The following is a 57,671-nucleotide window of genomic DNA, read 5'->3' on the forward strand; positions in this document are numbered from 1 at the left end:
TTGTCTACCTTCAAAATTCCTGTTGGATGTACTTACTGCATATTTACCAGCAGGGATCTTATCGTCGTTCATGGCCAAACATGCAGAACATCCTGGTTCGCGTAGCTCAAAACCTGCGCTATGCAAAATATCCAAAATCCCTTCCTCTTTTATTGCTTCTTCAACCCGATGTGATCCAGGCACCAACCATGCAGTCACGTTATCCGCTTTTCTTCTTCCTTTGATTATAGAGGCAAATGCCCTGAAATCTTCAATCCTACCATTCGTGCAGCTTCCTAGGAATACAAAGTCAATAGGTTTGCCAATCATAGGATCGCCCTCATTAAACTCCATGTAGGCCAATGACTTTTTATAAGTGGCAGCGCCTCCTTCAACAGCTTCTGCAGTTGGTATGTCGTTTTGGATTCCCATACCCATTCCTGGATTGGTTCCGTAGGTGATCATTGGTTCAATATCCGATGCATTGAAATGCAATTCCTTGTCAAATTCGGCCTTATGATCAGTATAAAGCGTGTTCCAATAATCCATGGCTTTGTCCCAATCTGCGCCTTTTGGTGCAAATTCTCGGCCTTTAATATACTCCATGGTCTTCTCATCGGGTGCGATCATACCACCACGAGCTCCCATTTCTATACTAAGGTTACAAACGGTCATTCGTCCTTCCATGGACATATTACGAAAAACATCACCTGCATATTCCACGAAATAACCAGTGGCTCCTGAGGTGGTTAATTTTGAAATGATAAACAAAGCAACATCTTTTGGTGTAACGGCTTTATTAAGTTCGCCATTGATGTTGATTCGCATGCTTTTTGGTTTTGGTTGCATGATACATTGGGTGGAAAGCACCATTTCCACTTCACTGGTACCAATGCCAAATGCTATTGCCCCAAAAGCGCCATGCGTTGAGGTATGTGAATCTCCACAGACAATTGTTGCGCCAGGAACGGTAATACCATTTTCGGGACCAATAACATGGACAATACCATTTTTCTCATGTCCAAGTCCCCAATAAGGAATGTTATGCGCTTTTGAATTCTCTTCCAATGCCTTCAATTGATTGGCAGACAGTTCGTCTTTAACCGGTAAGTGTTGGTTGATGGTTGGGGTATTGTGATCCGCAGTAGCAAAAGTGCGTTCAGGATAGAGTACCTGAATACCGCGATTCTTCAACCCCAGAAAAGCTACAGGGCTAGTGACTTCATGTACCAAATGCCTATCGATAAAAAGCACGTCTGGGCCGTTTTGGATGCTTTGAACTACATGTGAATCCCAAACTTTGTCAAATAGTGTCTTGCTCATTTTAACCTTCAAAATTTATCAAGTTGTAAATTTAAAACTTGCTTGAAAAAACTGCTTTTTCAAGTTTTTAAAATTACGATGTTCAAGGAGGTTTATACCGATGAAATTGGAGGATTTACCACTAATTTTCGAATTCAAACAAAAAGAAATCTGAATGTTTGATACGTCAGAAATGGGTATAAGCAATTAATGACTTCTTATATCCAAGATGGCATGGGTTCATATTAACCATCGACTTTCTGGGATTTTTAATCATGATATACCTCCCAATTGGTACTGATTAAGCATAAACGCTTGAATTTTAACACCTATGTTTCCTTTTTAACAAAGCTGTAACGCTCTAGGTGGGTTGAGGTTTCTACTTTAGGGAATCGACCTAAAAGTTTATTCATTAACAAAATCAAAAACGAACAAATGAAAAAAAGTTACAAGGCCATGTCGGCCCTAATCCTTGTTGCAGCACTTTGTTTCTCCACGAGTGGTTTTGCACAATTGACCTTTCTTCCAAGAGGGAGTCAAATGGCAAAAGTATCTCAGCGAATAGGAACAACTGATGTAAGTGTTGTGTACTCAAGGCCAAGCGTAAATGACCGAGAGGTTTGGGGCGCTTTGGTACCTTATGGGATGAACAACCTTGGATTTGGTACAGCTACGGAATCTCCTTGGAGAGCTGGTGCCAATGAAAACACGGTTTTCAAAACCACACATGACTTGACCATTGGAGGTAAAACACTTCCTGCCGGAAAGTACGGTCTGCATATGATCGTAAACGAAAACAACACTGCAACCATTATTTTTTCAAAAAACAATACGGCATGGGGAAGTTATTTTTACGAGCCGTCTGAAGATGCGCTGCGCGTAGATGTGGACACGAAGGAAGCTGCTCATGTTGAGCAACTGACCTATACATTTATTGACGTGGATGCCACCTCAGCAGTTGTTGCCTTGAATTGGGGCGAAAAGCAAATTCCATTCAAGGTGGAAGTTGACGTTACCAATAATGTCTTGGCCAGAATTCGCAAAGAATTTCAAACTACTCCAGGATTTACCAGACAATCGTGGGAACAAGCAGCGAACTATGCCCAAAACAACGGAGGTGACTTGGATGAAGCTCTTGGTTGGATCAACGCAGCTAGAGAAGGTCAGTTCTTTAGTAGAAAAACGTTCAATAATGCGTTTGTTAAAGCGCAAATTCTAACGAAGCAAGGAAATACTGCGGCTGCTGATGCGATAATGAAGGAAGCCTTGCCAATGGGTACGGTGTTAGAAGTGCATGGCTATGGAAGGCAGCTTATTGGGCAAGGTAAGAACCAGGAGGCATTGGATGTTTTCAAATGGAACGAAAAGAACCACAAGGGAACATGGCCAGTACATTATGGTTTAGCCAGAGGGTATTCCGCAATGGGCGATCATAAGTCCACAGTTAAACACTTAAAAATTGCATTGCAAAATGCACCCGCTCAGCCAAATAAGGATAGGGTTCAAGCGAATCTTGACAAGGCTGAAAAAGGAGAAGGAATCAACTAAATTTAGTTTTCATAGGATTTAATAGGAAATGCCCGGGTAAAACCGGGCTTTTTTTATGGTATATAATTTCAACTGATATACCCCCAAATATCTTTTCCCATAGCTAGCGTAGCATAGGCATTTTTAACCGATGCATGTTCAGGGTTTTGGAGCGCGGGGTCTTTTTTCAATAATTGAAGGGCATGGTATCTAGCGGTCTGTAATATTTGATTATCCTTTACGATATCTGCAATCTTCAAATTGAGCAATCCGCTTTGCTGTGTGCCCATTAAATCCCCAGGTCCACGCAATTTCAAATCAACTTCGGCAATTTCAAAACCATCGCTGGTTTTTACCATGGTTTGCAATCTTGTTTTGGCATCTTCAGATAGTTTGTTGCCAGTCATTAAAATACAATAACTCTGATCCGCACCACGACCTACTCGACCCCTCAATTGATGCAATTGGGAAAGACCAAATCGTTCAGCACTTTCAATGATCATGACTGAAGCATTTGGCACATTCACACCAACTTCAATTACGGTAGTAGCAACCATGATTTGTGTTTCACCACGGACAAAACGATCCATTTCGTAATCTTTATCCGCAGGTTTCATTTTTCCATGTACAATGGAAATCTGATATTCCGGCATAGGGAAATCCCGTGCAATACTCTCATAGCCGTCCATCAAATCTTTATAATCCAAAGCCTCTGATTCTTTGATCAAAGGATAGACAACATAAACCTGTCGCCCCTTTTTGATTTCATCTTTGATGAACTGGAATACCTTCAAACGGTTAGCGTCAAAACGATGTACGGTTTTTACCGGTTTTCTTCCTGGAGGGAGTTCATCAATTACGGAGACGTCCAAATCTCCGTATAAACTCATGGCCAAAGTTCGAGGAATAGGCGTGGCGGTCATCACTAATATGTGTGGCGGGGTATTGTTTTTGTGCCATAATTTGGAGCGTTGTGCCACGCCAAATCGGTGTTGTTCATCAATGATGGCCAGTCCCAGGTTGGTAAATTGCACTTTGTCCTCTAAAACTGCGTGTGTACCCACTAAAATATGAAGATCTCCGTTTTGCAATGCTTCGTGTATGCGATTGCGTTCCGATTTTTTGGTGGATCCAGTCAACAATGCTATCCCCACATTCATTTTTCCCAAAAGTTCCTTGAGACCATGGTAATGTTGGTTGGCCAAGATTTCAGTTGGTGCCATTAAACATGCCTGAAAGCCATTATCTATGGCAAGTAAAATGCACATCAAGGCAACTATGGTTTTACCTGACCCTACATCACCTTGCAGTAGACGATTCATTTGCGCGTTGCTGCCTAGATCATTTCGAATTTCCTTAATTACTTTTTTTTGGGCGTTGGTAAGTTCAAAGGGTAGATGTTTGTTGAAAAACGTGCTGAAGTTTTCACCCACCGCTCCAAAAGGAAGTCCTTTGATTTTTTGCTTTCGTACGAGTTTTTTGGAAATTAACTGAAGCTGTACAAAAAACAGTTCTTCAAATTTTAGTCTGAATTGGGCTCTAGCCAATAACTCTTGACTTTTGGGAAAGTGAATATTGAGCAAGGATTCACTTTTTGGTAAAAGTCGCAACTCTTCCAATATATAAGTTGGAAGTGATTCTTGAAACAAACCTTTTGATTCCAACAGAAGTTGCTGAACCATTTTACTTATCACTCTATTGGTTATGCCTTTGGCACTCAATTTTTCGGTGGATGGGTATATGGGTTGCATTGAAATCTTGAGTCCTTGTTGGTGTTCCTTCAACAATTCCATTTCTGGATGTGGCATGGAAAAGGTACTGCCATACCTATTGACTCTACCAAAGACCACGTAGGGTTCATTAAGTTTAAGGTTTTCGCGAATCCATTTTTGCGCTCTGAACCAAACTAATTCCATTTCTCCTGTTTCATCAACAAACTTCGCTACCAAACGTTTTCCACGTTTTTGCTCCACCGTTTTGAGGTGTATAATTTTTCCAACTACTTGCACATCGGCACCACTGGATTGCAATTGGGAAATCTTATAGTATTGGGTTTTGTCCAGATATCTATTGGGAAACAAATGCAGTAAATCCCGATAAGTTTCAATGCCTAACTCACTTTTAAGGGTATCGGCCCTATTGGGACCAACACCTTTAAGATATGGGATGGGAGTTTGAAGAAAATTGGGATTCATCGGACTAAAATATGTAATTTGGAAAGACTTTTGTATACGCATTGCTATGAAGCTCACATCAGTAATATTAATATGTAGTTTACTACTTGGCATCCCTATGGCCAAGGCCCAGTCCGATGTGGATTTCAAAAGGTTGATTGCCGAGATTAAGCCCATACCCGTGAATAAAGAAATACAGGGTCAGGGTGTTTATACTTTTCAAATGAACAAGAAAGTGGATTCCATTTATCTTGACGCGTATAACATGTTGTTTTCCGAGATTACTTTAAATGGTAAAGCTGTTGCCCACAATAATTCAGGAAAGCAATTCTCCATAAAGGCACCAAAAAAAATAGGGGAATACCAATTGGGGTTGTCATTCAAGGCAAAACCCAAACAGACCGTTTATTTCTTGGGGTGGGAGGATAGTATTGACGGGAACGAACAGATTTGGACCCAAGGCCAAGGAAAATATACCAGTCATTGGCTTCCAAGTTTGGACAATATGAATGACAAACTGGAATTTGACCTTAGTTTCTTGATGGAAGCTCCCTATAAGGTAATTTCAAATGGTGCACTTTTGCGCACCCAACCAAAAGACGGATTAATCGAATGGCAATTCAATATGGAAAATCCGATGAGTAGTTATTTGGTGGCTTTTGTTATAGGTAAGTTTGAGAAAAAGACGATTACTGCGTCATCTGGGATTCCGTTGGAGTTGTACTATGAACCCAAGGATAGTCTAAAAGTAGAACCAACGTATCGTTTTTCTAAAAAGTTGTTCGACTTCTTGGAGCAAGAAATTGGAGTTGCCTATCCTTGGCAGAACTACAAACAGATTCCTGTTCAGGATTTTTTGTACGCGGGTATGGAAAATACAGGTGCAACCGTATTCTCAAACACTTTTATGGTAGACTCCGTTGCTTTTAAGGACAAAAACTATGTCAATGTGAATGCACATGAGATGGCGCATCAGTGGTTTGGAAACTTGGTTACCGAAGAGAGTGGGGAGCATCATTGGTTGCATGAAGGCTTCGCTACGTTTTATGCATACTTGGCTGAAAAACAGATTTTTGGAAAGGATTATTACTATTGGAAGTTGTTTGAAACCGCAAAAGCCCTCCAGAATTTTTCAGGTGAGGGCAATGGTGAAGCATTGACCAACAGTGCGGCAGGGAGCCTTACGTTCTATGAGAAAGGAGCTTGGGCCTTGGTAATGTTAAAAGAAAGAGTAGGGGGCGCCGCTTTTAAAGAAGGCATTCAAAATTATTTGGAAAAATTTGCATTTCAGAATGTGACCATTCAGGATTTTATGTGGGAAATTGAAAAAGCGTCAGGTATGAAGTTGACGGATTTTGAAGAGCAATGGTTACAAGAATCAGAGTTTCCTTTTGACAAGGCAAAGGCCTTTCTAACACGTAATAATACTAGCATCAAAAGATATTTTGAAATTAAAAAACGGATTGAGGCGAATAAAACTAACAAAGAATCTGAACTAACTACAGTCTGGGAAGATTTGGGCTCGGAGCGACTAAAAGAGCAATTGATGCTTGATTATAGTGAGCAACTTTCGTTCAAGATGTTAAAGGGCATACTAAATGATGAAAAATCGAAGGTTCGTCAGGCAGTAGCCTTAGCCACGGAAAAGGTACCAGAGGAATTAAGAATGGATTTTGAACAGTTATTGGACGATAATAGTTATAAGACCATTGAAGCGACCTTGTTTAGATTATGGTCAGATTTTCCGGAGCATCAAAATAGGTATTTGGATAAGACCATAAATATCATTGGTTTTCCAAATAAAAATGTACATCTGCTGTGGTTGACATTAGCTTTGGTCAGTCCAGATTATGAAGTTCAATCCAAAAAGGAGTTTTTTGATGCCTTGAATGCTTACACCGGTGCCGAACATCATTTTGAAGTGCGCATGTTGGCTTTTCAATTTCTAAAAAACATTGGAGGTTTCAACAATTCCAGTTTAAAGAACTTAATCGAGGCTTGTAATCACCATGTGTGGTATTTTAAGAAATCATCGCGTAAAATGCTGAAGGAATTTTTAAAGAATGCAGATAGTCAAAGTCGGATTCAGGAGATTTACCCGAGCTTGACCCTAGAGCAGCAAAAATATTTAGACCAAACTTTAGGCAAATGAGGGCATTGGTGATTTCAGGTGGCGGAAGTAAAGGTGCGTTTGCTGGTGGCGTTGCCCAGTTTTTAATTGAAGAAGCCCAGCATAAGTATGACTTATTTGTTGGTACTTCTACGGGAAGTTTGTTGATTTCCCATCTCGCTTTGAATAAACTGGCAAAGATTCGGGAAATTTACTCTTCTGTAAATCAAAATAGCATTTTTGACAATTGCCCTTTTGTCATCAAAAAAAAGCATGGTATAGAAGTCATTTCCATAAATCACTGGAATGTGGTCAAAAATTTTATCCGAGGTAAAAAAACGTTTGGAGAAAGCGAGAACTTGCGCTGGCTAATACGCAAGTCCATTACCCCTCAGGAATTTGAAGAACTCAAAGGTGGTGACACGGATGTTATCGTTACCGTTTCCAATCTTTCCTTGAATCAGGTAGAATACAAATCAATAAAGGATTGCACATACGAGGAGTTTTGCGATTGGATATGGATATCATCCAATTATACACCTTTTATGAGTTTGGCCAAACGTAATGGCTGCGAGTATGCCGATGGGGGATTGGGTACACTGGTACCCATTGAGGAAGCATTAAAGCGTGGGGCCACCGAAGTTGATGTGGTGGTGTTGCACACCGAAGTAAATTACCTTAATCGTATGCCCGTACGAAACCCTTTTGAATTGATTACAACTATTTTTAGTTATATGTTGGATCGCATTGAAAACCAAAATATTAGAATAGGAAAGCTTGTGGCCAATCAAAAGGACGCTATTATAAACTTTTACTATACACCAACTGTTTTGACCACCAATTCATTGGTATTCAATAAAGAACGGATGACTTTATGGTGGAAACGTGGCTACTTATATGCCAAAAACAAAAATGAAGAAACCAGTCCTATTGACCCAGATCACATGGATTAGGTGCTACCACAATTCACTAACCTCGTTTTTAATAAAGGCTAAGGCAGTAGAAGAAGGCGACTGTTTATCCATGGTTTGATTTAATATATCTTCCCTAAGCTTGTCTGGAGAATCCGTATCACTCATTCCAGCAGAACGAATCATTTGGATGGTTGCATTTTTAGCTGCTTTAATAATGTTCCAACATTCATCGGACATATAGATTTGCTGGGATAGGTTATGCTCAAATTCAGATTCAATTTGCTTGATCAGCAAGTTTTCATAGTCGCTTTTATTTTTGGTTTTAGGCGCAACTCGCACTACTAAACTGTTTATGGCTATACGTTCTAAAAACAAAACCATTCTTTCATAGGCTTGTAAGCGAACCGGAAGGGTGTCTTTCTGGGAATCCTTATGCAACAAGAAACGTCTTCTGCCGTCTTCGTTCCTAGTATGTAATCTAAAAAAGTAAAATGCTACAGCTCCTGTCACTACTGCGGGTAATAGGAAGCCAAATAGTTGGAAAATATCGTCTCCACTCATGGGTTAGTTTGGTTTTTTGGATTTTATACCATCAAGAACGCAACTAAGCCCTAAAAAGTATGGGTGAGTTCCCTAAAAAGTATTGAAGTTTAGTTTGTGGCCTTGATATCAGTTTTCACTTTATCATAAAAAGCCTTGTAATCAGGTTGTAGGCTAACGGCGACACCTTCTTTAAAATTCCCGTCTTTTACCGCGACATCAACTTTTTCAAGCGGCACAGACAGTGTACCTACTAGCTCTTTGGCCACAGCCGAAGCTTGATCATAGGTAATTGCAAATTCCCCTGTAATATTCAAGCCATCTACCTTAGCTGATAAATTGGGGCTTGCCAAAAGGACTTTCGCAATTTGACTAACCCAAAGTTTACCTTCATCAGTCAATGCAGTACCTGTATCAGAACCAAACAATTTGGTAAGACTACCGCTTAAAATCACAGCGCCTTCTGAAACATTGGCATTGGCATTTTCACCCATGGTCTGTTTTATTCGAGTCAATAGCACGATGGACGTGGAGTCACCGGAAGCTATCATATCTGTTATTCCACTAAGTTGTTTTTCCTTACGTTCCAGTGCAGCTAATGTTTTGGTTACATTCTCGCTGTTCTTTTTAGATAATTCTGAAAAGCTGCTGAGGTTTTTCAATAGCGTAGCGTTGGCATCACGTAAACCAACATTTTCACTTTCCAAGGCTTCCGCTTTGGCATTGGAAGAGGAAATATCACGTTTAGCTTCGGCCAATTCTTGTTGGACTTCGCCCAGCTGAGCTTCCAAATCATCGATTTGGGCAAAGAGTTCGCTCTTCTTTTGAGCCATACCAAGGGAGCAAATCAATACACTAAATAGAAAAAGTAATTGTTTTTTCATAAGTAAGAATGTTGGTTAAATCTATCGAGGTCAAAATTAGGATGTTTTTTCGGATATCCGACTTCCTCCTAGATAAACACAATCATAAAGTTCTTGCATATTGGTAAACGGCACTTCAGTTTTGGTATATCCATAGACCGCTTCAAGATCACTACTTAAATAATCATCATCTACATTTACTTGAACATCATTCATGTTGAATTGACAAGGATGTTCGTAGCCTGCGGCATGGGTTATTTCCAAGAATTCCTTTCTAAAGGTTTTGAAGTATTGAGCCAATCTGTCGGATTTTAGCGGAATGTTGATACCGTTTTGAAGCCATTTACTTTGGGTTGCCACACCAGCCGGACAGCGATTGGTATGACATATTTGTGCCTGAATGCACCCTATACTCATCATGGCCTCGCGTGCCACATTGATACAATCAACCCCCATAGCAAAAGCCATGGCCGCCTTTGCAGGAAATCCTAGCTTGCCACTTCCAATAAAAACAATACGTTCGGTCAATCCTCTTTCTTTAAATATTCTATAAACCGATGAAAAACCATAGACCCAAGGCAGGGAAACATGATCAGCAAAGCTTGGTGGGGCCGCCCCGGTACCGCCCTCGCCACCGTCAATGGTGATGAAGTCCGGACCATGACCGTTCTTTTTCATTAAATCGGCCAATTCTTCCCATTGGTCCAGTTTGCCAATAGCGGCTTTTATTCCTACCGGCAATCCAGTTTCTTCTGCAATACTTTCAATGAGCTCAAGCAATTCTGAAATCGTATTGAAGGCCTTGTGCGTTGAAGGTGAAAGTACATCCTTACCTACTTCCACACCTCTGATTTCGGCAATTTGCTTCGTTATTTTAGCTCCAGGGAGTACACCTCCTTTGCCAGGTTTTGCACCTTGCGATAGTTTAATCTCGATGGCTTTGATACAAGGGTTTTCATCAACAAGGATTTTCATTTTCTCCATTGAAAAATTTCCTTCTCTAGAGCGAACGCCAAAATAACCTGTACCGAAATGAAATACCACATCACCGCCGGTTCTGTGATAGGGGGAAAGACCTCCTTCACCAGTATTATGGTAAGCATCGGACTTGCCCACGCCTCGGTTTAAGGATTCGATGGCCTTGGCAGACAATGAGCCAAAACTCATGGCGGAAACGTTAATAACGGAAGCAGGTCGGTAAGGTTTTCTTCTTTTATTATAAGCTCCGATAACCTTTGCACATGGTAAAAAGTAAGGGTCATTACTATTAGGATGATTGGCAGGGACTTGATAACCAATCATAGCATTTTTCACAAAGATGTGCTGATGCGCATAAATGTCACGATCAGTTCCAAATCCTTCATAGTTGTTCTCTTTCTTGGCTGAAGCATAGATCCAACCACGCTCAATACGATTAAAAGGTAGTTCTTCTCTGTTATTGGCTACGAAATATTGCCGCATTTCCGGGCCAATACTTTCCAGCCAATATCTTAAATGCCCAATAATGGGGAAGTTATGGCTAATGGTATGGGCTTTTTGGAAGAAAATATCCCTTATTGCAACAAGACCCAACAAAACTAGTATCCAGGTCCACCAAGGTGTTTCCGCCAAAAAATCCATTACCATATCCATATTACATATTTAAATAGTCCAGTGTCAATTCGGTCATAGCCTTCACACCTAATTGCATTCCGGCGTCATCAATTAGAAAATCCGGTGTGTGATGAGGATAGGACTCGGTATTTCCGGGTGTCATTCCCCCTAGGAAAAAGAAAAAACCAGGAACATCTCTTTGATAGTATGAAAAATCCTCTGCACCGGTAATCGCCTTTTGTGCAATTACGTTTTTATCTCCAGCCACACGGCCTAATGTTGGTAACATTTGACGTGCCAACTCAGGGACATTGAAGGTGATGTCGGTTGCATCTTTAATTTCACATGTTGCTTCACCACCATAGGCTTTTGCAATATCTGCTACCATTTCCTTCATTCTTTTATTGATATGATCCTTCATGTCATAATCCAAGGTGCGGATAGTTCCTAACATTTCAGCTGATTCAGGAATGATGTTGAATCGCACACCACTTTTAATTTTACCTACAGTGATTACTGCTGCTTCATTAGTTAAATTGGCTTCACGACTGATGATGGTCTGTAATCCATCAATGATTTTGGCACTGATTAAAATTGGGTCAACACCACTCCAAGGTTGTGAGCCATGACTTTGCTTTCCTTTCACTTTTATGGTAAAGCTTTGTGCAGCAGCCATTGTGCCTCCAATCTTGTAGCGAATGGTTCCTACCGGAGTTTGCGAATTGATGTGAAGTCCAAAAATGGCATCTACATCAGGATTTTTCAGCACACCTTCCTTAACCATCATCAATGCACCACCTTCTTCCCCAGGAGGTGCTCCTTCCTCGGCAGGTTGGAAAATAAATTTGACCGTTCCTTTTATTTTATCCTTGTTATTGGCTAGGATTTCAGCAACGCCCATTAATATTGCTGTATGTGTATCATGTCCGCAGGCGTGCATTACCCCAACTTTTTCACCAAGAAACTCTGAAGTAACTGTCGATTTAAATGGTAGGTCATTACGCTCTGTAACAGGCAAAGCGTCAATGTCTGCTCTAAGCGCAACTACCTTACCTGGCTGGTCTCCTTTTAAAACACCAACTACCCCGGTATGGGCTACGCCAGTGGTAACCTCAATACCCAAGGATTTTAAGTGGGTCGCTATTTTTTCTGCTGTTTTGAATTCGCGGTTACTTAGTTCAGGATTTTGGTGAATGTCATGGCGCCATTCTATAACTTTTGATTCAATTGCAGCATAATCTTTTTCCAAATTTGGACCCTGGGCCCAAATGGTTATTGTTGTCAGAAACAACAATAGGGTGTTCATTTTTCGCATATAGTCAGTATTAAAATTTTATAAGTTGATAGCCTTGTTGTTGCAATTGTAAAATTGCTGTCAGAGCAGATAATGCTATTTGTGATCCTGGAATTAAATCTTCTTTGGGAAACCCTCTTGAATTGGAAGACTGGCCACATAAAATTACCTGGACATCAGCTTCAAGTAGTGATTCAATCAATTGCTTATTTGGATTGTTTACACCATATCGTTTCATATAGGCCGTGTTATGAATAATATCTTTTGATGCCTTATTGTGGACTACAAGTGCCACTTTCAGCTGGGAAGCAGGTACGCCAGCTTGGGCGTGCATATTTAAAAAACGGGCAGCCGTTTCAATTGAACGGTTGATTTCTTCATGCGATTCCGGACTGTTGTAAATATCAAACACAACCTTGAACTCGTTGGTTGTATTGGTTTTAAAATCAGGATTTTCTACTTTCCAAACCTGGCCAAAATCTGAGATTACAGGACCCGCTTTTTTCTCTTGTGAACTTAAGGTCAAGCTTATTAAACAGCATATCAATAAGCTAAAGGGATAATATTTCATGCTTAAAACAATTCAGCATTAAATATATCAAATTCGATAGGAATTACACTGTTTATAAGTATTGAAAGGATGATTTTAGCATGATGCCATTATTGGCTATTTTCACCTTTACTTTTAAAACTACTAGGAGTTGGAGAATTTTTTGGAAGAACTGAATGATGCGCAACGTGCTCCGGTCTTGCATAAAGACGGTCCATTGATGGTGATAGCAGGAGCAGGTTCTGGTAAAACCAGGGTACTTACCTTTCGAATTGCACATTTGATGGGTCAAGGTGTGGATGCCTTCAATATATTGGCGTTGACCTTTACCAACAAGGCGGCAAGGGAGATGAAAAAGCGTATTGCAACTATTGCCGGTAGTTCAGAAACGAAGAATTTGTGGATGGGTACTTTCCATTCCGTTTTTGCGAAGTTGCTCCGATACGATGGTGACAAACTCGGATATCCCAGCAATTTCACTATATACGACACACAGGATTCCCAGCGGTTGATTGCTTCCATAATCAAGGAAATGGGATTGGACAAGGACATCTACAAATACAAGCAGATTCAAAATCGAATTTCGTCCTATAAAAACAGTTTGATTACGGTCAAGGCCTATTTCCAAAACCCCGAACTGATGGAGGCGGATGCGATGTCCAAAAGGCCACGTTTGGGAGAAATTTACCAAAATTATGTAGATCGATGCTTTAAAGCAGGGGCTATGGATTTTGATGATCTTTTGCTTCGGACCAATGAATTGCTTACACGATTTCCGGAGGTATTGATGAAGTATCAAGATAGATTCCGGTATATATTGGTAGATGAGTATCAGGATACCAACCATTCTCAATATCTAATCGTAAAAGCACTCTCGGACCGGTATCAAAATATTTGTGTGGTGGGTGATGATGCGCAAAGTATTTACTCCTTCCGTGGTGCCAACATTAGCAATATCTTAAATTTCCAAAAGGATTATGATGATGTTGCTGTTTATAGATTGGAGCAAAACTATAGGTCAACAAAGAATATAGTCAATGCGGCCAATTCCATAATTGCCAAGAATAAAAATCAGTTGGAGAAGGTGGTGTGGACTTCCAACGATGAAGGTAATAAAATTAAAATCCATAGAAGTGTAACCGATGCCGAAGAGGGTAGATATGTAGCGGGTTCCATTTTCGAAAATAAGATGCAATTGCAGCTTCAAAATGGGGAGTTTGCAGTACTATATCGTACCAATTCGCAATCCAGGGCAATTGAAGATGCTTTGCGAAAAAGAGATATCCCTTACCGTATTTACGGTGGACTTTCATTTTATCAACGTAAGGAAATCAAGGATGTCTTGGCATATCTGCGTTTAATTGTGAACCCTAAAGATGAAGAAGCGCTTAAAAGGGTCATAAATTTTCCGGCACGCGGCATCGGACAAACCACAGTTGATAAGCTAACAGTGGCCGCAAATCACTATGGCCGGTCCATTTTTGAGGTTATGGAGCACCTTAAAAAATTGGAACTGAATATCAATGCTGGAACCAAACGAAAACTGGAAGATTTTGTAACCATGATCAAAAGTTTCCAGATCATGAATGAAGGCACTGATGCTTTTACCTTGGCAGAGCATGTTTCCAAAAAAACAGGGCTACTTCTTGAATTCAAGAAAGATGGTACTCCGGAAGGAATTGCGCGTATGGAGAATATTGAGGAATTGCTTAATGGTGTCAAGGATTTTGTAGAAGGACAAAAAGAGTTGGTGGATGCAACTGGAAGCCTAACCGAATTTTTGGAAGATGTAGCATTGGCCACGGATATGGATGCGGACACCGGCGATGATGACAGGGTAGCTTTAATGACCATTCATCTGGCCAAAGGATTGGAATTCCCATATGTCTACATTGTTGGTATGGAAGAGGATTTGTTTCCGTCTGCCATGAGTATGAACACACGTAGCGAATTGGAAGAAGAACGAAGACTCTTTTACGTAGCCCTCACACGTGCAGAAAAACAGGCTTTTCTTACGTACACCCAAAATCGCTACCGTTGGGGTAAGTTGATTGATGCGGAACCAAGTCGTTTTTTAGAGGAAATTGAAGAACAGTATGTTGAGAATCTCACACCTGTTAGTGACGGCTACCGATTCAAATCGATGATCAATGCTGATATTTTTGGGGAAGTGGACAAGAGTAAGTTACGGCAAGTAAAGCCACAAAATGGAACACCCCCAAGTGTTAAGAAACCCAATGAAAATCAATTGCGTAAACTTCGCAAGCTAAAACCTGGAATTTCCTCAACCACCACTAACACCATGGATCCAAATCTGGTGGAAGGTTGTACGGTGAATCACACACGCTTTGGAAGAGGCAAAGTTTTAAAGATTGAAGGAGTGGGTAACGATAAGAAAGCGGAAATCCAATTTGAACGGGGTGATATCAAGAAGTTACTTTTACGCTTCGCTAAATTGGAGGTCATTGATGGCTAACCAAAGCATTAAATTGGACATCTTCAAACATCCTTAGCGTAATAACGTTTAATGCAAATCAGCCAATGATTGAGCTTCAACATATTGACTATCATGTAGATTGTGTTTAAGTTCCAACGGATGGTATTTTGTGGAATTCGCTTTGACTTCAGGAATGATTATTAAAGAACCATCCATTTCAATATTGAAATCCTGAGCGGATTTTATTGAATTTTTGTGGTCAGGGAAAATAGCTTTTTGCTCCAATTGCCCACTGTTCAAGCTATAGGCGTCCAATCTGTAGAGATTGGATTTTCCATTTGTGCCATGCAACAGATAGGAGCGTTTATTATTGCTGACTATACTATGAATTTCATGAAAATAAAGTGGTTTACCGTATAATGAAGTAGGAATTACTTTTTTATTTTTTTGATACAGCGCAATATTTTTAATTCTGGGGAAAGCACCCTCTAATCCGGTATCCCAAGAAAATACGGCAATTTTGGCATCATCGGAAATGGACATGCTAAATTGATGCGAGTTTGAATCGTAAGCGGTATACACCTCACGCAAAAGCTTTTGGGAATTGATGCGTTCCACCGCTTTTCGGAGTTCCTCATTGATAAGCATCGCTAAATCTGAATACGCTGAATCGCTCTTATCAAGATCTTGTAATGCCAATAGGTGGAAATCCATAAAAGATACCAATGCACTCCCATTTGCAAATTGATTTGGAACTTTATGTTTTTCCGAAATTTTTGGGTTGCCACAGTTGCTTGCCAAAAAAGCAATCAAAAAAACAAGGATTAAGTAATATTTAGATGAATTCATCAGTATGGGTTTTTAGGTTGAACAGGGTAAAAATGAGTGTTTTACCATTTGAATCACGCCCTAAATTGATGGATAGCCCATATGAATTGACGAAAGCTACTTTTGACCCTATCTTTGTGAAAAGATGTGAATTAAAAGCAGCAGGAAAATGGCGGAATTGATCAAACTTTATGAGGAAAATCCAAATCCAAGGCAATTGGAAAAAATCGGTAATGTTTTGCGTAAAGGAGGATTGATTATTTACCCAACGGACACCGTTTATGGCCTAGGTTGCGACATTACCAATACAAAGGCTTTGCAGCGTATTGCCCGTATTAAGGGTATCAAACTTGAAAAAGCCAATTGGTCCTTTGTCTGCGCAGATTTAAGTAACCTTTCTGACTTTGTTCGCCAGATAGACACATCAACTTTTAAAATTCTGAAACGGGCATTACCGGGCCCTTATACGTTTATCTTACCGGGAAATAACAATCTACCTAAAGATTTCAAAAAGAAAAAAACTGTAGGTATTCGTGTGCCAGATAACCAAATTGCGCGTGCACTGGTGCAAGAATTAGGAAACCCTATTGTCTCTACCTCTATTTATGATGAAGATGATATTTTGGAGTACACTACAGATCCAGAACTCATTTATGAGAAGTGGCAAGATCTGGTTGATATAGTGATTGATGGTGGTTATGGAGGTAATGTGGCTTCAACGGTGATAGATTTATCAAGTGGTTATCCCGAGGTAATTCGCGAAGGAAAAGGCGAGTTGGATTTTCTATAAATAAAAAAAGCGACCCGACTTGGATCGCTTTTTCTGGTTTTTTTATTTCGATTAGTTGCCAGAGCCACCAATTGCTGGGTCTTTCATACCTTCCTCGATCATGTTGTAGAACTGGTCGATTTTTGGTAGAACAACAATACGAGTTCTTCTGTTTTTGGCTCGCTCTGCTGCTGAGTCATTAGAAGCCAATGGTACATAGTAACTTCTACCTGCTGCAGTCATACGCTTTGGATCAACATTAAAATCGTTTTGAAGTGTACGTACAATTGAAGTTGCACGTTTAGCACTCAAATCCCAGTTATCTACAAGAACACCACTGGAATAAGGTACATTGTCTGTGTGACCTTCAACCAAGAATTCAAAATCAGGTTTGTTGTTTACCACTTTGGCAACTTTACCTAAAACTTGTTTGGCTGCATTGGTAATGTTATAGCTTCCACTTCTGAATAACAATTTATCGGAAATGGATACGAATACTACACCTTTCTCAACACTTACTTCGATGTCTTCATCATCCAAGTTGCCCAATACTCCTTTCAAACTTTGAACCAATGCAAGATTTACAGAATCACGACGTGTTACAGCATCTTGCAATTTTCTGATAGTCAAATCTTTTTCACGTAAACTTTCCAAGGATTTTTCCAAGTTCTCCGCACCTTTTGCGGTTAATGTGGTAAGGTTACCCATGTTGTTGATCAACTCTTGGTTGTTGGCCTTTAAGAAGGCGTTTTGATCTTCTAGGGTTTTTAATCTTGAAGAAGTAGTTGCACTTTCTTCCAAACAGTCGTTCAATTTAACGGTTGCGGAATTTAAAAGGTCTTGGGTCTCTTTGTGTTTCGCCTCTAAATCGGCATATTTTTTTTGAGATACACAAGATGACAATAAGATTGCCATAGACAAGGTTCCGAGGAAAACTTTTTTCATTGTACTGGGTATAAATTATGAATTGTTAGATATTTCGCTACTTAAATTATCAACCAAAATTAGAGAAAATGCTATGTAGACTCTGTCTGGTGTCGTTAATCTTTTACTAAAATGTTAAATCTTTTCACTTGATGTACGAAGTGTGACCACACTATGGATGTTGTGGAATAATATTTTAATAAAAAATTGGCTTTTTCCCTTTTTCGGTAAAGTTTTCTAAAGTTACTATAAAAACTAAGATGCGCACGTATAATGGCTAAGCAATGTCCAAATTTAAATTGCAATATAAATCTTAATCCTGCAATTCCATCCAATAACAACCTACTGCCAACAATTGGCAAAGCGACTTTGCCAGGAAGGTTTTTGGTTATGGAATACAATGAGTTCCTAAAATTTAAATAGGTTTTTTTTGGATCCATATTCTTCAGCGTGGATCCACCCAAATGAAACACTGAACTTTCACCTACATATAAAACTTTATGACCTCTGTTTTTAGCTCTCCAACAAAGGTCAATTTCCTCTTGATGCGCAAAATAATCTTCATCAAAGCCATCCAATGCTTTAAAGACGTCACTTTTTATGAACATGCAGGCACCCGTTGCCCAAAAGACTTCTTTGATGTCATTGTATTGCCCCTCATCCTTTTCAAGGGCTTGAAAAATTCTTCCGCGGCAAAAAGGATAGCCCAATCGATCTATAAAACCACCGGCGGCACCAGCATATTCAAAATATTCAGGACGTTTTAAATCCAGGATTTTTGGTTGAATGATAGCGGCATCGGAGTTATTTTGAAAGGCTTTAATTATAGGTTGTAGCCAATTTGGACTTACTTCCACATCTGAGTTCAACAAACAGAATATATCGGCATCAATATGCTTTAAACCATCGTTATAACCCTTTGCAAAACCTCCATTGGACGTATTGACAACCAAACCGATTTCGGGATAGGATTGTTGTAGAAATCGTACGGAATCATCCGTACTATTGTTATCAACAACATAGATGCTAGCTTCCTTGGAATGTTCTACTACCGAAGGCAGGAAACGCTCCAACAAGGATTTACCATTCCAATTAAGTATGACTACTGCAAGCTTCAAAACGGCAGCAAATTAACGGCTAAAATCAGGAATTTCCTTCAAAAATTGATATTTTTCACGTTCCTGATCCATTTTGCAATAATAATGGTTCAATCCATTGGTGACCATTAGGTATTCAGCATTAAGGAGTAAGTTGTATCGGGCAATTTGGTCAAAGGTACTTTGACTTATTTTCACTTCTGGTGCTTTGCACTCCACCAGTAAAGTAATAGCACCTTTGGAATCGTAAACGACCACATCATATCTCTTTTTCATTTGATTTACGACCAATTGCTTTTCAACATTCACCAAACTCTTTGGGTATTTTTTAGTTTCAGTTAAATAATGTATCACATGCTGACGCACCCATTCCTCTGGTTGTACCATCACAAATTTCTTCCGAATGATATCAAAAATTTGGTACCCTTTTTCGCTATTTTTGATTCGAAATGAATATTGTGGAAAGTCCAGTACTTGCATAGTCCAGTTTATATGGATTTTGAACAAATCGAGTAAATCAAAAGCCAGACCTCTAAAATCGGGATATTTTTCCACAGTAATTTAGCTGAAACTGCAAATTGTTGTTATTTTAGGATTTGAACCCATTTGAAATGAAAAAAATCAAGTTCGCTTTCTTGTTTATTTGCTGTAGCTATATGTTTGGCTGTTCAGAAAGTCAGAAGGATGTCCCTGTTGATGGAGGGGATAACGGCAGGGAAGAAGTTAGGGAGGATGATAACGATAATGACGATGACGATGAATTGTCTGGCAACGATTTTAATTTTCTTTTCATCGGCAACAGTCTTACTTACACCAATGACCTCCCAAGTTTGGTAAAAGAAAGAGCGGCTTTGAATGATATTGAGATCGGCATTAAAATGATCGCTTTTCCAAACTATGCCATATTGGATCATTGGGCTGAAGGTATGGTGCAAACGGAAATTGAAAGTGAAAAGTATGACTTTGTAATTATACAACAAGGTCCTTCCTCTCAAGAGTTTGGCCGGGAAGTGCTCATAGAATACGGCGAGAAATATAAGGAACTATGTGACTTGCACGACGCCGAATTATGCTATTATATGGTTTGGCCCCCTTTAGCCAATTACGATAGATTTGACGCAGTAATACAAAACCACAGGGATGCGGCTACCATGAATGATGCAACCTTGCTTAGAGTAGGCGAAGTATGGAAAGATCATTTTGATAGTACTGGTAATTTCGATTACTATGGTCCGGACAACTTCCATCCATCACTTAAAGGAAGTCAAGCAGCTGCCAATGTGATAGTGGAAGCGTTGCTGCTTGAAAAACGTGAACCACAAAACTAATTTTCCGAAGTATTGGAATTTCATGGATAGGGTAAAGGAAATTGTAGCTGATATAAAAGAAGGAAACCCAAAACCGATTTACTTTTTAATGGGGGAGGAGCCCTATTATATTGATAAGATATCGCAATTTATTGGGGAAAATATCCTTGGCGAAGACGAGCGTGGTTTTAACCAAATGGTACTTTATGGGAAAGACACTTCTGTGGATGAAGTAATCGGTAATGCCAAACGTTTTCCTATGATGGCCGAACATCAGGTGGTGATTTTAAAGGAGGCACAACATCTCTCAAGGACCATAGAAAACTTTACGGCTTATGTGGAGAATCCTCAACCCACAACAATTCTGGTTATTTGCTATAAGTACAAAAAGCTGGATAAACGGAAAAAACTATACAAAGCCGTAAAAAAACACGGTGAGCTTTTTGAGAGCAAAAAGTTGTATGAAAATCAGGTGGCGGACTGGGTAAGACGAACTTTGGCCGGCAAGAAATACAAAATCGCGCCTAAGGCAAGTGTTATGTTGGTTGAGTTTTTGGGTACGGACCTTAGCAAAATCAGTAACGAATTGGACAAACTGATGTTAATTGTCCCGTCCAATGTTGAAATTACACCGGAGCTTGTAGAGCAGCATATAGGGATTAGTAAAGATTTCAACAATTTTGAATTAAAGAAGGCCATTGGTGAGCGGAACGTACGCAAAGCAGCTAGAATAGTGGATTATTTTGCTCAAAACCCAAAAGACAACCCCTTTGTTGTGACCATAACATTGCTGAACACTTTCTTTACGCAATTGCTACAATACCATGGATTAAATGACCATTCTCCAGGAAATGTTGCCAAAGTATTGGGCGTTAATCCTTATTTCGTCAACGAATATGCCATTGCGGCCAAAAACTACCCTATGAAAAGGGTAAGTGCCATTATTTCAAACCTAAGAAAATTGGATTTGAAAGGAAAGGGAGTTGGTGCCAGTAATATGGGGCAAGCTGATTTACTGAAAGAAATGTTGTCAGCTATTGTCTAACCTATTTTTTATCCACACTGTATTTACCAGGTCCTAAAAGGAAAACAACAATAAAGATCACAGCGAACAACAAGGCTTTCTCTTTGGTTCCAAAGGGGTCAGCTCCATGAACAATAAATGCTGCAACAAGCATAACGATTGCGGTAGGAATGGAAGCCCATCGGGTTTTGAATCCGATTATCATCAAAACAGGACAAACAAACTCTCCTATTACAGTTAAGAATAAGGAAGGACCCTCACCAATTCCTATTGGATTGACAAATTCCATATTGCCGTTTAACAGTTTTTGAAATTTTGGGAAGCCGTGGGTGAGCATAAAAGCGGAGGGTACAATCCTTAAAATCGCTAATCCAAGATGGATCAATAGATTATTTTTCATTGACGGGGGATTTAGTTTCCGTGAATGTATAAATTAAGTTGCAAGAAAAGAAGGATGTGCAATAAAATTTCATGTTGGAGATGTCCGAAAAAGTAGGATTTCAATCTCCGTATTTCCGAAAACCGAATTTTTGGATACTATAAATTCATTACCTTGCCCTGCAAAGTTAACATCAATCACATAACGAAAACTACTTGTCATGAAACGACTCTTTTCCGTTTTAATCATGGTATTGTTTTGTGTGGAAGCCCAATATGGACAAAGCTTCCAGTTTAAAGCAGACCAGATTGAAATCCCTTACAAAACATTTAATTTACCCAATGGATTAACGCTGCTGGTGCATGAAGACCATAAGGCTCCCATAGTTGCGGTCAATGTATGGTATCATGTAGGTTCCAAAAACGAAAAACTTGGAAAAAGTGGATTTGCCCATTTATTTGAACATTTAATGTTCAATGGAAGTGAGAATTACAATAAGGATTACTTTCAGGCCCTGGAAAGCATTGGAGCTACAGATTTAAATGGTACTACGAATACAGACCGTACCAACTATTTCCAAAATGTCCCAACTTCAGCCTTAGATCAAGTGCTCTTTTTAGAGTCTGATAGAATGGGCCATCTTTTGGGCGCAATAGACCAAGAACGCTTGGATGAACAACGGGGAGTTGTTCAAAATGAAAAAAGACAAGGCGAGAACCAACCCTATGGCATGCAATGGGACTACCTCACAAAATCAATGTATCCCAAAGGACATCCTTATTCCTGGACAGTTATCGGGGAAATGGAGGATCTGAATGCAGCATCATTGGATGATGTTCATGAATGGTTTAAATCCTATTATGGCGCAGCCAATGCGGTATTGGCCATTGCCGGTGACATAAATCCAGATGAAGTATACCAAAAAGTACTTAAGTACTTTGGCGATATTCCAGCGGGTCCAACCCTGGAACGGCAAGAAGTAAACATTCCTGAACGCAATTACGATACCTATCAAGTCTATGAAGATCGTGTACCAGAAACAAGGGTGTTATTTGCATGGCATACACCGCAGTTAGGTGCCAAGGAAGATCTCCATTTTGATTTGATTTCCGCCATATTGACCAATGGCAAGAATTCCAGGTTGTTCAAAAAATTTGTTTACGATGACCAAACAGCGAGCAGCGCTGTATCGTTTCAAGCTTCTGGGGAAATTTCAAGTCGATTTGTTACCTGGTTGAATGTTAAACCTGGACAAGACGGCGAATTGTTGGAACAGCAGTTGGAAGCGGAGATCGCCAAATTTTTGACAGAGGGCCCAACCGAAGCAGAACTCAACAGGGTTAAGGCAGCCTATTTTTCAAACTTTATTCAAGGTTTGGAACGAATAGGTGGTTTTGGAGGTGTATCGGATCGGCTAGCATCCAATCAAACATATTTTGATGATCCTTCGTACTATAAAACCATGTTGAAATTTGTAGAAGACGCTACCGTTGAAGATATAAAACGTACCGCAAACAAATGGTTGATCAAAGGCAAACATGTGTTGGTATGCAATCCGTTTCCCGAGTATAGTGTTGAACAATCAACCGTAGATAGATCAGTGCTGCCAGCATTAAGTGAACAAAAAAGTTCCAAATTTCCAATGTTGGAAAAAGCACAATTATCAAATGGAATGGAGTTGATATTGGCCAAAAGGACTGGAGTGCCAACCGTAGTGGTAAACATGGTTTTTGATGCAGGGTACAAGACGGACTATTTATCTAGCCCGGGAACCGCGCAATTGGCGATGAATTTGATGGACGAGGGAACTAAAAACCTGAATTCACTACAAATCAATGAAAAGTCACAGCTGCTTGGTGCTAGCTTGAACACATTTTCAAACCAGGACCAGTCCAACGTTATGATGACTACCTTAAAACAAAGTTTTGATGCTAGTTTGGACTTATTTTCAGATGTGATATTGAATCCTGTTTTTCCACAAGAAGAGTTCGATCGTTTGAAAAACGAACAAATCAACAATATCAAAAACGAGAAATCCCAGCCTGTTTCCATGGCACTTCGGGTAATGAACAAATACATGTATGGTAATGACCATCCATATGGTAATCCATATACAGGAACGGGTTTTGAGGAAACAGTTCAAAAGCTGACACGGGATGATGTTGTAGGGTTTTATAATACGTGGCTGAAACCAAACAATGCTACTTTGATCGTGACGGGGGATATTGAGATGGATGATTTAAAATCCAAAATAGAAAGATCGCTTGGGAAATGGAAAAAAGGAGAAGTGCCTACCATCACATTTAATGAACCCAAGACCAGCTCCAAGAACACCCTTTATTTGATGAATAGGCCAGAATCTCAGCAATCGGTTATTATTGCTGGGCACTTAACGGAAAAATATGGAGACTTGCCTGAAGTAGCCGTGGAGCAAATGGTGAGCATCCTTGGGGGGGACTTTACCTCTCGAATAAACATGAATTTAAGGGAGGATAAGCACTGGTCTTATGGCGCCAGTGGATTTGTTCTTGGGTCTAAAGAAAAACGACCATTTATTGTTTATGCCCCTGTGCAAACTGATAAAACTTCAGAATCAGTAACCGAGCTGCGAAAGGAGATTTCAGAATTCATATCTACACGACCAGTTACCCAAGCTGAATTGGATAAGGTAAAAACCAATCAAGTGCTGAGTTTGCCAGGTCAGTGGGAAACCAATTCGGCGGTAAATACTTCAATCCGCAACTTATTACGTTATGATTTACCTGATGATTATTATCAGACGTATGATCAAAGCGTCCGCAATCTTTCTTTGAAAGATGTACATGAAGTAAGTAAAGAAGTAGTAAAACCTGAGGCTGTCAATTGGTTTATGGTAGGGGACAGGGCCAAGATAGCAACCAAGTTGGATGCATTGGGCTTTGATAATATCATAGAGATAGATGCTGATGGCAATCCGTTGGTACCGTCGGTGCAACAACCTGATGAAGAACTGAAAAACTAATCAATTAATAAGCCCCAAAGTTTGGGGCTTTTTTTATCTTAATCTTGGATAGGATTCCGGATCTGATTCGTGCATAATGCTATACACTTTTTCAAATATATCTTCTGCATTGGGCTTGGAGAAGTAATCGCCATCAGAAGCATAGGCGGGCCTATGGGATTTAGCTGTTAAGGTTTGTGGAGCGCTATCCAAATATTTATAACCTTCCTGATTTTCCAATATCTCCTGTAAAAGATAAGCAGAACATCCTCCGGGCACATCCTCGTCAATAATCAGTAATCTATTGGTCTTTTGAAGGCTTTTTACCATATTATGTTCTAAATCAAATGGCAATAATGATTGTGCGTCAATAACCTCTGCATCTATCCCAACCTCCAAAAGTTCATTGGCTACTTTCTGAACAATCCGTAATGTTGATCCATAGGACAATAAAGTGATATCATTACCTTCCTTTAAGGTTTCCACTTTTCCAATTGGCGTAGAGAATTCGCCCAAGTTGGTTGGTTTCTTTTCCTTCAAGCGATACCCATTTAAGCTTTCAATAACAATGGCCGGTTCATCACTTTTCATCAACGTATTGTAAAATCCAGCCGCTTGGGTCATGTTTCTTGGTACCAATATGTACATACCACGTAATAGGTGAACCAAACCACCCATAGGTGAACCTGAATGCCAGATGCCTTCAAGACGATGTCCGCGAGTTCTAACAATTAGTGGCGCTTTTTGCTTGCCCACCGTTCTGTACATCAAAGTAGCTAGATCGTCACTTAACGTTTGAATGGCATATAGGATGTAATCCAGGTACTGAATTTCAGCAATTGGTCTTAATCCCCTCAAAGCCATACCAATACCCTGACCAATAATAGTAGTCTCCCGAATACCAGTGTCCGCTACACGTAGTGGCCCATATTTTTTCTGTAAACCTTCCAGTCCTTGATTTACGTCCCCAATGTTACCCGTATCCTCTCCAAACACAAGTGCTTCTGGATATTTTGAGAAAAGTGCGTCAAAATTATCTCTAAGAATAACTCTACCATCCACTTCCTCGGAGATAGTATCGTAGGTTGCTTCTTCTGAATTAACGGTAATCGCATTGTTTGTAAGTTCACTGTACAAGTGGGAACTAAACTTAGGTTGCGATTCCAAGAGGAAATTCTCAATCCATTGTTGTAAAGCCAACCTTTCATTGGTGTTTTCACCTAAAAGGTAACGTAACGCCTTTCGTGCTTTGCTAGCCAAATCTTTTTTGATAGGCTCCTCAATGGCGATTAAATCGTTTTTGATTTTATTTACAAAGGTTCGGTTTGGGCTTTTTGCCCCTGCATTTTCTAAGAGTTGAACCAGTTGTTTTTTGGCTTGGATATGGGGTTGAAGGAATTCGGCCCATGCTTCTTTTTTAGCGGCTCTGACCTTTAATTTAATTTCCCGCTCCAGTAATTTCAGTTCCTCTTCGGTTTTGATTTCATTTTCCAAAATCCATTCGCGAAAACGTTTGTTGCAATCATTTTCACGTTCCCATTCTAGACGTTCACTGGATTTATAACGTTCGTGAGAACCAGAAGTAGAATGTCCTTGAGGTTGTGTAAGTTCCGTTACGTGTATCATCACTGGCACATGATTGTCCCTAGCGATCTCTGAAGCATTTTCAAAAGCATGGATCAAAGCTGTATAATCCCATCCATTAACTTTTAAAATTTCGTAACCTTCTCCTTTTTCATCTCTTTGCAGCCCTTTCAACGCTTCTGAGATATCTCCTTTGGTGGTGTGGAATTCTGCGGGTACTGAGATACCATAGGCATCATCCCAAATACAAATTACCATTGGCACTTGCATAACGCCTGCTGCATTCAGGGTCTCAAAGAAATGCCCTTCACTAGTACTTGCATTACCAATAGTTCCCCAAGCAACCTCGTTACCATTGTTGGAAAATTTTGACTGATCTATATTCTCCAGGTTGCGATACAACTTAGAAGCTTGAGCCAATCCTAAAAGGCGTGGCATTTGACCTGCAGTACAAGAAATATCAGCGCTACTGTTTTTTTGTTTGGTAAGATCTTTCCATGAACCATCTTCATTCACACTATGCGTAACAAAATGACCGCCCATTTGCCTCCCGGCACTCATTGGTTCTTTTTCTAGATCTGTTGTGGCATATAGTCCGTGGAAGAATTCCTTTGGGTTCAAGTAACCCAATGCCATCATAAAAGTTTGATCTCGATAATAGCCACTTCTAAAATCCCCGTCTTGAAAAGCTCTTGCCATCGCCAACTGGGGTAGTTCTTTACCATCACCAAAAATTCCAAATTTGGCTTTTCCCGAGAGAACTTCTCTTCGTCCTAGCAAGCTACATTCCCTGCTGGTCACGGCAACCTCATAATCCTTAAGGATTTGCGATTGAAAATCATCAAAGGAAATTTCGTTGCTGGTCTTGGAATGGGGTTTCATTGGCTAAGCGGATTTGGTGCAAAAATACAAAACGCGAAGGAGAATGGCAATAGCGCGCCTTGTTAATAATGTGATAATTTGATATCAAAAATGTGATTTACGAAGAAATAATTCAAATAAATGGAATTTTACACCCTATTTTTTGTGAATACATCAATCTAAAACCACTTTCTAGTGAAGAGCCCAATAAGTGTTTTTGGACTGATGGTCACTATAAACCTGATACGTTCCCCATAATCATTATCCGCAATCTCCCAACCACGATTCGAATAAACAGGGAAGTACAACTCAAAATAATCCGTAACTAAATTCAGACGTATGCCAGAGTCATAAACAAAACGCGGGTCCTCTCCCTTATTTCGCATAAGCCCTAAATCTCCATATGCCTCAATCCATCGCCAAATATTCGTGCTAGCATTTGTGGTCACAATCCAATCGTTTGCAAACGGGTTTTCCAATTGCGATTTAAATCCACCCTCGGCAATTATGATTTGCTGGCTGTAAATCCCAGAATCCTCAGACCTACCTAAATAATTTAGGTCAAACATATAATCCGTTGGTCTATCCAACGCAAAGCTGAAAAAATCCGAATCCGTTCGGTTTCGTAAAAATTTACCAGCATATAGTCTAAAGTTAAACTGACGGTTACTCTCAAAAAGCGTACGATATTCCAATTCAAATGCCAATTTGCTAAAATCACTGGAGTGCTGGGCATCCAAAAACCATGAGGTGTAGTTGATGATGTCATTGTCAACATCAAAAAATCTTAGATTCAGTACCCCATAATCAGGTTCAGTGTCCAATTGATCAGCAATACTTTCATCAATGTTTCTAAAAACACTTCGGTATCTTAATAAGAGGGATTGACGCCTATTGGACCTTAAGTTATCAGGTCGCCAGCCAAAAGCAACGGATGGTGTTATGGTGGTATAGCGTGAATTTACTTGGAAATGTGAAGTTGAACCAGCAAAGGCATAATTGGAAACATAGAGACCGCTTTTACCATGGTATTTGCGATACCGAAACCCTGCTTTACCTACTATGGTTTTTTCATTGAACGAATATGTGGGTGCGATATCATATTGAAAAGGACGTTCTAAAAAAGTCTTGTTATAGATTCTTAATCCTGGGGTTACACCATCATAAACATTGAAATTGGCGATAGGCACATAAAATATCTGATGATAGTAAGGGTCTTCAGTATCCTTGAAAAATTGGAATTTAATTTTCTTGTTGCTCGAAAAAAAGCCATTCAAGGTTTTCCAATTGTCTCTTTGATTGAATTCTGGGATTTTCTTATCGTAATTAAGTACAAGACGGTCTTCACCGTTTCTTGGAATCGTAAAGGTTCTGGAGGTATCAATACCGGTAAACCAATACTTGGAAATTACACTGTCCTTGTTCAATCCATAAAGGGATATGGGAACATTGGTGCCTCTTTTATTTTTGATGACAAAAGTTAACGAGTCATCTGACTTTTCAACTTTTTTGATTTTGAAATCGATTTTCTTTCGCGTTGAGACATATTCATCAAAGAACCAATTCACATCCTTTTTGGCATAGCGTTGAATTTCTTTTTGAAAATCTGAAGCTTTGACAAATTGGTTTAATCGATGTTTTTTGTAGAAGGAAATGATACTGCTGTCAATTTCCTGTCCTCCCAAGTATTCTGCCAGATAGGACATGCCTAAGCCAGACTTGTATGCATTGGCTATTTTTTGGTTGAACTTGATTAGTGAATCGTTGGGGGTATCCAGGGCTTGATCAATATTTTTACGTGCAGCCAACATGCTTAGCAGCCCATATTGTTCATTGAACTCCATCTTTGCCAAATTGAAGCTTTTAAAACCCCACAGACGAGATAGTTTTCCCGCAAGTTTTTGATTGGGATAATGGTCTTCAACGTATTTGATCATAAGATAATTACCAATAGCATCGCATACCCAACGATCTGCTCTGGGATCTAAATAGATGGTTTCTTTGAGAAATTCGTGGATGGCGGTTTTTAAAAAGGTCATCTCAAACTGGAATTTCTCTTCGTAAGGTCTTATAAACGAAGGAAGCTGACTTATTCCGTACAGCGGGTTCTTACTATAATCCAATTCGCTTACCAAAAGATTTGGATGGGGGTAGCTACCAAGATTTTTAGTTAAGAATCCGGCTATTTTATTAATGGAAATACTTTGTGAAATCTCGTCGTATTTGTTGGAGCCCAAATCGGTGGTGATCGTGAGATTATTGAGCATGTGTTTTGTGAACCTTTTGGTTTTATCCAAAATGATTTCGCAGTTCTTCCGATTGTTTCCAGTCAACCGAACAAATTGACCGCCGGGGAAATTGGTTAGACCTGTATCTACATAATTGGACGCCAAAAAAAGATTTTCTGGGAAAGTCAAATTGATGGAGGTATCAGTAGGATCTGTAAAATGATCATCCAAATCAATGTTGTCATAGAGTTTCCAGCCATTATCGTAGACTGCTGGCGTCAAATACCAATCCTTTAGATGAAACTCACCATTTGGATTGAATCCATAGGCCGTGAATTTGGTGTTTGGTAGTCTGACGGTATAGGTGAAAAACAATTGGATAGATTGACCAGGTTTCAATATTTCACTAAGCTCAACTCTTATGATATCCCGATTATCCACTCTTTTCCAACCTAATCCCGAGTATTGTTCATCAACAATGCTTAAAAGGTTGGTATACCCACGCTCACGGTCTTTGGCCAGATGTAAGCTACGTTTAAATTCTTCGCCAAATCGTTTTGCCAAGGCTGTTTTTTTGTTGGAATAAGCATGAATCCAATCATTGAAATACAAAACAGACAATCCTTCATCGGAATCATTCACATAGGTGAATTTCTGACGAATCTCAAGCTCCTTGGTTTCATTGTCCAGGGTTGCGGTGATTTCATTGGTATGTTGCCCTATCATCTCAAAGCAGAAGAAGAGCAAAGTAATAGTCAGGAATTTTATGGGATTGTCAATCGCCAAATACAAACATTTTAAAAATTGGGGCTTAAATCACGACTCTTATAAAAGGCGTCAATGATTTCCACGACTTCCTCTGCGGAGTCAACAAGTTTAATGAGGTCGAGGTCTTTTGGGCTTATATTTCCTTCCTTGAGCATAATTTCCTTGATCCATTCAAAGAGTCCGCTCCAAAATGAAGTGCCTACTAATATAATCGGAAAAGTATGGATTTTATTGGTTTGGATAAGCGTAATTGCTTCAAAAAGTTCATCCAAAGTACCAAAACCTCCAGGCATGACCACAAATCCTTGAGAGTATTTAACGAACATTACTTTTCGTACGAAGAAATAATCAAAGTCAAGGTTTTTATCTCCATCGATGTAGGGGTTATCATGCTGTTCAAAAGGTAAATCAATATTTAGTCCAACCGAAGTGCCTCCTGCTTGATTGGCTCCTTTGTTGCCTGCCTCCATGATTCCTGGACCACCGCCCGTAATAATACCATATCCGGCTTCGGCCACCTTCTGTGCTACGTCAACGGCCAATTCATAATAAGGTTCCCCTGGTTTGGTCCTGGCCGAGCCAAAGATGGAGACACAGGGTCCAATGGCGCTCATTTTCTCAAAACCGTTTACAAATTCACCCATGATCTTGAATATGGCCCAAGAATCATTGGTTTTTATTTCATTCCATCCTTTGTGGTGTTGTTCTTTTCGCATGCGACTTAATTTTATACCGCTGGGGCAATTTTTGGGTTGGATTGTTCCAGTTCCTTCTTTAAGAACCGGGCTGTATGACTTTTATTGTCTTTGGCAACTTCCTCAGGGGTTCCTTTGGCAACGACCATTCCGCCACCACGCCCCCCTTCATAACCAATATCTATGATGTAGTCCATCATTTTTATGACGTCCATATTGTGCTCAATGACCAAAATGGTATTTCCTTTGTCCACTAATTTGTTCAAAACTTCCATTAATACCCTAATATCTTCAAAATGAAGCCCGGTTGTGGGTTCATCCAAAATATAGAACGTATTGCCAGTATCTCTTTTTGATAGTTCAGTGGCCAGTTTAACACGTTGGGCTTCTCCGCCAGAAAGCGTGGTACTTTGTTGACCTAAGGAGATGTATCCAAGCCCAACATCTTGGATTGTTTTTAGTTTTCTATGGATTTTTGGGATGTTCTCGAAAAAATCAACGGCCTCGTTTATGGTCATCTCCAAAACGTCGGCAATGGATTTTCCTTTATATCTAATTTCCAAGGTTTCCCTGTTGAATCGCTTTCCATTGCAGGTTTCACATTCTACGTAAACATCAGGTAGAAAATTCATTTCAATGACTTTCAAACCACCTCCTTGGCACGTTTCACAGCGTCCCCCCGCTACATTGAAACTGAATCTACCCGGTTTATATCCTCTGATAGTTGCTTCTGTGGTTTTGGCAAACAAACTTCGAATCTCACTAAATACCCCGGTATAGGTTGCAGGATTTGACCTTGGCGTACGACCAATTGGAGATTGGTTGATATCGATGACTTTGTCAATATAATCTAAACCTGAAATTTTCTTGTACGGCATTGGTTTTTTAACGCCATTAAAATAATGTGCGTTCATGATAGGGTAGAGGGTCTCATTGATCAATGTGGATTTTCCACTTCCGGAAACTCCCGTGACCCCAATCAATTTTCCCAACGGGAATTCCACGTTTACATTCTTAAGATTGTTGCCCGTACAGCCCGTTAAAACAATTTTCTTGCCAGTTCCTTTTCTTCGGTTGGCTGGAACTGGGATTTCTCGAGCGCCAGTAATGTATTCGGCAGTTAAAGTGTGGTGTTTTTTTAAGTCAATTGGACTTCCTTCAGAAATGATTTCACCCCCATGTCTACCTGCCTTTGGCCCTATGTCAATAACGTGGTCTGCGTGTTCGATCATATCTCGGTCATGTTCTACGACTATTACCGAGTTTCCAATATCCCGCAGCGACACCAAAGAGTTGATTAAACGTTCATTGTCCCGCTGGTGTAGACCAATGCTGGGTTCGTCCAAAATGTAAAGTACACCAACTAATTGGGAACCGATTTGTGTTGCCAATCTGATTCGTTGTGCCTCCCCGCCCGATAGCGATTTGGAGCTCCGATTCAGAGAAAGGTAATCCAATCCGACATCTAGTAAAAATTGTATTCTGGTTTTGATTTCTTTGATGATCTCCTCAGCGATTTTCTTTTGGTTGCCTTCCAATTCATCGTCCAAACTATTGAAGAATTCCGCCAATTCCGCAATATCCATTTTGGCCAATTCTGCGATATTCATGCCTCCAATTTTGAAGTAGAGGGATTCTTTACGCAATCTGGCACCATTGCAACTTGGGCATTCTACCTTATCCATGTATTCCTTGGCCCATCTTTTAATTGAAGTGGAGTTTGCTTCTTCAAATTGCGTTTTTATGAAATTGGCTATGCCTTCATAGTCAATTTTATACTGCCTTTTTACGCCAAGTGTCTTCGAATCCACCTCAAAACTATCGTTCCCACCATTTAAAATAACCCGCATGGCTTCTTCTGGAATTTTCTCAATAGGATCGGTCAATTCAAAACCATAGCGTTGTGCAATTGTTTCCAGTTGTTTAAAAGCCCATGACTTTTTATACTCGCCCAAAGGGGCAATTCCACCGGCTTTTATAGAATTTTTTTTGTTTGGGAATAGCTTTTGTTCATTAACCTGATACACATGTCCAAGCCCATTACACTCAGGGCACATCCCTTTGGGAGAATTAAAGGAGAAGGTATTCGGTTCAGGAGTAGGGTAGGATATTCCTGTGCTAGGGCACATCAGGTCGCGACTAAAATAACGCGGTACGGCTTCTCCTTCTTCCAATACCATCAAAACATTATTTCCGCTGTACATCGCCGTATTGATAGTTTCCGACAATCTTTTATGGAAATCTTCGGTTTCAGAAACTTTTAGGCGATCAATGACAATCTCAATATCATGGGTCTTGTATCGGTCAACCTTCATTCCTTTGACAATATCCAAAATTTCTCCATCCACACGCACTTTTACAAACCCTTGTTTAGCGATTTGTTCAAAAAGCTCTCTGTAATGTCCTTTTCTGCTTTTAACCACAGGAGCTAGGACGTTGATTTTTTTATCTGGGTAACTGTCAATGATCAGGTTCTTTATCTGCTCATCACTGTAGCTGACCATTTTTTCACCAGTATTATAACTGTAGGCATCACCTGCTCTCGCAAATAATAGGCGCAGAAAATCATAAACCTCTGTTATAGTGCCTACGGTTGACCTCGGGGATTTGGAGGTGGTTTTCTGCTCTATAGCAATTACAGGGGACAGTCCATCAATTTTATCAACATCTGGACGCTCCAAACCACCTAAGAATTGTCGGGCGTAGGCTGAAAACGTCTCAATATATCTACGTTGCCCTTCAGCGTAAATGGTATCAAATGCCAAGGAGGACTTTCCACTTCCAGATAAACCTGTGATGACCACAAGTTTTTGTCGTGGAATTGTTACATCAATATTTTTGAGATTATGGACCCTTGCACCTTGGACCTCAATATGTTCTTCGTAGTTAATCATAGCACAAGATGCTAAAGTAAGGTTTTGATGTGTAAATCGGAAGTCAGATCCGGTTTCCGTATTGTTTAATGATACTGTATTTTTGATCTTATTAATACCATAAAAATGAAATTACTCGGAATAGGTTCTCGAATTAACCACCCTGAATTCGGAAAAGGAGTGGTCACAAATGTATCTTCTCAACATTATTGGGTGACTTTTTTGGATAATGGATTGGAAACTATTGATTTAGACTCTGAATTTGAAGTAATTGAAGGTGTCACCGATGATGTGGATACTGTTAGTTTTTTCGATATGGAGCGTTCCTTAGTCTCAATCTTGAAAAGGTGGAGTGATAGCAGTGAAAAAGTTGCGATTGCGGATAAATGGAAAGGCGGAAAGTTGGTATTGGAACCAGGAGAAAATGTTGCAGCAAAAGAAATACCAATAGATACTTTTTTCCATAAAATTGTTATGGTGCGCGATCGTATACGTGTTATGGAGCAAAAGATAAACAGTAGCAAAAACCTTGATGATCAAGAAAAGATTGACCTGCAACAATATATCACTAGAATTTATGGTAGTTTAACCTCATTCAACGTTTTATTTAAAAATAAGAGTGATTATTTTGTTGGTGAGCGCAGTAAATAGAATTTAGTTCATTCCATTAAGTGTTTGAATTGCCCACTTGTCATTGACTTTCAGTAAGTTGCGAATGGCGTGCTTAATAATCCATTTACGGTTTTTGCCAGGGTTATCCATCCATGATTCTATCCAGGATTTGGCAATATCAGGATTGTCTTTTAAAACATCATTAATACAATTCGCCACCGACTTCTGGACATATTTACTTGGGTCGTCCTTTAGATTGTCCAATATTGGGTATAAAGGTTCTGGATCATTAATAAAATTATCCAGTTTAGATGCCCAAGGTAGTCTAGGTCTAATACCTTCGCTGCATAATCTTCTCACATGTTTATTGCTGTCATTTGTCCAATGTCGCAGTACATCCAAGGTTTTATTTGGGTAAGATTCTAGAAAAGGTCTTATGGCATATTCACTTGTATTCCTTTCGGTAATTTCCTTAAGTGCCGATAGTGATTCGTTATAATGTCCAAGACCATATTTTTCAACATATTTGGCTATTGGCATTACCCAGTAATATTCCTTGAACATTCCTGTTTCCTTGGTATTGATAGGACCCAAAATAGGTAATAACTGTTCTAGCGCTTTTGGATAGTCTGCTTCTAGGTGCTGGTATAAGGTATCAGCAAACCATTCCACGCGATCTTTTAATTCCAAATAATAAAGTTTATCTGCAATTTCGTGTACAAATGCGGTTTTGTTCAATGCAACACCGGTGTCAATCAATTTATCTGCCAAGAGCTCGGCCAAATCGGCATCGAACCAAAGCTTTAACTGTTTATAGGCCATGGTCTCCAAATGTAAACAAGATTAAACAGCAGCAAGCACTTGGGTAGTATTGGAAATTAATTCGAGTCCAGAAGTGCTATATCGTATTCCGTATCTTCTTCTATCGTCAAAAACCTGCCATTCCCTTCCTTTATTGGACATCCTGAGGTGTTTGGATAGCAAAGGCAATACATTGAACCTTGGGCTGACATGGGCGGTTTCACCTCTTTCTTTCGTGAGTTGAAATTGTGTAAAAGCTTCCATTCTTCTTTTTTCTTTTTCAACTTTAGCAGTGAGCAAATCCAAGTTTTCTGTTGCAGTTTTCAGCTCAAACCCATCCAAATGTTTACCCATTAAATACGAAATGTATCGGAATAAAACCATCTCTACCTGGTTCTGCTCACTTAGAAACGCATAATAGATTCTTTTAATGGCTTTATGATTCCTTTTATTTATACCGAACCAAACTTTTTTGGCTAATGCGATATCCGTTTTTAAATAAACAGTATTGCTAAATAGTTCTGTGGAGGCTTTGGTGTTCTTTTGGATATTACTGATGGACCAGTTGTTATCGAATGTTTGATAGATCAGTGTTAAGAACCCATTGAAGGTACCGTCGTAAATGATTGATTTGCTTGTTCCCATGACTCTGTTTTGTAATTAATCCAAAAATATGGAAATAATCCTAAATATGGAATTATTCCAAGAAATATTTTGGAAATATTCCAAAAATGATAACTTTGGAGTATGGAACACGAGTTGACACTAAAACGTTTTACAGAAATCAGAAGGGATTTAGGCCACACCCAGGCGGAATTTGCCAAAATGTTGGGCATATCCAACACAACAGCGGATATAGAACGGGGTAGAACCAAACTTTCAGGGAAGGTTGTTGCGGAGTTGTTGCGACAGTTCAATATAAATCCGCTATGGCTTTTTGGTGAAAGTGAAGAAAAACATTTGGAAACATCTCGGACCAGCGTTATACCCAAAGTAGTTACCGTTGATAGTGCAGATCAAGAAAATATGGTCTTGGTAAATGCCAAAGCTGCAGCTGGTTATCCACAGAACATAGCCGATACCAGTTGGTATAGACAACTTCCTGCCTTTGATTTACCCATTCCAGAATTTAGAAATGCCACTTACCGTGGTTTTCAGGTTGAAGGTGATAGTATGTTGCCAAATTTAAGACCCAACGATTGGGTTTTGGCTAGGGCAATTGAGCATATAGACTATGTTAGTGCGAATAAAATGTACGTGGTTGTCTTACAAGATGCAGTATTGGTCAAGAAAATTGAAAAGCGTCCCAATTCAAACAATATTACATTGGTTTCCATAAATGAAACCTATCCACCATATGAAATCAAACCATTCCAAATCCAGGAAATCTGGGAGGTAAGTAGTAAGTTGACCTTTAACTTGGATGCAACCACCGAAACTGGGTTATTGCGCCAACTTCAACAATCCATGGAAGAATTGAAGCAGCAAGTAGGTCAATCCAAACCCAACTAATTCTTTTGGGTCTGTTCGGTATAGGTGCTTTCAAAGATTTTGTCGGCGTTCGCGGCCTCAAATCCATCTCGTCGTTGTTCTCTGGACACCTTTTCCAGAGGACGATTTTGATATTCAGGCAGGGGTAAGCGTTCAGCGAATTCCACATAGCTTCCTGCTATTTCAACCGTTTCTCCACCCGCGAATTCTGCTGGCACCATTTGTGCAACCGAACTACTTTGCTTTAGCAATCCATCCTTACTTGTCTTTATTTTGCCTCCTGCAGTGTTTAATAGGACCCCGATGGATTCTAAAAATCCATTAAAGTTTTTCAGTTCAGAATAGGGTTGGGGGAGTTCATGAACACTAATGGTGTAATGATTTAAATAATATCGATTATAGATTACCCAAGCAGCGTATTCACTTTCTTCAAGTAACGTTTGGTAATCCTGCAATGTAGGTAGGGACCAAAGCGGTTTGTGGAAAAATTCACCAACAACTTCGAGGTTATCCAAATCCAAGTGATCCACAGGATCAGCGGTAACTTGATCGGTGTATTTTTGAATAATTCCCTGCGCTTTTTCCGAAAGGTCTTGAACCCGCAATTCACTAATGAAAATTCGAGGTAACCTGTCAATTGGAGGGGCATACCAATAAGCATTCAATTTCTTTTCTGGGAATTGGTAATAGGCCATCTTCTTATAACCATGATGCAGAAATATTTTCTCAAATGAAGCTATGCCAAGATGCCTAACGCCTATGGTGCGGAAGGCAATATGATCATTTACGATTTCATTTTCATCTGCAATCAATCCTTTGGAGATCATGGAACTGACAATTTTGTCAACATCCGCAACCCTTTCTTTGTACGGATTGAAGAGTGATTCCATAATGATGTCCAATGCGTTGTCTATAGTACTGACCATAACTTTATTGAATATTAATTTCAGAATTCAAAATTAACTGTAATTTTAATCGTTTATAATGATTAATTAGGTTATAATAATAAGAATGACTAATCAAATTGAAATACGACACCTTGAGTACTTCCTGGCATTGGCTGATACCTTGCATTATGGAAAAGCCGCGGATAAATTGTTGATTTCACAATCAGCTCTAAGTCAGCAAATTCAACGTCTAGAAGAACTAACTGGACAACAATTGTTCGATAGGACCAATAGAAAGGTAGTGTTAAATAGGGCTGGTGAGCTCTTTGCGGATGTGGCATTCAGTGTAACCCAACAACTCCATGAAGCCATGGAATCCTGGTCTTTGGCATTGGAGGAAATCGATGGAATAATACGGATTGGGTTTGTCGGTTCTGCAATGCAACAATTTTTACCTCCACTAATCCAAGATTTTAGTTCTAATCATCCCAATTTGCGCTTTTCCTTGGATGAACTTAGCAACGAACAACAGCTACAGGCTTTAGAACACAAAAACTTGGATATTGGATTTATTCGTTCAAATGTGGTTCCTAAGTCATTGGAATGTAGGCCGGTTTACGAAGAAAATTTGTGCATTGTTCTACCACAAAATCATTGGATGTCTGCTTCCAACTTTGAGGATTTAAGTCAACTTGCCAATGAAAAGTACATTCTCTTTCCAAATCAACAAAGTCAGATGTACTATCAACAAATCATCAAACTTTGCAAGTATTACGGATTTGTTCCCAGTATTTCACATCGTTCCATACATGGCCCCACAATTTTTAAATTGGTGGAAAGCGGCCTAGGCATAGCCATAGTTCCAAAATCACTACTTGACCATAAAAACTATGCGATAAAGGTTATTGAACTGGCAGACGTGCCCTTTAAAACCTCATTATTTGCGGTCTGGGATCCTGAAAACGGAAAAAAAGGACTACGGCACTTTTTGAATTTACTCTTTAAAAACTAGAATTCTTGAATAGTTGCTCCTTAATGTGTTTTGCCAAAACTTTAGCTGCATTTGGCTGTAATCGAAACCAAAGTTCTGGTTCAAATATTTCAAGTTCTGCAAGTGCAATTTTATTTTCATTGTCTTTAAAAATATCCACTCTTGCATACATAGGAACCTGAGGAGTGGCTTTAACCGTAGCTTCAGCAAATGCGATTTCGTTGGCATTTGGTTTGTATTCATGTACACTTCCTCCGTAATCGTCTTGGACCCTAAAATCACCAGCTTTGGCAATTTTTAAAACGGCATGGGTAAATTCCCCGTTAAAAAGCATCATTGAAATCTCACCATGGTCTACAATATTTTGCTGAAATTCTTGAAGCATTAGGGCTTCATTTGATATCAATTCAGCAAATATTACCTCGTATTGGGAGAGCTGATCTACGTCAAATTTATAGGTATGTCGAGCGCCACCAGATATGCAAGGTTTGAGCACCAAGGTATTTGAATTGAAACCAAGCTCACGTTTAGCGTTTTCCCAAGCTTGATGTAGTGTCCATTGGCTTCCTTTAGGTATAAATAGGGTTTTAGGTATATGGATGCCAGATGCATTTAGCTCTTTGAGGTAAATTTTATCCATATTCCAATCAATCAGTGAAATTGGGTTGATGAATTTGGTTTGCTTGGAAGCCCTTTTCAACCAGCTGGAAAACTCGTTTACACGATGAATATAATCCCATGTAGATCTTATCAGGGCGAAATGTGTGGAAGCCCAATCAAAATCTTGACTGTCCCATGATACCCTGGAAACACGTAATCCAAGTTCTGCTAACGCATCAAGAACCAGTTGATCCTCTAGAATCACATTGGCGGTTAAAACAGAATCCTTTTTAGGTGATAAGTAATCTGGTGCCGTCAGCACCACAACATCAAATTGTTTTGGCATTAGAATCCTACAGCTTTGTCATCTCCACGCTTGTCGGCTCCAGCTTCCAATGTGCCATCAGGGAGAATCCGAATGGCATCTACTTTACCAATGATTGGAGTGCGTTCTTCATTAATGATATATCCTTTGGATTTTAGGTCTTCCTTTAAGGTATTGGCAAATCCTTCAGGTTCAAAAATGACCATATCAGGAAGCCATTGGTGGTGAAATCTTGGTGCATTTACGGCATCCTGCATACTTAGATTGAATTCGTGAACATTTAGAATGGTTTGGGCCACAGCGGTAATGATAGTGGATCCTCCTGGAGTTCCAACAACCAAATATAACTTTCCATCTTTTTCTACAATGGTTGGCGTCATACTACTTAGCATTCTTTTCTCTGGCGCAATACTATTGGCTTCTGCTCCAATAAGTCCAAACATATTTGGAACACCGGGTTTAGAACTGAAATCGTCCATTTCATTGTTCAGAAAAAAACCAAGTTCCTCTGAATATAGTTTAGACCCATAACCACCATTTAATGTTGTGGTAGCGGAAATTGCATTGCCTTGCGCATCAACAATAGAGTAATGTGTGGTCTCCATACTTTCTACAATTTCTATCTCACCATGGCCAACATCTGATGATAATGTGGCTTTATCAAACGAGAAATCCGCCATTCTTCCATGTAAATATGCATCGTCTTGTAACACATCAAATGGAATATCCACAAAATCTGGATCGCCCAAAAAATAATTTCGGTCCGCATATGCTCTGCGAGCAGCTTCGGTGAAAAGTTGTACCGCTTGTGCAGAATTATGCTCAAATTGGCCAATATCATGCGGTTCAATCATCTTGAAAATTTGATTGATGGTAACACCTCCACTGCTTGGTGGGCTCATGGAGATAATATGTAAGTCCTCATAATCGAATTCAATGGGATCCCGCCATTTGGCTTCATATTTTGCTAAATCCTCTACCGTGACAAAACCACCTTTTTCCTGAATGAAAGTGGCAAGCTTTTCAGCAACTTCTCCTTTGTAAAAGCCATCTTTACCCTGTTCCATTATCGTGGTCAGTGTTTTTGCCAATTCTGGGTACTTAATGGTGTCTCCTGGTTTAAAAGCTTGTGCGAATTTTGTGCTGTCGCCATTTACTTCTACAAAACGGTCGTGGTAATATTCAATGCGTTTTGCCTGTTTCTCGGTAACAACTACACCTCTTTTAGCCAAGTCAATTACGGGTTGGAGTAATTCGGCTATTGGCAATGAACCAAATTTTTCATGGACGGCAAACACTCCAGCAACAGTACCCGGTACACCAACGGCTGTAGCACCAACAGTGCTCATATCTGGTATTACATTTCCTAATGAATCCAAGTACATATCCTTATGAGCGGCTAATGGCGCTTTTTCCCTGTAATCCAAACCGCCAGTTTCACCATTGTTCTTTCGATAAACGATAAATCCGCCGCCGCCTAGGTTTCCGGCAAATGGATATGCAACAGCCAATGCCAATTCCGTGGCAACCATGGCATCAAAGGCATTTCCCCCTGTGGCCATAATATCGGAACCAATTTTTGACGCTTCTTCTCGTGCGGAAACTACCATTGCATTTTCTGTTACCAAACCAGTAGGTGTAGCAATTTGCTGCTTACAATTGATGAACAACAATGCAATGCAGAATACGGATAAATATCTCATAAGGTTTTAAATTTTAGGTGGGAAAAGGTAATCAATTCTTTAAAAAAAAGCATGAACTCATCTTCAAATGCTTCGTAATGTTCTCTTAGGTCCATAATGGCAAAATTCATTCGGGATTTATTGTTGGTTCTGCGGTTCATACCATCCAAAACATTGGAAATCCCATCCAATTCCGCATAGCTCAATAACCAGTTATCAGCAATCATGTACGGAATCATACGCTGGGTGGTCAACGGAAGAATTTTGTAATTGTCTTGCAAAAGGTCGTAGAAATCTGAAATAAAGACATCCAAAGGTGTTTTTGAATAGTTGGACCAGTTCTTTGCTAGAAAATGATCGTAATAAATATCTACAATGACCCTGCTATAATGAGAGTAATTTTTATGCAGCCGTTTGCTACTTTGTTTCGCAATGGGGTGTGCATCTGTATAGGTGTCTATTTCACGATGTAACATGATTCCTTTTTGAATCCTCTCTGGGAAATGTTTGAATTTGTTGCCTCGAATATGATCAGCGAAGAAATTCCCCAAAGTAATTTCAGGGTCGTCAAATGAAAGATAAATATGGGCTAGAAAGTTCAAATGTGGTGATTTGAAGACGAAATTTACAAATTCGAAACATGTAATGTGGTATTGCCTTTTATATTTGCACAAAATTTTTAGCAATTATGACACTAATTAAATCCATTTCTGGAATCCGAGGAACCATTGGAGGAGCTACAAACGATAATTTAACACCGATAGATGCGGTAAAATTTGCAGCAGCATACGGAACTTGGCTAAAGGAGTATTCAGGAAAGGAAAAATTGAATGTTGTAATTGGAAGAGACGCTCGTCTATCTGGAGAGATGATTCAAAACCTTGTGGTTTCGACTTTGGTTGGATTAGGAATTGATGTTGTCGATTTAGGATTATCAACCACGCCAACAGTGGAAGTAGCTGTGCCCTTGGAAAAAGCTGACGGGGGTATCATATTGACTGCAAGTCACAATCCAAAACAATGGAATGCACTTAAACTATTAAACGAAAAAGGGGAATTCCTTAATGCGGTAGAAGGGGCCAAGATTCTGGAATTGGCCGAAAACGAAAGTTTTGATTTTGCACAAGTGGATGATTTGGGTACGATCACAAAGAATGATTCCTATATAGATATCCATATTGATGAAGTTTTGAATTTACCGCTGGTGGATAAGGAAGTAACCCGAAAAGGAGGCTTTAAAGTGGTAGTTGATGGTGTAAATTCCACCGGAGGAATTGCAATACCTAAGCTATTGGAAGAATTAGGCGTGGAAGTAATTAAGCTCTATTGTGACCCAACTGGTCATTTCCCGCACAATCCAGAGCCATTAAAGGAACATTTGGGAGATATCTGCGATTTGGTGGTAAAGGAAAAAGCGGATTTTGGTATTGTGGTTGACCCTGATGTGGACAGACTTGCATTTATAAGCAATGAAGGTGAAATGTTTGGGGAAGAATATACCTTGGTTGCTTGCGCGGATTATGTTTTGGGGAAGACCAAAGGAGATACAGTTTCCAATCTTTCTTCTTCACGTGCGCTGCGGGATGTAACCCAGAAACATGGGTGCAATTATGAAGCTGCTGCAGTTGGTGAAGTCAACGTGGTCACAAAAATGAAAGCCAACAATGCCATTATTGGTGGGGAAGGAAATGGCGGTATCATCTATCCTGAAAGTCATTATGGAAGGGACGCCCTAGTTGGAACAGCCTTGTTCTTGATGTTGATGTCCGAAAGAGGCGGAACTGTTGCCGAATTAAGGGCCAGTTACCCAAGTTATTTCATGAGCAAAAAGAAAATTCAATTGACCCCGGAACTGGATGTGGATGGACTTTTGGAAACGATGCATAAGAAGTACGCCCATGAAGATGTTTCCACCATTGACGGCGTTAAAATCGATTTTGCAGAAAACTGGGTACATCTCCGTAAATCAAACACCGAACCGATTATTCGTATTTATACCGAAGCCAAATCGCAAATTGAAGCAGACGATTTGGCTGATCGAATTATTTCTGAAATTAAGGAAATCGCAGGTTTATCCTAGGAAGGGCCATTGATAATCTCGTAAACGGTTTTGTGTGCGTTGAATTCGCTATCCGTGATTTCGGCTTTTTTGTCGGAATCTAGCCAGATACGCCAAACATTATCATCCTCCAGTTTTAGGCCTACGTTAAAATAGCCATAACCACGTACAACCATTTCTTCGCCATCCTTGCTTAAGGTGCTAAAACGGTAGTATCCGGTTTGATAAGCTATTTCTTCACTTTCGTCAACTGCTGTGGAAGCTATGGCAAACGCAATGGCTACTTTACCGCCTTTGTCTTTTACGATGTTTAAAAACTTTCCATAGTATTCCAAGTAAGTCTCACCAGATTTAATTTGGTTGTCATCTATGGTCACCCGTACGATGTCGCGGGAGTGAATGGACATAAGCTTGTTGGAATTTAGCTCGTTGTAGGATTCCATAAATGGTATCCAAACATCTTTTTTGATTGCACTGACAATTTCATCAGAGACCTCGGCTTTTTTTTGAGCAAATGAAAAACTGAGGCATAATAATAATAGGGTAGTGGTTAACTGTTTCATTTTTTGGTTTTTGAATCACCATGAAAATAGCAATTAATCCTACGGAGATGTAAATTTTAGGAAAAATTTAAAGACTACGAATTATCTAGATAAGCTTTTCGCACCACCTTAGCTGTCTTATGATCCCCGTTGTGACTCCAGCCTGGAGGCATGAACAAATACAATATTTTATTCAATATACCTGGTGCGTTGACCACATCTTTGAACAAGGCTACGATTTCCCCAAAATACACATCCAAAAAGTTACCTGAGTTCATTTCCCGGGTAATTCCATATTCGATTTTAACATCCCGTTGTTCTTCCTGATATGTCCCAAAAACACGATCCCATATGTTGAGAAGGTTACAAAAATTTGTATCCATGTATAAGGGATTCCTTGCATGATGTACGCGATGATGAGATGGTGTAAGCATGAGTTTGTTGAGAAAACCAAAGCGCGCATCTTTTATCATGTTTTCACCAATATGAATGAAAGCGCCATAAGTGCCGTCAATGAACATTACCGTGAAAAGCATTTCTGGTTTCACTCCTAAAAGGATGCAAACAGTGGTTCTTATGGTATCCGCATAAGGTGCTTCCAAGAAAAAATGGGCATGGGTAACACTAAGATTCATCTCTTCAGGTGCATGATGTGTAGAGTGCAAGCACCAAAATAATCGCACTTTATGTCCTAGATAGTGATAAACAAAATGCCCCAATTCCCAAACGATATAGGCGTAAATAAACCAGTACCAAGTGTTTGTTGTTTCAAGAATTGCATAAGAACTAAATAACCCTAAGCAATAAGTAACCATGGCGATAGCGATGAACCTGCCAACAAACCGATTGAAAATGTATATAAGGAAATTGACTTTGTATACCTTGATTTGCGGTTTTTTGTAAACCAACCCAACTGCCAGTTCCAGCAACAATAGTAATGGAATAATAGGATAAATCAAAGATGCGATTCCATCATAGGTTTTAAACGAACTGTAATCACCAGATTTTAAAATCTCAAGGGCAGGGGTCACACCAAGAAAACCAAGTACCTCTTGCCATAAAAGTTGTAGTATTTCCATAGTTAATGATATGGAAATCAGTGGGTATTCCCATTTAATTTAGACCAACAACGAGTTGGAGACAACAAAAAGTAAACATTACTTGGGATTTGTCCAATCTAGGATGGCATCTTTTATCAATCGCTCTTGGTTCCAAACTATAAAATGATTGACACTGTCCAAGGCCATCACCTTTAAACTATCCACCTTGGTAAAATGCTCTTTCATAAACGGAACATTACTATAGGGAACCAACTTATCTGCAGTACCATGTATGATCAAGGTACGAGTTTTAAGCCTATGAAGCTCTGGTTTCATTTCAACCAAGTCTTTTTTCAAAAACCAGAGCTCGTCATTGGACGGTTTCAATGCACCGGGAACCAAATATTTCAGAGGTATCCAGGTTAAGGGTTTTCGCCATTTTTCTGGTTTTTCTGCCTCAGGGTCCAATGCACCTGCCAGTACAACAAGATTCTCATAATAATTGGATTTTTCCAATGCCATCTTTACGATAAGTGGCCCTCCATACGAATGACCTATCAAAGTGTATGGTTTCCCATTATCCAATTTCTTTAAGAGTTGATTAAGCAAATCAGCTTGCGGTTTTAGTCCCAGACTTTTTCGAAATTCACTTTTACCAAATCCGGGTCGATCAGGTGCGATAAGACGAAAATGCTTGATCAGAGTAGCATCCACGAGATAGGATTCATAGGCGTTCCAGCTTCCTGGTGAGCCGTGTACAAATACTAAAGTTGGACCATCTGGGTTACCAGTTTGGATATAATGAAGTTTCTTATCTTCAATTTGGGCTGTTTTTTCGATGTACGTGACACCCTTTTCATTAAAAAATTGTTGAGTTTCCTTTGCCGAACTTCTCATAGTCATACAGGAATTGGCAAATACAAGATAAGTAAGCACCGCGATACCTAGGATTTTACGTTTTAGGTATCTTCTTTTTTTGCGTGCCATTAGGCTGGAGTGTTTTGAAATTCCTTTGGAACTTTATCCTTGTGTTTCCAGCGTTTATGGGTCCAAAAATAATACTCGGGAGCTTCACGAATCGAATTTTCAACTTCATTCAGGAAGACCTTGGTCAGCTCAAATTCCTCCATTTCCCGTGGGTTCTCAACCAAAACTTTGAAGCTTCCTTGGTAGTGTCCTCGTTTTAACTTTTTTACTTTTAAATAGACCGCTGGCAAATCCAATTTATTGCACAACAATTCCGCACCAGTATGCGCAGGTACGGTGATGCCCATGAATGGGGTCCATAAATGCGTTTTTTTTACCATTGGTGACTGATCACTTAATATGCCATACATGCTTAATTGACCCATTTCCTTATTCTTGGCCACAATTTCCTTTGTGGCTTTTGTTGAAATCAATGTAGTACCAAATTTTTGTCGGATATCGCGGACCATCCTATCAAAATACTTGTTACCGATTTTTTGGTAGATTCCATAACCTTTGGATGCGATATGTTTATCCAGAGCTATTGCCCATTCCCAGCTTGCGTAATGTGGAAACATGAGCATAATGCTTTTGTTCTGCGTTTCCAAACGGTGTAACACATCAATATTGGTAAAAATAAAGCGTTTTTGTAGCTGATCATTACCAATGCCCATGGTTTTGATCATTTCTAGGAACATATCGCACAAATGCTTGTAAAACTTTTTTTCAATGGATTTAATTTCCAGTTCCGATTTCTCAGGAAATACAAGATTTAAGTTGCTGCGCACCACCTTTTTACGATAACCGAATACACGATATAGGATTAGATAAACACCATCAGAAATGATGTAAAGCATTCGAAATGGAAGTCTGGAAATCAGCCAGAGCAAGGGGTAAACAAGTAGATAAACAACCAGCTGCATACGTAATTCTTGTGCGCAAATATAGCTATATTTGAGCCCAAACCTTAGTCGCCCATGTTCAATTTGCATGCTGCTACCATTGCAATAATGGCAGCCAATATCTTGGTTTCCCTCAAGGGGTTCAACGACGATTCATTTTTTAACAGGTACAAATTCAGTATCGGTGGGATAACGGCTGGTCAGAAGGAACGTATGTTTACCTCAGGATTCCTTCATGTGGATGTTTCCCATCTTTTCTTTAACATGTTCACGCTCTATTTTTTCGCGCATGTCGTGATTAATTGGTTCGATGCAGGTAAATTTTTGATCATCTATTTTGTGAGTTTGCTTGGGGGTAGTTTGCTAGGGCTCTTCTTTCATAAGGATGAACCGTATTATAGCGCCGTAGGAGCCAGTGGGGCAGTCACAGGAATTCTTTACGCCGCCATTTTATTGAACCCGGATATGCCGCTTCAATTTGTTTTTATTAGAGGATTATCATTCCCAGCTTATGTACTAGGTATTGGCTATATGATCTATTCCATTTACGGTATGAAAAGTAGAATGGGTAATATTGGGCATTCCGCTCATTTTGGTGGAGCTATTGGCGGTTATGCTACAACATTGTTGTTTAAACCTGAATTGTTTGTTACTGAAACATTCACAGTAGTACTGTTGGCTTTACCCATTGTGATCTTGTTCGTATTGGAGAAGATGGGAAAATTATAGCGTTCTTATGGCATAAAAAAAACCGATGGGATTGGCCATCGGTTTCTTTTGGTATTATTTGGTACTGCTTAGTTGAGCAATTCCGCAACTTTATCTTCCAACGCCTGACCTCTTAAATCTTTGGCAATGATTACACCATTCTCATCTAAAAGGAAAGCAGCTGGGATTGCATTGATGTTATACAATTTCGCAATGGGATCCTGAAACCGTTTTAGGTTGGAAATATGATTCCATGCAAGGCCATCAGCTTCAATCGCTTTATTCCAATCTTCGGCTCTGGCATCCAATGAAACACCAATAATGTTCAAGCCTTTATCGTGATATTTGTTGTAGACGTTCACAATATTTGGGTTTTCAGCGCGACAAGGTCTACACCAGGCGGCCCAAAAATCAATAAGGGTTAATTTACCTTTTACTTCACTTAGAGCTAACGAATCGCCATCAGGTGTCGGCGCCGAAAATTCTGGAGCAACACCACCTATGTCCGTATTTTTGGACTGATCCAATTGTTTTTTAAGAATTTCACCCTGTTCTGAAGCTTTCATTTCCGGAGTCAATGCTTCATATAATTCCATGATTTCATCTCTGGGTAAAGTTTTGCTCATCATAAGATTATTGATAATCAAAACAGAAATCAGTGCGCTTGGATTTTCCTTGGCAAAATCAATATTGAAGTTTTTTACATCATCTTGAAATTCCATATACTCCTCCCGCAATGCGGTCACTGTAGCAGTATCCTGTTGTTGCGCTGCTCTTCGCATATCATCCTGCATAGAACGGGCACGTTGGGATAATTGCCTTGATTCACCTAGGAAGTTCATAAAAAGCTCATTCTGTGGGGTTCCTTTGAGACTGGCATAATTCATACTGTCTTTCTGGAATTTTACATCAATAGTGCCATTTTCCAAGATAAAAGGAATATTTCCCCTATTGGCTTCAACGAAAATATAGTGCAGTTTAGGTTCAAGTTGGGCGCCAGAAAAAGCAAAAGTGCCATTTTCCACCGTGGTGGTATCTACATCCATTAGTTGGTTTAGGGAATCCGTGGTTTTTAAGAAAACCTGGGTACCGTTCTGCAAGTCTCCTGTAACCGTAGCATTTATCATAAATCCTTCAGGAGTTGAATTACAGGAAGCTAAAAGCACCAAACCTAATGCAATCGTTAATACATTTTTCATTCGAATCAATTTAAGCTGCTAAGTTATTCATTACCTATGGCAAAAAAAAGCCCTTAACTTTTAAAAGGGGTTAAGGGCGTGTTTCTCTATTAATGATTAGAATTGATATCGAATACCCAGAGCTATATCAAAATCAAAGTCATTCTCAAAGCCGTCGTAGCCAATCAGTCCTATTTCCGGGCGAAAATCAAGGGAGAGCAATAATGGGATATCAAAATTGTATTCTATTCCAATATCACCTGCGGCAAAAACGAATAGACCATCATCGTCATCGCTTCCATCCAATTCAAAATCAACGCTGCCTAATCCGCCTCCAACACCATAATACCAATTAAAATTGCCATCCAAAGGATGTACCCATTGGTATACGCCGGCAAGTTTAAAGGCATCAAAGGCCCGGCTATCACGCCATCCAAGATTGAACTCGGCCCTGTTATATCTACCTATGGATTTTTGATAGGAAATTTCAGCTCCAAATCCATCACTGTCACCTAATCGCAAACCAAGTGCATGTTCAGAAATATCTTGGGCACTCAATGATGCTGTTGCAAACAAAAAAAGTCCAATAAATAATGTGGTAATCCTCATAAGTTTCTCGTTTAGTTAAAAATTAAAGATAGTTTTGTACTTCTTTTTGACATTAAAACTGCTTAGGAACCCAAAAATTGTTCCAGATTGGAAAAATCTTTATTCAAAAACCTTGCCCAACTACTTGAAGGAGAACTTAAAATAGATGAATTAAGTAAGGCTTTATATGCCACTGATGCTTCTGTTTACAGAAAACTACCTCAAGCCGTAGCTTTTCCAAAGACTTCTACCGATATACAACACCTGATTGGATTTGCCAATACCAATGGAATTGGACTTATCCCAAGGACTGCTGGCACTTCATTGGCTGGACAATGTGTTGGGGATGGCATTGTTGTGGATGTTTCCAAACACTTCACTCAAATCCTGAAATTGGACCAGGAAAAGAAGCAGGTCAGGGTTCAACCGGGAGTGGTTAGAGATGAGTTGAATCTATATTTAAAACCATTTGGTTTGTTTTTTGGACCAAATACGTCCACTGCTAACAGATGCATGATAGGGGGTATGGTCGGAAACAACTCCTCAGGGACTACATCTATTCAATACGGCGTTACTCGGGACAAAGTAGTTGCTATGCAATGCGTTCTATCAGACGGAAGTGTAAAAGAAATAACCGCTCTGGATTCACATGCATTTAACGAAAAGATGGCCCAAGAAGATTTGGAGGGGGATATCTATCGTTTTTTGAATGACGAACTCGGTAAGTTGGAAACACAGCAACAAATTCGAGATGAATTTCCAAATCCCAGCATTCACAGAAGGAATACTGGTTATGCAGTCGATGAACTTTTAAACAATAATCGATATGGCACAAAAGCCAATGACTTTGATTTATGCCAATTACTTTCGGGGAGTGAAGGTACTTTGGCCTTTACGACTGAAATAACGCTACAGCTGGATGATTTACCACCTGAATATGCTGCCATGGTGGCCACACACTATCATACGCTGGAAGATAGTTTGGCCGATGTGGCACCGGCTATGCAACATTCCCTCCATTTGTGCGAAATGATGGATAAGGTAATTCTGGATTGTACCAAAAGCAATAGGGCACAATTAGAGAATCGGTTCTTTGTTAGCGGAGACCCAGCCGCAATTTTGATGTTGGAAGTCAAAGCCGATTCAGAGGATGACTTGAACAGACAATTGGAAGCCTTACTTAAGACTGTTGAACAATCGGGATTGAGCTATTCCAGTCCTGTGCTTCGCGGTGACGAAATTGCTAAAGCGATTGAATTACGAAAAGCAGGCCTTGGTTTGCTTGGAAACATGGTCGGGGACAGAAAAGCAGTAGCGTGTATTGAAGATACTGCAGTAGCTATTGACGATTTAAAGGATTTTATCGGGGAATTTACCAACATCATGAAAGGGTACGGCCAAGAAGCCGTGTATTATGCCCATGCCGGAGCCGGTGAGTTGCATTTGAGGCCTATTCTTAATCTTAAAAAGTCGGAAGACGTGAAGTTGTTCCGGGAAATCACCACGGATGTAGCGCATTTGACTAAAAAATACAAGGGTAGTTTTAGTGGCGAACATGGAGATGGCATTGTACGGGCCGAATTCATTCCATTGATGATAGGTGAAAAGAATTACGAGCTACTTAAGCGTCTCAAAAAGTCATTTGACCCCAATAATATTTTCAACCCAGGCAAAATTGTTGATGCATTCCCAATGGATGAATCCCTTCGTTACGAAGTGGATCGCAGTGAACCTGAAGTTAAGACCTTAATGGATTTTTCTGATAGTGAAGGTATTTTAAAAGCCGCGGAAAAATGTAATGGGAGCGGGGATTGTCGTAAAAGCCATCATATGAAAGGTGGAATGTGTCCGAGCTATCATGCCACCAAAAACGAAAAGGACACAACTAGGGGGCGAGCCAATACCTTGAGGGAATTTTTGACAAATTCCTATAAGCCTAATCAGTTTGACCACAAGGAATTAAAAGAAGTTTTTGATTTGTGTTTGAGTTGTAAGGCATGTGCCAGCGAATGTCCAAGTAATGTTGATATTGCTGCGCTAAAAGCTGAGTTTTTGTATCAGTACCAAGAAACTAACGGCTATCCATTTAGAAGTAAATTGTTTGCCCATAATACCAAACTTACCGCATTGGGTAGCCAGGTGCCCGCACTAACCAACACCATGTACAAGTCCAATTTTTTTGGCGGCTTGCTCAAAAGAGCATCTGGAGTGGCGCAAGAACGAAGTTTGCCCTTGGTTTATAAAGTGGATTTTGCCAAGTTTTTGAAGGCACAGCCAAAAACCAAGGAGGAAGCAGGTAAAAAGGTGGTCCTTTATATTGATGAATTCACAAAGTATTTGGATGTTGAGGTTGGTAAAGACGCCATTGAACTACTTTGTAGATTAGGTTATGATGTTGAACTGTTTTATGCCGAGAGTGGTAGGACGTATTTGTCCAAAGGTTTTCTGAAACAAGCGAAGCGATTAGCGGAGAAAAACAGCATACAATTAGCTCCTTATCTAAATAGCGAAATACCAATTGTTGGCTTGGAACCTTCAGCAATTCTATCGTTTAGGGATGAATACAAACGATTGCTAACTGATAAAAACTTGACTGAAAAATTGAGTAAACAATCTTATTTGATTGAAGAGTTTTTAGCATCGGAAATAGAACAGGGTAATCTAGGTCCTGAGGTTTTCACCAAGGAAACGAGAGAGGTCAAAATACATAACCATTGTCATCAAAAGGCGCTTTCCAATCAAAAAGTCACCTTCGATATTTTAAATCTACCTGAAAACTACAAAGTGACCATAATACCTTCTGGTTGCTGCGGAATGGCCGGTTCTTTTGGATATGAAAAAGAACACTATGAAACCAGCATGCAAGTGGGCGCATTAAAATTATTTCCGGCGGTGAAAAAGTGCGATAATGACACATTGATTTCCGCCAATGGAACCAGTTGTAGACATCAAATAAAGGATGGTACAGATAGAGATGCGGAGCATCCTGTTTCTATTTTACTCAAGGCCTTGGTCATCTAAATCCTTAGCTTTCTCCGGTATTTCCTCAATTTCAATGTCCACATCAGTGGTTTTATCTGTAATGGAGGCTATCAATTCATTCATGTCCATTTCCTTAAGGTCTTCATCAGCAAAGAATGGCGAAAGACGATCATGGTTGTAATGATAAATTCGCCAGCGTTTGAATGAATATTCCAGAGCGGTTAAATTTTCGACCCAGTCACCAGAATTCAAATAGGTGCAGCTCCCGTTTTTGTTTTCGTACCGTTCTTTTTTGGGTTGATGTATGTGTCCGCATATCACATAATCGTAATGGTTTTCGATGGCAAGGTCGGCAGCGGTCTTTTCAAAATCATTGATGTATTTTACCGCACTCTTTACGCCATTTTTAATTCGTTTGGACAAAGAGTACTTCTCACGACCCATCTTAACCAAGCACCAATTTACAATGCTGTTCAACAGGATAAGTAGGTCATAACCGTAACCACCTAATTTAGCCAACCACTTGGCATTTTGGATAGACAAATCGAATACATCCCCATGGAAAATCCAAGCTTTTTTGCCATCAAGATTTAGCACCAACTTGTTCATGATTTTAAAATTGCCCATTGAAGTATCACTGAACTTACGGAGCATTTCATCATGATTTCCAGTTATATAGTAAACTTCGGTGCCTTTCGATGCCATTCCAATAACCTTCTTCAGAACCTTTAGATGGGACGCAGGAAAATAGCGTTTACTGAATTGCCAGATGTCTATAATATCGCCATTCAAAATCAACTTTTTTGGCTGTATACTGTTCAGGTATGCAATAAGCTCGTCCGCATGACAACCATATGTCCCCAAGTGAACATCTGATATCACAGCCAATTCAATTTTCCTTTTTTTCAATTTATGAAGCATTTAACTGCAAAATAAACTTGTGGGAATAAACTGAAAATCAATTTGAAATCAAGAATACATCAGCATATTGTTAAGAAATCATGACCTTCCGCTACATTCTGTTACACTAAGGTTATGCGTCCCCGGGGTTTTTTAATACCCGCAATATCCGTTACCTTTGAGGCTTTTAGATTTTCAGGTATGGCAGGTAATTCATTTGGTCAATTGTTTAAGCTCACCACTTTTGGTGAATCCCACGGAAAAGCATTGGGTGGTGTAATTGATGGATGTCCTGCTGGAGTTACCTTGGACTTGGATAAAATTCAAAATGAACTTAACCGCAGAAAGCCTGGCCAATCTGCCATTGTAACGCAAAGAAAGGAGCCAGATACCGTTGAGTTTTTTTCAGGAATATTTGAAGGCATGACCACTGGAACACCAATAGGTTTTGCAATCTTCAACACCAACCAAAAATCAAAGGATTATGCGCATATAAAAGACTCTTACAGACCTTCACATGCTGATTATGTCTATGATCAGAAATATGGTTTCCGTGACTATAGGGGAGGCGGTAGGAGTTCTGCCCGTGAAACGGCAAGTAGAGTGGTTGCAGGTGCAATAGCCAAGCAGCTATTGGGTGAAATGAAAATCAATGCCTACGTTTCCCAAGTAGGCGAGTTGCAACTAGATAAAGCGTACCAAGAACTGGACTTTTCGGTAATTGAAAAAAATCCAGTGCGTTGTCCGGATCAAGATATGGCCGAAAAAATGGAAGATTATATCAAATCCATTAAAAAACAGGGGGATACCATAGGAGGTGTAATTAGTTGCGTCATCCAAAATGTACCTATTGGTTTGGGTGAACCTGTATTTGATAAACTTCATGCGGTTCTTGGATCTGCAATGCTATCGATTAACGCGGTAAAAGGTTTTGAGTACGGAAGCGGTTTTGCCGGAGTTCAGATGAAAGGCAGTGCGCATAATGATGCTTACAATCCAGATGGCACCACCAAGACCAATCGCAGTGGTGGAATCCAAGGTGGAATTAGCAATGGAATGGATATTTACTTTAATGTAGCCTTTAAACCTGTGGCAACGGTCTTACAGGCTTACGATACCATCAATAAAGAGGGCGAGAAAGTAACTACCCAAGGAAAAGGAAGACATGACCCATGTGTCGTTCCTAGGGCCGTACCCATAGTAGAGGCCATGGCCGCTTTGGTAATGGCGGATTTCACGCTTTTGGCTCGCTCCAATAAAATCTAAATTTGGGGTTAGGGCATTTCCCACCAAAATAGTATCTTACTTTCCTAAAACTTATATATGCGCAAACTAGAACTGCACTGGCAGATCCTTATTGGTATGCTACTAGGTATCATTTTCGGTTATGTGATGACCGGTTTTGATTGGGGTAAGGATTTTGTTTCAGATTGGATCCAACCTTTCGGTACCATCTTCGTAAAATTTTTGAAATTGATTGCGATACCCTTAATCTTGGCATCCTTGATCAAAGGTATTTCTGATTTAAAGGATATCTCAAAATTCAGGAATATTGGCTTACGTACAATCGCCATTTATATTGGAACTACGGTAGTTGCCATTAGCATAGGCTTAATACTTGTCAACTTATTACAACCAGGAGATGGCATATCGGAGGCCACAGTTGCTAAATTGGAGCGCACTTATGCGGGTGACCAGGAAGTTACTTCCAAACTAGCCCAAGCAACTCAGCAAAAGAAGAGCGGTCCCTTGAAGTTTTTAGAGGATATGGTGCCTGATAATGCATTCAGTGCATTTTCTGATAATGGACGAATGCTTCAAGTTATAGTGTTTACCATATTGTTCGCAATTTCCATGCTTCTAATAGGTGAAAAACGGGCAAAACCATTAAAGGACTTTTTTGATGCTTTAAATGATGTAGTGCTAAAAATGGTGGATTTGATCATGTTGATCGCACCATATGCCGTATTTGCACTTTTGGCAAGTGTGGTGGTAACATCCAATGATCCTGATTTATTGTTGGCCTTGTTAAAATACGCAGGCGTAGTGGTTTTAGGATTGCTTCTAATGATCACATTTTATGTTGTTTTGGTATCCGTATACACCAAAAAGAACCCCTTTTGGTTTCTAAAGGAAATAAGCCCGGCACAGCTGTTGGCTTTTTCCACAAGTTCGAGTGCGGCCACCTTGCCTGTGACCATGGAGCGTGTGGAAGAGCATATCGGCGTAGATAAAGAAGTATCAAGTTTTGTCCTACCAGTTGGCGCTACAATTAACATGGATGGAACAAGTTTGTACCAAGGTGTGGCAGCCGTTTTCATTATGCAAGTTTTATGGCCAGAAGGTCTAGGATTATCCAATCAATTGGCCATTATTTTAACTGCCTTACTGGCATCTATTGGTTCTGCAGCAGTGCCAGGTGCAGGAATGGTTATGTTGGTAATCGTACTGGAATCCATTGGTTTTCCTGCAGACCTCTACCCAGTTGCTCTAGCATTGATATTTGCCGTTGATAGACCCTTGGATATGTGTCGCACTACGGTTAATGTTACTGGCGATGCAACGGTATCAATGGTAGTGGCTAAATCTGTAGGTAAATTAGGTGATCCACATGTGGAAGACTGGGATGATCATTTGGATGAAGTAAAATAACCAATCAAATAAATTATCGCTATGAACATATGTTTTTTGATGTATCCATGGGATGAAATTGATCCCGAAAACGACACAAGTTTAGCATTGATTCATGAATGTGTGAAGCGAAAACATGGGGTGGCATTATGTACACCGGCTAATCTGACTATAAGAAACAGCGTTACCAGTGCTTTTTGCACCGTTATCAATAGAATGGACAAGGTTTCCAGTAACCTGAAAACCTTTTATAAGCAAGCCTCAATTCGCGAGGAAATGTTGCCGTTGGCTGGTTTTGATGTCATATTTATGAGAGCTAACCCACCTTTGGACCCCTTGATGCTGAACTTTTTGGATTCAGTAAAGGATGACGTCTTTATCATGAATTCTTTACAAGGGCTACGGGAAGCGAACAACAAACTGTATACGGCAGCCTTTGGGGACAGCCATAGCAACATAATTCCAGTTACCCACGTTTCCAAAAACAAAAGGTATCTCGTACAGCAAATAAAGGAATCTTCTGCTGATAAAATGATTCTGAAACCTTTGAATGGATTTGGGGGTTCTGGGGTCATTCTTATTGAGAAATCTGCCATGTCCAATATCAAATCCTTGTTGGATTTTTATGTGACCAATTCAGATGGCACCTCCAATTATGTTATCCTTCAGGAGTATATTGAAGGTGCAGATCAGGGTGATATTAGAGTTTTGATTTTGAATGGTGAACCCATAGGTGCGATGCGGCGAATCCCAGGTTCGGATGATCATCGCTCCAACGTCTCAGCAGGAGGGTCGGTTGCTAAACACACACTGACCAAGGAAGAAAAAGCGCTTTGCAAGCAAATAGGGCCCAAGTTGGTTAATGATGGTTTGTATTTTGTTGGAATTGATGTGATTGGCGGAAAACTTGTTGAGGTAAATGTAATGTCGCCAGGCGGAATAACTTATATGAACAAGGTATACAAAACCAAAATCCAATGCAAGGTCATTGATTTTGTTGAAAGTAAGGTTTTGGACAAGCTTCAAGCCTTTGATAGAAGATCACGATTACGCAGTGAGGTAGAGAATGCTTAGATTATCCATTGATGAAATACTACAACATATTGAAACCGGAACGTGCTTCGAGACGGTTTCAGAGGATTATGCGTTTACCTTAAAAATTTCATCATATGTACCTTTTATCTGTGGGGCGGTTCATGATGGACATCAATTCAGAAAATCCTTATGGGACAATTGTCTGCATAGCGAATTCGACCGTTGGTACGAAGAGGATCCGTGTACCAAAGAAATGGTACAAAGTTTCCCCATAGTTTTGGCAGGATGTGACAGCAGGTTTGAATATGATTTAAACCGAGAACCACAAACTGCCATTTTTGATACTGCTTGGGGAAAACAATTGTGGCGAACACCATTGCCCGAAACTGAAAAGGAGTACAGTTTAAAGAAACATGCAAATTTCTACAGAGTAGTACAAGCATTGGTTCGTAAAATAGAATCCGAATTTGGAAAAGCCATTGTTTTTGATATGCATAGCTACAATTGGAAACGATGGGATCGACCTGTGCCCGCATGGAATTTGGGTACTATTAATATAGATATGGACAGATACGGTGGTCTAGTAGAAAGTTGGAGGGATAAATTGGATGGCATTCAACTCCCAAATGGAATTGACAATCAGGCCAAACTCAATGATACGTTCCATGGAAAGGGCTATTTTTTAAAATATATTACCGAGAACTTTGGAAATACCTTAGTTTTGGCGACCGAAATTTCCAAAATCTATTGCGACGAAAGTACCGGAATAATCTATCCGGAGGTGGTTAGATCTGTGGAAACACAATTAAAATCATTGATTCCAATAATGGTAGAGGAGTTTCAGTCATCAAGAATATGATCGAGTCAGCGCAAATAGGGGAACTTGATAAGGAATATGGCCATCTGTTTGAGATTGATGCCAACCTTGATCGTTTGGTACGAAGGATTGAATTGTTGAGTTACATCAACCCTTTGAACATTGAAAAGGAAAAACAGCGTTTTTTTTCTTCTAAATACACCGCAGAGCCTAATTTTAAGTACCCAAAACTCAAGTTTGATCCATACAAGCTGCATCGTCTATTCTATTCGCAACGCCTAGAGCGAATTAAAGATGAAAAGATACGCCAGTTGTATCAAGAAGTGATTTATCA

At 39.8% G+C, this 57,671-nt stretch carries 48 protein-coding genes (2 of these 48 running past the window's edge); 19 read left to right on the plus strand and 29 right to left on the minus strand.

Going from position 1 to position 57,671, the window contains the following annotated elements:
* A protein-coding gene (leuC, locus tag M3P19_RS04360; RefSeq protein WP_249656408.1) for a 3-isopropylmalate dehydratase large subunit crosses the window boundary here: on the minus strand, window positions 1-1,302 show its 5' portion. The gene continues 108 nt to the left of window position 1, outside the view; only the first 1,302 of its 1,410 coding nucleotides appear in the window; its start codon is at window positions 1,300-1,302; its stop codon lies off the left edge, out of view.
* Between the two features lie 414 nt (window positions 1,303-1,716).
* Here leuC and M3P19_RS04365 point away from each other — a divergent pair, with 414 nt between their 5' ends.
* A complete protein-coding gene (locus tag M3P19_RS04365; RefSeq protein WP_249656409.1) occupies window positions 1,717-2,829 on the plus strand; it encodes a DUF2911 domain-containing protein in 1,113 nt (370 codons plus the stop codon).
* Between the two features lie 68 nt (window positions 2,830-2,897).
* Here M3P19_RS04365 and recG read toward each other — a convergent pair whose 3' ends face one another.
* Complete coding sequence (recG, locus tag M3P19_RS04370) at window positions 2,898-5,003, minus strand: ATP-dependent DNA helicase RecG (protein ID WP_249656804.1); 2,106 nt, start codon at window positions 5,001-5,003, stop codon at window positions 2,898-2,900.
* Between the two features lie 97 nt (window positions 5,004-5,100).
* Here recG and M3P19_RS04375 point away from each other — a divergent pair, with 97 nt between their 5' ends.
* Both M3P19_RS04375 and M3P19_RS04380 read left to right on the plus strand, forming a co-directional pair.
* Window positions 5,101-7,134 carry a M1 family metallopeptidase gene (locus M3P19_RS04375; protein WP_249656410.1) on the plus strand — a complete coding sequence of 678 codons (2,034 nt, stop codon included), beginning with the start codon at window positions 5,101-5,103 and terminating at the stop codon, window positions 7,132-7,134.
* Entirely contained in the window at window positions 7,131-8,045 is a 915-nt protein-coding gene (locus tag M3P19_RS04380) for a patatin-like phospholipase family protein (protein WP_249656411.1), read from the plus strand. The genes M3P19_RS04375 and M3P19_RS04380 overlap by 4 nt, the downstream gene beginning before the upstream one ends.
* A gap of 3 nt (window positions 8,046-8,048) precedes the next feature.
* On the opposite strand, the gene M3P19_RS04385 is transcribed toward M3P19_RS04380, so the two are convergent.
* The 5 genes from M3P19_RS04385 to M3P19_RS04405 form a co-directional block, all read right to left on the minus strand.
* Entirely contained in the window at window positions 8,049-8,567 is a 519-nt protein-coding gene (locus M3P19_RS04385) for a DUF7935 family protein (protein ID WP_249656412.1), read from the minus strand.
* Window positions 8,568-8,656: 89 nt separating this feature from the next.
* The gene (locus M3P19_RS04390; RefSeq protein WP_249656413.1) at window positions 8,657-9,430 is read right to left on the minus strand and encodes a hypothetical protein; all 774 of its coding nucleotides are present in this window, start codon (window positions 9,428-9,430) and stop codon (window positions 8,657-8,659) included.
* Between the two features lie 36 nt (window positions 9,431-9,466).
* Window positions 9,467-11,041: an FMN-binding glutamate synthase family protein gene (locus M3P19_RS04395; RefSeq protein WP_249656414.1), complete on the minus strand. Its 1,575-nt coding sequence runs from the start codon at window positions 11,039-11,041 to the stop codon at window positions 9,467-9,469.
* Window position 11,042: 1 nt separating this feature from the next.
* A complete protein-coding gene (locus tag M3P19_RS04400) occupies window positions 11,043-12,317 on the minus strand; it encodes an amidohydrolase (protein ID WP_249656415.1) in 1,275 nt (424 codons plus the stop codon).
* Window positions 12,318-12,327: 10 nt separating this feature from the next.
* Window positions 12,328-12,867 (minus strand): DsrE family protein, encoded by a 540-nt coding sequence (locus tag M3P19_RS04405; protein ID WP_249656416.1) that lies wholly within the window; start codon window positions 12,865-12,867, stop codon window positions 12,328-12,330.
* 130 nt (window positions 12,868-12,997) lie between these two features.
* Here M3P19_RS04405 and M3P19_RS04410 point away from each other — a divergent pair, with 130 nt between their 5' ends.
* Window positions 12,998-15,322 carry an ATP-dependent helicase gene (locus M3P19_RS04410; protein ID WP_249656417.1) on the plus strand — a complete coding sequence of 775 codons (2,325 nt, stop codon included), beginning with the start codon at window positions 12,998-13,000 and terminating at the stop codon, window positions 15,320-15,322.
* 48 nt (window positions 15,323-15,370) lie between these two features.
* Here M3P19_RS04410 and M3P19_RS04415 read toward each other — a convergent pair whose 3' ends face one another.
* On the minus strand, window positions 15,371-16,132 hold the full coding sequence (locus M3P19_RS04415) for a hypothetical protein (protein WP_249656418.1): 762 nt from the start codon (window positions 16,130-16,132) through the stop codon (window positions 15,371-15,373).
* Between the two features lie 148 nt (window positions 16,133-16,280).
* On the opposite strand from M3P19_RS04415, the gene M3P19_RS04420 reads away from it, so the two are divergent.
* Window positions 16,281-16,901, plus strand: a complete 621-nt coding sequence (locus tag M3P19_RS04420; RefSeq protein WP_249656419.1) for an L-threonylcarbamoyladenylate synthase — start codon at window positions 16,281-16,283, stop codon at window positions 16,899-16,901.
* Window positions 16,902-16,952: 51 nt separating this feature from the next.
* Here the strand turns inward: M3P19_RS04420 and M3P19_RS04425 are convergent, their stop codons facing one another.
* The 3 genes from M3P19_RS04425 to M3P19_RS04435 all read right to left on the minus strand — a co-directional run bounded on the left by M3P19_RS04425 (window position 16,953) and on the right by M3P19_RS04435 (window position 19,381).
* Entirely contained in the window at window positions 16,953-17,825 is an 873-nt protein-coding gene (locus tag M3P19_RS04425; RefSeq protein WP_249656420.1) for an OmpA/MotB family protein, read from the minus strand.
* A 95-nt stretch (window positions 17,826-17,920) separates the two neighbouring features.
* Window positions 17,921-18,922 carry a glycosyltransferase family 2 protein gene (locus M3P19_RS04430; protein WP_249656421.1) on the minus strand — a complete coding sequence of 334 codons (1,002 nt, stop codon included), beginning with the start codon at window positions 18,920-18,922 and terminating at the stop codon, window positions 17,921-17,923.
* 12 nt (window positions 18,923-18,934) lie between these two features.
* Entirely contained in the window at window positions 18,935-19,381 is a 447-nt protein-coding gene (locus M3P19_RS04435; RefSeq protein WP_249656805.1) for a type I restriction enzyme HsdR N-terminal domain-containing protein, read from the minus strand.
* A gap of 131 nt (window positions 19,382-19,512) precedes the next feature.
* Between M3P19_RS04435 and M3P19_RS04440 the strand changes: the two genes are divergently transcribed.
* Both M3P19_RS04440 and holA read left to right on the plus strand, forming a co-directional pair.
* Window positions 19,513-20,229 carry an SGNH/GDSL hydrolase family protein gene (locus tag M3P19_RS04440; RefSeq protein ID WP_249656422.1) on the plus strand — a complete coding sequence of 239 codons (717 nt, stop codon included), beginning with the start codon at window positions 19,513-19,515 and terminating at the stop codon, window positions 20,227-20,229.
* A 22-nt stretch (window positions 20,230-20,251) separates the two neighbouring features.
* A complete protein-coding gene (gene holA, locus M3P19_RS04445) occupies window positions 20,252-21,253 on the plus strand; it encodes a DNA polymerase III subunit delta (protein WP_249656806.1) in 1,002 nt (333 codons plus the stop codon).
* A 1-nt stretch (window position 21,254) separates the two neighbouring features.
* Here holA and M3P19_RS04450 read toward each other — a convergent pair whose 3' ends face one another.
* Window positions 21,255-21,632, minus strand: a complete 378-nt coding sequence (locus tag M3P19_RS04450; RefSeq protein ID WP_249656423.1) for a DoxX family protein — start codon at window positions 21,630-21,632, stop codon at window positions 21,255-21,257.
* A 199-nt stretch (window positions 21,633-21,831) separates the two neighbouring features.
* Here M3P19_RS04450 and M3P19_RS04455 point away from each other — a divergent pair, with 199 nt between their 5' ends.
* The gene (locus tag M3P19_RS04455) at window positions 21,832-24,612 is read left to right on the plus strand and encodes a M16 family metallopeptidase (RefSeq protein ID WP_249656424.1); all 2,781 of its coding nucleotides are present in this window, start codon (window positions 21,832-21,834) and stop codon (window positions 24,610-24,612) included.
* Window positions 24,613-24,645: 33 nt separating this feature from the next.
* Here the strand turns inward: M3P19_RS04455 and M3P19_RS04460 are convergent, their stop codons facing one another.
* The 4 genes from M3P19_RS04460 to uvrA form a co-directional block, all read right to left on the minus strand.
* Complete coding sequence (locus M3P19_RS04460) at window positions 24,646-27,057, minus strand: alpha-ketoacid dehydrogenase subunit alpha/beta (RefSeq protein ID WP_249656425.1); 2,412 nt, start codon at window positions 27,055-27,057, stop codon at window positions 24,646-24,648.
* A gap of 158 nt (window positions 27,058-27,215) precedes the next feature.
* Entirely contained in the window at window positions 27,216-30,050 is a 2,835-nt protein-coding gene (locus M3P19_RS04465) for a gluzincin family metallopeptidase (RefSeq protein ID WP_313791610.1), read from the minus strand.
* A gap of 11 nt (window positions 30,051-30,061) precedes the next feature.
* Complete coding sequence (locus tag M3P19_RS04470; protein ID WP_249656426.1) at window positions 30,062-30,748, minus strand: LOG family protein; 687 nt, start codon at window positions 30,746-30,748, stop codon at window positions 30,062-30,064.
* Between the two features lie 11 nt (window positions 30,749-30,759).
* The gene (gene uvrA, locus M3P19_RS04475) at window positions 30,760-33,621 is read right to left on the minus strand and encodes an excinuclease ABC subunit UvrA (RefSeq protein ID WP_249656427.1); all 2,862 of its coding nucleotides are present in this window, start codon (window positions 33,619-33,621) and stop codon (window positions 30,760-30,762) included.
* A gap of 105 nt (window positions 33,622-33,726) precedes the next feature.
* Here uvrA and M3P19_RS04480 point away from each other — a divergent pair, with 105 nt between their 5' ends.
* Window positions 33,727-34,251 (plus strand): hypothetical protein, encoded by a 525-nt coding sequence (locus M3P19_RS04480; protein ID WP_249656428.1) that lies wholly within the window; start codon window positions 33,727-33,729, stop codon window positions 34,249-34,251.
* Window positions 34,252-34,254: 3 nt separating this feature from the next.
* Here the strand turns inward: M3P19_RS04480 and M3P19_RS04485 are convergent, their stop codons facing one another.
* Together M3P19_RS04485 and M3P19_RS04490 are read right to left on the minus strand one after the other, a co-directional pair.
* Entirely contained in the window at window positions 34,255-35,034 is a 780-nt protein-coding gene (locus tag M3P19_RS04485; protein WP_249656429.1) for a DNA alkylation repair protein, read from the minus strand.
* A gap of 21 nt (window positions 35,035-35,055) precedes the next feature.
* Window positions 35,056-35,658: a DUF4130 domain-containing protein gene (locus tag M3P19_RS04490; RefSeq protein WP_249656430.1), complete on the minus strand. Its 603-nt coding sequence runs from the start codon at window positions 35,656-35,658 to the stop codon at window positions 35,056-35,058.
* A 102-nt stretch (window positions 35,659-35,760) separates the two neighbouring features.
* On the opposite strand from M3P19_RS04490, the gene M3P19_RS04495 reads away from it, so the two are divergent.
* Complete coding sequence (locus M3P19_RS04495; protein ID WP_249656431.1) at window positions 35,761-36,525, plus strand: XRE family transcriptional regulator; 765 nt, start codon at window positions 35,761-35,763, stop codon at window positions 36,523-36,525.
* On the opposite strand, the gene M3P19_RS04500 is transcribed toward M3P19_RS04495, so the two are convergent.
* Window positions 36,522-37,430 (minus strand): DUF1338 domain-containing protein, encoded by a 909-nt coding sequence (locus tag M3P19_RS04500; protein ID WP_249656432.1) that lies wholly within the window; start codon window positions 37,428-37,430, stop codon window positions 36,522-36,524. The genes M3P19_RS04495 and M3P19_RS04500 overlap by 4 nt on opposite strands.
* Before the next feature lie 85 nt (window positions 37,431-37,515).
* Between M3P19_RS04500 and M3P19_RS04505 the strand changes: the two genes are divergently transcribed.
* Complete coding sequence (locus tag M3P19_RS04505) at window positions 37,516-38,403, plus strand: LysR substrate-binding domain-containing protein (RefSeq protein ID WP_249656433.1); 888 nt, start codon at window positions 37,516-37,518, stop codon at window positions 38,401-38,403.
* Here the strand turns inward: M3P19_RS04505 and M3P19_RS04510 are convergent.
* Genes M3P19_RS04510 through M3P19_RS04520 form a run of 3 tightly spaced genes read right to left on the minus strand, consistent with a single transcriptional unit; the run spans window position 38,393 to window position 41,591 of the window.
* Window positions 38,393-39,328 carry an ATP-grasp domain-containing protein gene (locus tag M3P19_RS04510; RefSeq protein ID WP_249656434.1) on the minus strand — a complete coding sequence of 312 codons (936 nt, stop codon included), beginning with the start codon at window positions 39,326-39,328 and terminating at the stop codon, window positions 38,393-38,395. The genes M3P19_RS04505 and M3P19_RS04510 overlap by 11 nt on opposite strands.
* Window positions 39,328-41,010 (minus strand): gamma-glutamyltransferase, encoded by a 1,683-nt coding sequence (gene ggt, locus M3P19_RS04515; protein WP_249656435.1) that lies wholly within the window; start codon window positions 41,008-41,010, stop codon window positions 39,328-39,330. The genes M3P19_RS04510 and ggt overlap by 1 nt, the downstream gene beginning before the upstream one ends.
* Window positions 41,007-41,591 (minus strand): acyl carrier protein phosphodiesterase, encoded by a 585-nt coding sequence (locus M3P19_RS04520; RefSeq protein WP_249656436.1) that lies wholly within the window; start codon window positions 41,589-41,591, stop codon window positions 41,007-41,009. The genes ggt and M3P19_RS04520 overlap by 4 nt, the downstream gene beginning before the upstream one ends.
* 86 nt (window positions 41,592-41,677) lie before the next feature.
* Between M3P19_RS04520 and glmM the strand changes: the two genes are divergently transcribed.
* A complete protein-coding gene (gene glmM / locus M3P19_RS04525; RefSeq protein WP_249656437.1) occupies window positions 41,678-43,069 on the plus strand; it encodes a phosphoglucosamine mutase in 1,392 nt (463 codons plus the stop codon).
* Here glmM and M3P19_RS04530 read toward each other — a convergent pair.
* From M3P19_RS04530 to M3P19_RS04545, 4 genes are all read right to left on the minus strand, one after another.
* A complete protein-coding gene (locus M3P19_RS04530) occupies window positions 43,066-43,611 on the minus strand; it encodes a YybH family protein (RefSeq protein ID WP_249656438.1) in 546 nt (181 codons plus the stop codon). The two genes, glmM and M3P19_RS04530, sit on opposite strands and share 4 nt — an antisense overlap.
* A gap of 74 nt (window positions 43,612-43,685) precedes the next feature.
* Window positions 43,686-44,669 (minus strand): sterol desaturase family protein, encoded by a 984-nt coding sequence (locus tag M3P19_RS04535; RefSeq protein ID WP_249656439.1) that lies wholly within the window; start codon window positions 44,667-44,669, stop codon window positions 43,686-43,688.
* A 78-nt stretch (window positions 44,670-44,747) separates the two neighbouring features.
* A complete protein-coding gene (locus M3P19_RS04540; protein WP_249656440.1) occupies window positions 44,748-45,617 on the minus strand; it encodes an alpha/beta fold hydrolase in 870 nt (289 codons plus the stop codon).
* Window positions 45,617-46,519 carry a lysophospholipid acyltransferase family protein gene (locus M3P19_RS04545; RefSeq protein ID WP_249656441.1) on the minus strand — a complete coding sequence of 301 codons (903 nt, stop codon included), beginning with the start codon at window positions 46,517-46,519 and terminating at the stop codon, window positions 45,617-45,619. The genes M3P19_RS04540 and M3P19_RS04545 overlap by 1 nt, the downstream gene beginning before the upstream one ends.
* A gap of 54 nt (window positions 46,520-46,573) precedes the next feature.
* Between M3P19_RS04545 and M3P19_RS04550 the strand changes: the two genes are divergently transcribed.
* Complete coding sequence (locus tag M3P19_RS04550; RefSeq protein WP_249656442.1) at window positions 46,574-47,227, plus strand: rhomboid family intramembrane serine protease; 654 nt, start codon at window positions 46,574-46,576, stop codon at window positions 47,225-47,227.
* 68 nt (window positions 47,228-47,295) lie between these two features.
* Here M3P19_RS04550 and M3P19_RS04555 read toward each other — a convergent pair whose 3' ends face one another.
* Together M3P19_RS04555 and M3P19_RS04560 are read right to left on the minus strand one after the other, a co-directional pair.
* Window positions 47,296-48,405: a TlpA disulfide reductase family protein gene (locus M3P19_RS04555; protein WP_249656443.1), complete on the minus strand. Its 1,110-nt coding sequence runs from the start codon at window positions 48,403-48,405 to the stop codon at window positions 47,296-47,298.
* Between the two features lie 96 nt (window positions 48,406-48,501).
* The gene (locus M3P19_RS04560; protein ID WP_249656444.1) at window positions 48,502-48,993 is read right to left on the minus strand and encodes a hypothetical protein; all 492 of its coding nucleotides are present in this window, start codon (window positions 48,991-48,993) and stop codon (window positions 48,502-48,504) included.
* Window positions 48,994-49,080: 87 nt separating this feature from the next.
* Here M3P19_RS04560 and M3P19_RS04565 point away from each other — a divergent pair, with 87 nt between their 5' ends.
* Complete coding sequence (locus M3P19_RS04565; protein ID WP_249656445.1) at window positions 49,081-51,993, plus strand: FAD-binding and (Fe-S)-binding domain-containing protein; 2,913 nt, start codon at window positions 49,081-49,083, stop codon at window positions 51,991-51,993.
* On the opposite strand, the gene M3P19_RS04570 is transcribed toward M3P19_RS04565, so the two are convergent.
* Entirely contained in the window at window positions 51,970-52,863 is an 894-nt protein-coding gene (locus tag M3P19_RS04570) for a UDP-2,3-diacylglucosamine diphosphatase (protein ID WP_249656446.1), read from the minus strand. The two genes, M3P19_RS04565 and M3P19_RS04570, sit on opposite strands and share 24 nt — an antisense overlap.
* Before the next feature lie 192 nt (window positions 52,864-53,055).
* On the opposite strand from M3P19_RS04570, the gene aroC reads away from it, so the two are divergent.
* The 5 genes in view from aroC to M3P19_RS04595 are tightly spaced (at most 57 nt apart) and all read left to right on the plus strand, a layout consistent with a single transcriptional unit that may run on beyond the window.
* Complete coding sequence (gene aroC / locus M3P19_RS04575) at window positions 53,056-54,120, plus strand: chorismate synthase (RefSeq protein WP_249656447.1); 1,065 nt, start codon at window positions 53,056-53,058, stop codon at window positions 54,118-54,120.
* Between the two features lie 57 nt (window positions 54,121-54,177).
* Window positions 54,178-55,506 (plus strand): dicarboxylate/amino acid:cation symporter, encoded by a 1,329-nt coding sequence (locus M3P19_RS04580; RefSeq protein WP_249656448.1) that lies wholly within the window; start codon window positions 54,178-54,180, stop codon window positions 55,504-55,506.
* A gap of 21 nt (window positions 55,507-55,527) precedes the next feature.
* Window positions 55,528-56,559, plus strand: a complete 1,032-nt coding sequence (gene gshB / locus M3P19_RS04585) for a glutathione synthase (protein ID WP_249656449.1) — start codon at window positions 55,528-55,530, stop codon at window positions 56,557-56,559.
* Complete coding sequence (locus tag M3P19_RS04590; RefSeq protein WP_249656450.1) at window positions 56,552-57,379, plus strand: N-formylglutamate amidohydrolase; 828 nt, start codon at window positions 56,552-56,554, stop codon at window positions 57,377-57,379. The genes gshB and M3P19_RS04590 overlap by 8 nt, the downstream gene beginning before the upstream one ends.
* Window positions 57,376-57,671: the 5' portion of a flavohemoglobin expression-modulating QEGLA motif protein gene (locus tag M3P19_RS04595; protein WP_249656451.1), read on the plus strand. It continues 877 nt past the right edge of the window; 296 of the gene's 1,173 nt are visible here — the first part of the coding sequence; the start codon lies at window positions 57,376-57,378; its stop codon lies beyond the right edge, outside the window. Before M3P19_RS04590 ends, M3P19_RS04595 begins: the two co-directional genes overlap by 4 nt.

The sequence above is a fragment of the Flagellimonas spongiicola genome (assembly GCF_023502425.1).
GTDB lineage: Bacteria > Bacteroidota > Bacteroidia > Flavobacteriales > Flavobacteriaceae > Flagellimonas > Flagellimonas spongiicola.

Excerpts from the sequence above, each read along its gene's own strand:
- M3P19_RS04365 (WP_249656409.1), top strand. The coding sequence starts at position 1,717 with ATGAAAAAAAGTTACAAGGCCATGTCGGCCCTAATCCTTGTTGCAGCA.
- recG (WP_249656804.1), bottom strand. The coding sequence starts at position 5,003 with ATGAATCCCAATTTTCTTCAAACTCCCATCCCATATCTTAAAGGTGTT.
- M3P19_RS04375 (WP_249656410.1), top strand. The coding sequence starts at position 5,101 with ATGGCCAAGGCCCAGTCCGATGTGGATTTCAAAAGGTTGATTGCCGAG.
- M3P19_RS04380 (WP_249656411.1), top strand. The coding sequence starts at position 7,131 with ATGAGGGCATTGGTGATTTCAGGTGGCGGAAGTAAAGGTGCGTTTGCT.
- M3P19_RS04385 (WP_249656412.1), bottom strand. The coding sequence starts at position 8,567 with ATGAGTGGAGACGATATTTTCCAACTATTTGGCTTCCTATTACCCGCA.
- M3P19_RS04390 (WP_249656413.1), bottom strand. The coding sequence starts at position 9,430 with ATGAAAAAACAATTACTTTTTCTATTTAGTGTATTGATTTGCTCCCTT.
- M3P19_RS04395 (WP_249656414.1), bottom strand. The coding sequence starts at position 11,041 with ATGGATATGGTAATGGATTTTTTGGCGGAAACACCTTGGTGGACCTGG.
- M3P19_RS04400 (WP_249656415.1), bottom strand. The coding sequence starts at position 12,317 with ATGCGAAAAATGAACACCCTATTGTTGTTTCTGACAACAATAACCATT.
- M3P19_RS04405 (WP_249656416.1), bottom strand. The coding sequence starts at position 12,867 with ATGAAATATTATCCCTTTAGCTTATTGATATGCTGTTTAATAAGCTTG.
- M3P19_RS04415 (WP_249656418.1), bottom strand. The coding sequence starts at position 16,132 with ATGAATTCATCTAAATATTACTTAATCCTTGTTTTTTTGATTGCTTTT.
- M3P19_RS04420 (WP_249656419.1), top strand. The coding sequence starts at position 16,281 with ATGGCGGAATTGATCAAACTTTATGAGGAAAATCCAAATCCAAGGCAA.
- M3P19_RS04425 (WP_249656420.1), bottom strand. The coding sequence starts at position 17,825 with ATGAAAAAAGTTTTCCTCGGAACCTTGTCTATGGCAATCTTATTGTCA.
- M3P19_RS04435 (WP_249656805.1), bottom strand. The coding sequence starts at position 19,381 with ATGCAAGTACTGGACTTTCCACAATATTCATTTCGAATCAAAAATAGC.
- M3P19_RS04440 (WP_249656422.1), top strand. The coding sequence starts at position 19,513 with ATGAAAAAAATCAAGTTCGCTTTCTTGTTTATTTGCTGTAGCTATATG.
- holA (WP_249656806.1), top strand. The coding sequence starts at position 20,252 with ATGGATAGGGTAAAGGAAATTGTAGCTGATATAAAAGAAGGAAACCCA.
- M3P19_RS04450 (WP_249656423.1), bottom strand. The coding sequence starts at position 21,632 with ATGAAAAATAATCTATTGATCCATCTTGGATTAGCGATTTTAAGGATT.
- M3P19_RS04455 (WP_249656424.1), top strand. The coding sequence starts at position 21,832 with ATGAAACGACTCTTTTCCGTTTTAATCATGGTATTGTTTTGTGTGGAA.
- M3P19_RS04460 (WP_249656425.1), bottom strand. The coding sequence starts at position 27,057 with ATGAAACCCCATTCCAAGACCAGCAACGAAATTTCCTTTGATGATTTT.
- M3P19_RS04470 (WP_249656426.1), bottom strand. The coding sequence starts at position 30,748 with ATGCGAAAAGAACAACACCACAAAGGATGGAATGAAATAAAAACCAAT.
- uvrA (WP_249656427.1), bottom strand. The coding sequence starts at position 33,621 with ATGATTAACTACGAAGAACATATTGAGGTCCAAGGTGCAAGGGTCCAT.
- M3P19_RS04480 (WP_249656428.1), top strand. The coding sequence starts at position 33,727 with ATGAAATTACTCGGAATAGGTTCTCGAATTAACCACCCTGAATTCGGA.
- M3P19_RS04485 (WP_249656429.1), bottom strand. The coding sequence starts at position 35,034 with ATGGCCTATAAACAGTTAAAGCTTTGGTTCGATGCCGATTTGGCCGAG.
- M3P19_RS04490 (WP_249656430.1), bottom strand. The coding sequence starts at position 35,658 with ATGGGAACAAGCAAATCAATCATTTACGACGGTACCTTCAATGGGTTC.
- M3P19_RS04495 (WP_249656431.1), top strand. The coding sequence starts at position 35,761 with ATGGAACACGAGTTGACACTAAAACGTTTTACAGAAATCAGAAGGGAT.
- M3P19_RS04500 (WP_249656432.1), bottom strand. The coding sequence starts at position 37,430 with ATGGTCAGTACTATAGACAACGCATTGGACATCATTATGGAATCACTC.
- M3P19_RS04505 (WP_249656433.1), top strand. The coding sequence starts at position 37,516 with ATGACTAATCAAATTGAAATACGACACCTTGAGTACTTCCTGGCATTG.
- M3P19_RS04510 (WP_249656434.1), bottom strand. The coding sequence starts at position 39,328 with ATGCCAAAACAATTTGATGTTGTGGTGCTGACGGCACCAGATTACTTA.
- ggt (WP_249656435.1), bottom strand. The coding sequence starts at position 41,010 with ATGAGATATTTATCCGTATTCTGCATTGCATTGTTGTTCATCAATTGT.
- glmM (WP_249656437.1), top strand. The coding sequence starts at position 41,678 with ATGACACTAATTAAATCCATTTCTGGAATCCGAGGAACCATTGGAGGA.
- M3P19_RS04530 (WP_249656438.1), bottom strand. The coding sequence starts at position 43,611 with ATGAAACAGTTAACCACTACCCTATTATTATTATGCCTCAGTTTTTCA.
- M3P19_RS04535 (WP_249656439.1), bottom strand. The coding sequence starts at position 44,669 with ATGGAAATACTACAACTTTTATGGCAAGAGGTACTTGGTTTTCTTGGT.
- M3P19_RS04540 (WP_249656440.1), bottom strand. The coding sequence starts at position 45,617 with ATGGCACGCAAAAAAAGAAGATACCTAAAACGTAAAATCCTAGGTATC.
- M3P19_RS04545 (WP_249656441.1), bottom strand. The coding sequence starts at position 46,519 with ATGCAGCTGGTTGTTTATCTACTTGTTTACCCCTTGCTCTGGCTGATT.
- M3P19_RS04550 (WP_249656442.1), top strand. The coding sequence starts at position 46,574 with ATGTTCAATTTGCATGCTGCTACCATTGCAATAATGGCAGCCAATATC.
- M3P19_RS04555 (WP_249656443.1), bottom strand. The coding sequence starts at position 48,405 with ATGAAAAATGTATTAACGATTGCATTAGGTTTGGTGCTTTTAGCTTCC.
- M3P19_RS04560 (WP_249656444.1), bottom strand. The coding sequence starts at position 48,993 with ATGAGGATTACCACATTATTTATTGGACTTTTTTTGTTTGCAACAGCA.
- aroC (WP_249656447.1), top strand. The coding sequence starts at position 53,056 with ATGGCAGGTAATTCATTTGGTCAATTGTTTAAGCTCACCACTTTTGGT.
- M3P19_RS04580 (WP_249656448.1), top strand. The coding sequence starts at position 54,178 with ATGCGCAAACTAGAACTGCACTGGCAGATCCTTATTGGTATGCTACTA.
- gshB (WP_249656449.1), top strand. The coding sequence starts at position 55,528 with ATGAACATATGTTTTTTGATGTATCCATGGGATGAAATTGATCCCGAA.
- M3P19_RS04590 (WP_249656450.1), top strand. The coding sequence starts at position 56,552 with ATGCTTAGATTATCCATTGATGAAATACTACAACATATTGAAACCGGA.